Genomic DNA, 57,671 nt, shown 5'->3' with positions numbered 1-57,671 from the left:
CTCTCCGTTTGATTGACGGGCAGAAAGAAAAATACGTGCGACAAGACAGAAAAATGCGATGGAAATATGGACGCCACACGCCCTATAGGAGATGTTCAGGTGATAAAAAACTGCTGCGGGACAGTTTTAATAAAAATTAGCTGATTATAGGGATTGAAATTTTGCGATAAAACAAGATCTTTGTCTATACCAAAGTCGCGAAATTCTTTGTCAGCAAATTTGTGAGCCGGCGAGGGACTTTAGATTACTTTAAGCATAAAGCATGGAAATAGCCAATCTTATCAAACAGGATATTGAGTCAATCTTACAGATTGAATCTCAAGACATCAAACAGTTGGTCGAGGACTATCGTGAAGACTTAATGGATTCGGAAACCTATGACGCCATTGATGCGTATAATATGCTCTATTCGAATATTTATGAAATGTCCGAGGAAGAATACCTCGATGCTTTTCGCACGTTGGGAGAAGCCTATCCAAACTTTGGCAAGGCCGATGAAAATGACATCCAAAAATCAATAGCTGAATTGGAACGATTAAAACATGCATTTAATGAACTTCAACTCCATACAACAGAAGGAAAACAGCTTCTCGCATTACAATTAGCCGTTTTGGAACTAGATATTCAGGTCTATCGAAAACTTACCTTGTCGCCGACTACAATGGAGATACAAGCTGAGATCAATTTATTGGAAACCGAATCGTTTGGGTTAACCAATCAGATCAATCAGTTTTTAGAATTATACCAGGATTAGTCATGTTATCATTTTATCCGATGGATCGCTTAGGGGTAAAATCAGGTCTTTGCCTTCTTTACCTATTAGCCGGTCTTGCAACATCGTTGTTTGCCTACCAAAACAAGATCGTTTTTCAGGCACAGCAGCAGACAGGAAACAGACTACCCTCTTACATCACGGACCAAGGGACGCTTTGTTATAATTTGCCTGTAGACAGAATGGGCATATACGCCATACAGGTCGATCTCAACAGGCTTTTTCCCACCGCAACGGCGGAGCATCTTCGTTCAAAACATTATGAACTTTCAGACAGCACAATAACAATAATCAACTATGCCGAACCGGCTATCTCTATCAGCTATAAGATTATTGACAACACCTTTGTAATAGCCAAATCCTCCAATCTGCTCGGGGACTATCGACCCGAATTTCAATTCATCGCTTTGGACAGCCTCAGACACATGGAGAACTTATTCGACACGAACGATTTGAGCGGCCTCATGCAACTGGAGATAGCCAAGCTCCCTTTTGAAAATATACTTTTATTTTTTAGTCAGCTGCATGGATTTTCCACAGTAGAGGAATTTAGCAGCAATGCCATTCATCGGATTTTAGAAAAGGGACAGTACGCTATCGCCAAACAGTTTTACCATTTATTTCTAGCTAAAAACAGACAATTCAATGATTTCGAAATCCTGAAGATGGCAATAGAAAAAAACGACATGGATTTTATACGTAAAACTTTTTTAAATAGCCTGAACCGACTGGGTATTGATGAAATTAAAGCTGATTATAGCTTTACACAATGCACATTACTTGGAAAAGCTATCTTAATAAAAAACAAAATAATCGTAGATTATCTTTTGCAGAACGGTGCAAACACGGAGAACGTATATCAAGATGAATCCGACGTATTATCTGCTTTTCAACTCGCCGAAAGGATCAAGTCAAAGAAAATCATGAAACTATTTCAGTAAATCATCAATAAAACAATGAAAAAGACACTTATATACCTGCTATCGCTGATTAGCTTGATGTTAGTCACACTGATCTTTGCTGAGCCAATACATGCTCAACCAAAAAAAGTGGCCCCAAAACACGCAAAAGATAATGCGAAATTGCCCCCACTCAAAGATGGTGATATGATCTTTCAGTCTTCCATTTCACCGCAATGTAAAGCGATCCAATTAGCAACGCGTTCTCCGTATTCCCATTGTGGGATTATTTTTTATGAGAACGGTAAACCTTATGTACTGGAAGCCGTACAGCCCGTAACTGTAACTAAGTTAGAACACTGGATTGCGCGAGGGGAAAAGCAGCATTACGCGGTCAAGCGCCTCAAAAACGCAGATCAGGTACTGACCAATTCGACGCTGGCCAAAATGAAATCAATCGGAAAAAATTTTCTCGGAAAAAATTACGATGCTACATTCGAATGGTCGGACGATAAAATATATTGTTCGGAATTGATCTGGAAAATATACCAACGTGGAGCAGGCATCGAAGTTGGGAAGCTGGAAAAGCTGAAAGATTTTGACTTAAACAGCCCTGAAGTAAAAGCTAAATTGAAAGAGCGTTACGGTAACAGCGTCCCGCTGAATGAAACGGTCATATCACCGGCCTCAATTTTTAATAGTCCGTTGTTGATCACGGTTGTGAATACGTATTAAGCATACCTACACAGTTTTTTATTTTTGAAGCAGAACCGTCTTGCCGCCGTTTAATTTACTTTCTTCGGCGGCGTCTATAAATGCGCATATTGCCAAGGTTTCCTTTTCGTCAACCGGACTTACACCCGTTTCGAAAAATGGAAGGATCTTATCCAACAAGGGGCCGTATCCCATAAATTGCCCCAAATGGACAATCTGATCTTTCAAAAAAACTGTTCCACCAAAATCATCCTTCCCTTCACGAATGCCCCGAAGTGAGGCAATTCTTCCATCCGCCCAGTTCCCAACATAAAACGAGGTACCCTGTTCCTGAACAGTCTTTACGGAAAGACACCCCGGTCCCATCAACGCAAATAACATTTCAACGCCATGAATGCCATACCAATACAGATCCTTATGTGAAGGTTCCGTTACTGCCGGACAATAGACATCTGCTCCGATTACCTTAGTCCTATCTAATTCCTGAAGACCGCTAATATAACGCAAGGAGCTTGACGAAAAAATAGGGCAACCATACTTTCTTGCAGCTTCAAAAATTTTGAAAGCGTCCGCATAGGAATTCGCTATTGGTTTGTCAATAAATAAAGGTTTCTTTGCTTTAATCACTTGAAGTGCCTGTTCCAAATGAAGATTTCCATCATTTGTCTCCAAAAGTACATAATCTACTTTCTTCAATAGTTCGGCAATACTTGATACGATCGAAACCCCGAGCTGTTGCACTTCCGCTGTAATTTTCGGAATACGCTCGATACTTAAAGGGATTGTTTTGCTTCCATAGGGGTAAGCCGCAATAACCCTGAATTTTCCATAGGGATGATTGCTGGCAGCCGTATTAACCGCTCTTGTAAAAGCAATAGCGTGCGTAATATCCAGTCCAATGATCCCTATTTTTTTTACGTTCTCTTGCTTCGAGAACAGCTTGTTATTCGCATGAAGGGCATAGGATAGTCCAAATGCAAAAGAGGACATCAAGAATTTCTTTCTATTCATTTGATTCATTCAAAAGAGAAATAGCTGCATTGACCAAAACAGCCATGGATGTTTCGAGAGCCTTTTCATCCAGATTGAACTGTGGATTATGAAGGCCATATTGCGTGGTGGAATCGTCGTTATTTGTCCCAATCAACATGAACAACGCCGGATAACGATAAGAATAATAGGCAAAATCCTCGGCTGCCATCCAGATTTCGAGATCTTGTGGCACACTATTCCCCATCGTTTCCGCAATAATTGTTTTGACTTTTTGCGTTAATGCGGGATCGTTATAAAGTGCGGGGTAACCATGCCGTACTTCAACTTCCACCTTTGCACCCAGCGATACGGGAAGCGTTGCCGCTATTTCAGCAACCATTTCCAGCGCCTCCTTGCGCCATACCTCATCCATGGTACGAAATGTTCCGGCTAATTTAACTTCCTCGGGAATAACATTGGCAGCACCATCCCCAATGAAACGACCAAAAGTCAATACCGACGGTACATCAGGGTTGGCTTTCCGGCTGACAACTTGCTGTAAGGTGGTGAGTAACTGCGCGCCGATCATAATGGGATCAACAGCCCGATGCGGCTCCGCAGCATGGCCACCACGTCCCTTAATGGTGAAATAGAACTCGTCGCTCGAGGCCATAAATCGCCCAGAACGTAAACCGACTTTTCCTACAGAAACACGGGGACTTACATGTAAACCCAGCACGGCTTTAATCGTTCCATCAAAAGATTCCAGAATCCCGGATTCCAAAACCTGAATCGCTCCGCCCGGAATCTTTTCCTCGGCAGGCTGAAATAACAGTATAATTTTACCAGAAAACTCCGTTTTATAATCATTTAATAGGGACGCCGCCCCCAAGAGATTAGCCGTATGAAAATCATGGCCACAAGCATGCATGACACCGCTATTCCTCGATTTATAGTCCACATCATTTTGCTCATGTATCGGCAAAGCATCAATATCAGCCCGTAATACCACAATATCATCGCTCGCCGATTTTTGTCCGGTCAGTACAGCCACAACACCTGTCTGAGCGACAAGCTCGAATGGTATACCCAGTTCGCGAAGTTGTTGCTGAATATAGGCACTTGTCTCGTATTCTTGAAAAGACAATTCAGGATGCTGATGGATATGTCGGCGCATTGCAACGATTTTTGGAAAAACAGTCGCTATCTTGGCATTTAATTCTTTCAATATTAGGTCGATCATGTGGATAAGTTTTAAGAGTATAACAGGTCAGCAAGTTAAGCTAAAAATAACGTACATAAAAATAGAGCACCAACACCGTTATAATAATCCACCATAAGGTCGGATTTCGAAAACCACGGTAAGCGGCTTTATCCTGATCCGGTACCTGAAAAGAATCGCCCGCCAACACCAGATTTTTTAATCTTGCTTCGGAGACCGCTGGTGTCAACAAACTGACCACTGCACAAGCAAGCATACAAGTCCAGAATACAATGCCTGTTCTATTAAAAAACGGCATTTCAGGTAAGGTGTATTCCAAAAGTAAAGAAAGGGGAATTGTCAGTAAACCTGCTGTTAAAGCACCCTGCGATGTGGTTCTTTTCCAAAATACCCCCATTAAAAACATGGTTGCAATGCCTGGCGTGAAAAGACCATACAGATTCATCAAATAAAGGAAAACCGGCTTATCCGAATAACTGATCAGTACAACCGCACTCATGATCCCGAGTACGATAATAGCAACTCCGGCGCGCTTACCAAAACGGACCGCTTCGTAGTCGCTTGCATTTTTATTAATATACTGGCTATAGATATCCACGGTCAGAATTGTTGTACAGGAGTTGATCGCTCCTGAAATGTGGGACATGATCGCCGAAATTAATCCGGCCATCACCAACCCTACCAGACCTTTGGGCAATAAGGTTTCCACGAGTGTTGCAAACAGCAAATCGGGCTGATCGAGATGCGGCAGGAATTTTGGAGCCACCAATGCCGGAATGGTAATAATCAATGGAACCAAAAATTTAAGATAGTCACCAAAGATAACCCCCATACGCCCATGCCATTCATTTTTTGCCGCTAATACGCGCTGCACAATAAACTGGTTTGTCGCACAATAAAACACACTGATACACAACAATCCGCCTAAGTACATGGTCCAGGGAAAATCAGGATCAGAAGCAGGATAAAACATTTTCCAATCTTTGGATGAGTCTATGACCGACTGAAATCCCCCTGCAGCATCAATGGTGGCAAAAGTTAGTACAATTCCCCCCAACACCAAAATGACAAGCTGCACCATCTCTGTCCATATCACCGCTTTTAGCCCACCTAATACGGTATATAAACCGGTCAGAATTGCCATTCCAAAAATGCTGTATAAAATAGGAATGCCGAATAAAGCGTGCAGCGACAGACCGCCCAAATAAAGAACTGCCCCAATCTCCACAAACACATAAGTAAACAAGATCAAAATAGCGTACAACACGCGGGTTGCGTTGCCGTATCTTTTTTCGAGGTATTCAGGTATCGTATAGAAGCCGTTGCGGATATAAAAAGGGAGAAATATCCACAATAATGCATTAAAACCGATTAGAATCGCGCCCCACTCCAGGGTAATGGCTACAAAACCACGACTATAAGCGGCGCCCATAGCGCCAACGAGATGATGACTGCTGATATTTGCTGCGATGATACTACCCCCGATCATCCACCAGGGCAGCTTATCGCCTGCAAGAAAATAGTCCCGCTTCGAAGCGGAGTTTTTTTTCGAAGCATATAAGCCCAATACCACTATACCAATAATATATACGGCAAAAATAATGACATCAATCCAATCGAGTTTCATCGGTCAATAATGTTTGAATTCCTAATTTAGTTTGTTCAATAAGTATTTCAAGACCGCCGCTGGCATAGGGGCTTTGCCACACGGCATAAATATCCTTATCATAAAGCTCTTTCGGTGCAAGGTACCCCACATACCCATTCGCAATATTGATAAAAACGATTGTATGATCTGGAAATTCAGCTCTTACTTCCATTTGATAACAGGAATAAGCTTCGTTGGCCTGCGCCACCAACACAGCATCCCCCATTTTCCATATCCACACCGGAATAATAGCATCCTGTTGATCTCCAATGGATTTACGGGTATTATATTTCCGCCAAAGTCGATCTTTCATAACACGGTCCGTACAGCCTTCGTATTCACTCAAAATTGCTTCGGGACTCGGTAGCTTTTTGTAAGGTACTTTGATCGATAATACCCTTTGCTTAAAATCGGTTGAAGCGCGCTGTTCCCGAAATCCCCAACAGGCCAGTGGCGCCCCCGAGATCAAAGATTCCTTAAAAACCCAATTTTTATGACTACGCTGTTCCTGGGCCAGCGTCGCGAGCACCGCATAGCCCAACTGCCTCCCGTTGGCTTCGACCAGTGCCGGATCTTTTACATACTGTCTCCGTGGAGCCAAATCACCGGATGCACCCTGTAAAAAAAGACAAGGCACGGATAAAGAGCGCTCTACTGTATTCCGCATTTCGCCAACAAAATCGGGCGAGAGCAAATCATTCTCGTGGGCAAAGCTGGTTGGGTGGCAGGCATAATTACAAATAACTGCTTTTAAGCTTTCAGTTTCATCATACAACCGCCCGACCAACAAGGTTGTATCCGCTTCTTTCAATGGATTGTAACCAATCAGATAATGATCATCGACTTTCAGATCGCGGTTGCTGGCCAAATCGCATACACCATAATTCCAGGTTAGGCTGCCGTTAAACAGCCCACTTAGTGCCATTTCGATGCAATATATCGCCTGTTGTTTGAGGAATTCAAGGTAGGGCGAAATCAGTTCACCTCCAGGTTGTGCTGCATCTGTCGAACAGATGCTTGGCCCGGCATGGGTATGCGACAGCGCAAAAATCAGCTGCGATTCAGCCAGATTAAAATGACTGAGCAGTGCTAATCGCAAATTCTGTTCATCAGCAGCATTTTTCCACCAGCCCAAATCGGCGGTTAGCAGAATTGCGGGCAAACCATCGCAGGATTGCATAGCTAAACAATGCATCATCAGAGGTTGGTGAACAGCGGTTGCCTGGTCAAATGCAGCTGCCCCCCAATTACGGGAATAGATGCCGACCGGTGGAGTAATATCACACTCACCAAGTCCAAATCGTGCGCACAAGCTACCGGTCGTTTCTTTCAAGAGGTCTTTCTGTTTCATACACTAGGGTCTAATCAAGGACAGTCCACCATCCATCACAATTGCGGTACCAGTCATATGTTTACAATTGTCCGAACAGATCCAAAGTACCTGTTTTGCAACCTCTTCAGCTTCTATAATCTGACCAAGTGGCACCACAGCCTTTGCTTTCATTTGAAGTTCGGCATTTGATGACCAAACCACTTTGCTCAAGCCCGCATTGACATAGCCAGGTGCAATCTCGTTGACACGAATTCCGTAGGCAGCATATTCAAGAGCCATGGCCTGGCAAAGCATACGCAGGCCAGCCTTAGAGACACTATATGCCGGTAAATTTTGATGTACGGCATGTGCAGCCCAGCTACCCATAAAAACGATCGAACCTGCAAGCTCAGTCTCCACAAATGACTTCGCACAGGCATTCGCCAAGAAGAATGAACCGTCGAGATTAATGGCCATTTCATTCTTCCATTCCGCATTGCTTATCGTGCTGAAATCTTTAATCGTGACACATGCGGCATTCGCGATACAGATGGAAATTGCCCCCAGCTCCTGTCTTATCCGTGTCACCCAGGCGTCCACCTGCCCGGCATCCGCTACATCGACCTGATCATAAAATAGACGCGCTCCAGCGTCATCCAACAAGGGCCATCGCTCGCTAGCCACCTGTGGTTCAAACCGATCCGAGATACATACAATGGCCTGCTGGGTCAAAAATGCTTCAGCCATAGCCCTTCCGATATCGCCAAGTCCCCCACTGATCAAGACGACCTTATTCTTATATTCCTCCATTATCGCTATTTTTAGACTACCAATCCCCTACACTACCGTCTTTATAGAAGGTTCGCTGCAATATTTCCTGTTGAAAAGGGTGTTTCTTTACCTCTTCTTCATTGATTTCAATGCCCAAACCGGCGCGCTTATTCGGAAGGACAATCCGCCCTTTCTCTTGAACCGTAAACCCTTCGGTAACGACGTCCTGACGCCATTCGACGTCCTTATGCACACTTTCACAAATAATATAGGATGGTGTTGCAAATCCCAGCTCAATGGAAGCAGCTGTACTTACGGGGCCCTGTGGATTATGTGGTGCCATAGATACACGATAAGCATCGGCCAAAGCTCCAATTTTACGCGCTTCAGTCAGACCGCCACAATGTGTAATATCAGGCTGTATAACACTTACGGCGCGCTTTTCGAGCATATCCCGAAAGGCATGCACTCCGATCAAACGTTCGCCTGAAGCAATAGGTGTCGTCACCGCCCGTTGAATCAAAGCAATATCTTCCATGGTCTCTGGCCAGCATGGCTCTTCAAAGAAATACAGGCCATAAGGCTCCAATGCTTTCGCAAATTGCATCCCCATACGTGGGCTTGGCCGCGCGTGGCAATCCACCATAATATCAATATCGTCGCCGACAGCATCACGCATGGCCTTCACACAAGCTTCAGCATATTTAATGGGACGAAGACCTTCCAACGACATCGTCTCTGGAACAGCCATCGATTTAAAAGCAGTAAAACCCTCATCAACAGCTTTTAGCGCCAGATCCCCAAATCGCTTGGCATCGTCCGGAGCAGTCTCATAAAAATCCTCCATGCGACCTCCACCTAAATGACAATACAAACGGATATAGTCACGTACACGACCTCCCCACAGCTCATGACAAGGGACATTGTGAATTTTACCTAAGATATCCCATAAGGCGATATCGATACCACTGATGGCCGTACCGCGAACGATACCGTTTCCATGCCAGAAATGTTGTCTATACATCATCTGCCACAGGTATTCAATACGACGCGGATCTTCACCGATCAACAACTGAGAAATATCCTTGATAGCTCCGACCACACTTTGCGTATGCCATTCCAATGTGGCTTCGCCCCATCCCCAAAGCCCGGGCTGGTCGGTCATAATTTTGACAAAAATCCAATTTCGCATGCGCGCATGGCATACAAAGGTTTCAATAGCGGTTATTTTCATAGTTAGGGTTTACAAACTTTTTATTACGCGTTCAGTTGCCTCCAACGTTCTGTCGATATCATCCTCCGTATGCGCAAAGGAGATACTTCCTTGTTTAATTGGTGCCGGGAAATTGAAAATCCCCTCTTTTATGAGCTTTTTTCGATATTGGGTATCCAGCTCAAAATTGTGGTTATCCAAAATATCATGAAAATTGACTGGCGCATGGTCCATAAAATATGTACAGAAGGCAGATCCTTGGCGTGCGACATAAAACGGTACGCCTAATTTAGGAAATATTTCCTTATATCCCTGCTCCAAACGCGCACCAAGCGCCTCTACGTGTTCATAAACGCGATGCTCGGCGCTGCCTAATTTTTTCAGTGTCGCAATCGCCGCCGCCGTCGTTAAAGGAAAAGCATTAAATGTACCGGCAATCATAACGCGCTTCGACTTATCAGGATCCACAAAGTAATCCATATATTTTTTCTTCCCTGCAATAACCCCCAATGGGTAGCCGTTTGCAACCGCCTTTCCGAAGGTTGAAAGATCGGGCTGAATACCACAGATGGACTGATAGCCACCCAGCGCATGTCTGAATCCGGTTTTCACTTCATCAAAGATCAACAGAAATCCATGCGCGTCGGCCATGTTGCGTAAGCCTTCCAAATAACCTTCCTTTGGCTTCACAATCCCGATATTCTGAAGAATCGGTTCCAACAGAATACAGGCAACATCATATTTTTGAACCACATACAGCACACTTTCCAAATCGTTGTAGTTGACAATGTGTACCAAATCGCTGTGATTTTTAGGAACGCCAGCACTCAATGAATCGAATGGATATTCCCCCGGACTTTGATATGAACCCACATCGGCACGTTGACTGATCACATTGCAGGCCACATCGTTATGCCAGCCATTGTAGCCCCCCTGCATAACAATCACATGATCGCGCCCCGTTACAGCACGGGCAATACGGATCGCATGGTAAGTCGCTTCCGATCCTGTCGTTGTGATCTGAACGCTCTCTACCGAAGGAACAGACTGACAAAAAAGCTCCGCAAACTCACCTTCGAGTAAGGTTGGCCCAGCCCCCATCAATACCTGCTGTTCCTGCAAGGTCTGTAACACTGCAGCGTTCACGTCAGGATCATTATGCCCCAGAAAGGATGCTGCAAATCCAGCCTGATAATCTATGTAGCTGTTCCCGTCAATATCTTCGACCAGACTACCATTTCCTTTGACGAAGCAGATATTCGGATCTGACTTCCGATTTAAGGACACCACTCCACCCGGTATCCATCTTGCATTCTCCCGCAGTATCGCGGCTGATTTTTCATTTTCTTGCATGCCTATTAAAAGTTTTGCTATTTGTTATTGTTATAATTGGACGATCACCGCCACACATGTTGCAGTCATCAATAAGTTGTATTTAAATACACCTTATTTTATGTATACCAAATTACAATATTTTTGTATACATTTAAAATAAATTTTAAAATTTTTAAAAATGAATATTCTCATTGAAGGACTCCTTTTTCCAGAAGGCCCCGCTTTCGACCGGGAGGGTGGTATATGGCTTGTGGAGAAAGAAGCAGGAAATTTAGTTTATTACAAAAACAGTCAGCATAGCAGGATAGCCGTGGGCGGACATCCCAACGGCATCGCGATCGACAAGAAAGGAATAATATGGTTTTGCGACTCACAACAAAACAGCATCCGTTGCTATGATCCCTTCCACAAAACCTGTACGACAATAGTCACGGAAATCGCAGGAAAGCCATTAAAAATGCCCAACGACTTATGTTTTGATACCGAAGGAAACCTATTATTCTCCTGCCCGGGAAATGACCTGGACGATGGTACAGGCTACCTCTGCTGCCTAAATAGACAGGGTAATCTTTCCAAGATCCACACAGGCCTTTTTTACCCAAACGGATTAGCCTTTGCAGCAGACAACTGTACACTTTTTGTCGCCGAAACGGGTACAAAATGGATCTGGAAAATGCACTGGAACAGCTTGACACAACAGGTGGAGAACATCGAAAAATTCATCGAAACAGGTGGTCTTATTGGCCCAGATGGAATTGCCTTCGATCAGGATAACCAGCTTTATGCCGCTATCTATGGATCGCAACATATCCTATCCATTGATACCAAAAACAAGACGATCGAGAAAATACCTACGCCGGGAAAGAATCCAACAAATTGTGCTTTAGACCCAAAAGGCATTCAGGGACTTATGATTACAGAAGCTGAAAAAGGGCAATTGTTGCAGTGGGACAGCACAAAAAAGGGTCTATTGTAAACAATAGACCCCCTATAAAAATCCAAAAAATATTAAACCAATTCCAAGGCTTCTTGCTCGCCCCGATCCAAATGATGGACCAAAGTGGTATAAGCTTTATTCCAGTCATCCGCTTTCAACGCATCAACAATAGCGCGATGCTCCTTCTCCGTATCCAGGTAATCTTCCATCTGCCCCATAATAGCCCCGAGTTTCATATGAAATAAGGGAATGTTACTGTTCTTGTAAATAGAAATTAATCTTGAATTGCAGGTCCCCTCAATAATCCGCTCATGAAAACGAACATCCGCCTCGCAAGCACCACCATAATAGCCTTTACTGACCATCTCCGAAAAATCGTTGCAGATCAGCTCCAAATCTTCGATAAGCTCTTTACTTTTCTTTGAAAACAGAATCTTTAATGCCCCTATCTCCAACAACTCCCGTAGCTCACGAATATCCTTCACATCTTCGACTGTCATTTTTTTCACAAAGCAGCCGCCTTTTTCACCAAACTCAACCAGACTCTCGCCTGCTAACCGCATAAAAGCCTCACGAACAGCCACTCGACTCACCGTCAACTTATCCGCCCAAGCACTCTCCACCAATCTTGCCCCTCCAGCAAGCTGACTGGACAAAATTTTCTTACGTACTTCTAAATAAACTTTATAGGCAAGCGAATCCTCTTTCATATTGTATACAATTTTATGCAAAAATAAGAATACAAAATCATTAAAAAAATTTAAACAACGTATTCTTTAATTAATCTTCCCCTCTTGGGCACCATACTGTCTACCCGGCGACAAATAAATAGTTTCGGCTTTAGATTTCCAACTGGTTGTATGATTCCCTTTCAGGACATTTATATTAAAGCTACTATTTTTTAATGAACTTTTCATATTCCAGAAACCATCTTTCAAACCAACCACAACGACCTCATACTGCTGATCTCCCGGTACCGCAAATTCAATGGATTCATTAAGATATTGATTTGGTTTGGCCACCACCAGTAAACGATCAGCCACCCTTATTAAATAATAATTCGCTTTTTCCTCCGAATACACCGGTAATTTTGAAGAACCACTCTCCGTCATCTGAAAAACCGAAGCATAACTGGCCTGATCACTTTCCTGTTTGGGCGAGACCATAATCCGTGTTCCTCTAGCCTCTGGCCAAGGAGACTTGACCTGATAAAGATCACCAAAAACAAAAGCAGTCGAATCGCCCGAATACAATTTCACCGCACAGTCTCTTAATTGCGGCTTCAGCAAATCAACATAGGTAGCACCAGCGACATTTTTAAATTGACTATGCAATACAAAACCTGTTTCACTTTGTAACGGCTTTTCAAGCGTATTGATCTGCCAGTAGGGCTCAAATTTCTGATCATTGGTCTTAAGCTCGTCCAATAGGACAATGACCGCAGGCACATCCTTCCGCTTCAAATTCAAAAACAGGAAACTTTTAGTATAGGATTTCACTTTAGCGGTATATGCAGCCGTTAGATCCACATTGAAATAGCTATAGCTCGGCTGAATGGGATCCTTACCAAATGCCGATGCCCTGATCTCTCCGGTATGGTACCAGGAGTCACTTAATACCTCCTCAACCGTGCGTGGAAAACGCTGGCTAAACCGAGTACCACCATCGTTTGTTTTGGTCCTAAACAACAGCGGCTCAGCAGGATCACGCACCAAAAGCATACTATGCGCAACCGACCGCTTATTAAAGTTAAAATCATAAGGGGAGCCATAGGAAAGATACAGGCCAAGATCACCGACCTGAATACCATGATGATAGATCTGCAGCGCACCTGCATCGGCATGCTGATGATTGCCGAAATGATAACCACCACCCTTAATTTCTGCAACCACATCGGAACTTCCGTTTTCTTCGCTCCAGCCTGTCCGGGCAACCATAGACCCTAAGATGGGTCCAAAATCCTTTGTCAGCGGCATTTTCTCACGGTCAAAATCCGGCTTCAATTTTGGATCATCCAAGAGGAGAAACAAGATTGGATTGTCGGGCAAACCGCCCTGCTTGACAAACTCGGCCTTGATTACCGGATTGCCTGAATAGGCATAACAAAGCAACATGGTCTGCGGATTTTTCCAATAAAAATCGGCACTGCTGTTGTACTTTACATTAAACATATCCCCGTCGCGTAACATTTTTCCGTCGGGCGTGCGCATATACAGCCAGTAATACGGCATATTCTTGATGTTATCGTCAAAAACCGGATAGCCAAGCATGCGATAATACAACCAGGCTCCATGCATTTCCCACCCAAAACGATAGCCACCGTAATCAACACCTTGATTATGGCGCGGAGACTGATACTCAAACTTGCGCATGGGCACCAACTCTTCCAAAATAGCATACGAAGTATACTTGTAAGGTACAGGATCCTCATCATATAAAGCAATACTCATTGCCAGCAGATCGCGCGACACCTGCGCCTCATTCCCATGCCCATTGATAATACTTTCGATACCAAAAAAGGGAGGCCAGCCAATTTCCATATCTTGCGCCAGACGCATCATATTTTTATGCAGGTTGGCCTTAACGCGTACATCCAATAAGGAGTAGCACCAGTCGTACACCAGTGCACCCGTATAAATTGCACGTCCCAGCTCGCGTGTAATATCACCATAGGATACATTCCCGAACTCCAACATCGTCAAGTACTGATCCGCCAGTCTGACCGCCTCTTGACCTATTTTTTCGTCACCGGACATGAGGTAATAAAACGCTTTTGATTCAATAGCACGCTCGAGCTTTTCATCGTAAAACATTTCCTTATTCGGATCAAAAATAAATTGAACAGGTTGCTGCGCAAGTGTTTTCACTTTTCCCCAAGCTTCCAGATGCTCCGCCTCTTCCAGCCGCCCTTTAACAAGCGGCAAAGATTCTTTATTAACCCATAATCTGGGGTGACCTGCAGGTGGAACAATCTTTGGTTTATAATTTTCCGCTGCAGCTGGTGCAACTGGAGGCACAAAGGCATTGATCGAAACAGCTTTAATTTTAAAATTAGCTGGCAATTGCATGCCGACCGTCTGCTTCCCTTTCCCAAAATAAAATTTACCAAGATCTTGCTTCGCACCTTTAAAGCTGTCGAATACGATCCGTTTGGTCGATCGGGCGGCGCGAACATCAATCATCGCATACAGCGTCATCATACCTGTTTTATCCGCAGCCTTAATTTTATCCAAATCGGTAACCTCACCTTCTGAAACCAAGGTATAGACACCAGCGGTCGGAACGTCTACCTGCACCTGCAACCTCTGCCCATTTCCCTTTATCGAAGTAATCTTTGCCTGCTGCCCATAGGACACTCCAAGGATCGCCATAAAAGCGACCCCTAGCATAGTACCTTTAACTTTAAGCCATATCCTTGCACCCATATCCTTATTTTACTTGCAACCTTTTTACACTGATCTTCATTTCTTTCGTGGTATTATTTACGCTATTGACAAATACATAAGCATTGTATTTACCATCTGCCGTTTGCAGCCATAGTCCTGATTCAGCTTTTAAATTAATGGCAAAATCCGGCGCATCGATAAACGATTTGTCTTTCAAATCCACATCGTCCACAAATACACTGTATTGCAATCGTGCCAATTGTTGATCCCGCACGGTCCAAGCCTTCACGATCTTCGTTTTATTTGTCAGCCCGACAGGTAAGGTGAAGCTCGGCAAATAACTGGCATCCGTCGTGGGAGCAACCAATGAATGTGCATAAGTCACCGTTGGCAATGGCCGGTACAAATAGATCAAATCAATTTTATCCGGGTTTGCTGCAGCTTCTGTTGCTGTATACCATTTTAGATCTGCTACAGAAAAAAAGCAGGCAGCCCCATCTTTCCCGATCAAGTCTAAGGCCATATCCATATTACGAATCGCATACGCTTCGGTCTTCAACGCAATTTCCTGCCCATTACTGGACCTCGCCCTGAATGTAAACGTAACCGATTTGCCTTTTGCTGCTGCCGGTATTTTGTAGCTATAACGCAGCGTTGAAGCCGAGGTGTCTTTTGTAAATTTCACCTCTGCGCTATTCCCATTTACTGTCGCGGGGTCGCCAACGACCACACCTACATCTGCCCCGGTACTACTGGTGTAGTACGATTTGTTTTCAAGCACAGTACCCTCATCACCCGCAATGCTGGCTTCCACAGCGATCGATGTGAGCTTCCCCTGATCTGGTAATATCGCCGCCGCATAAGCAAAGTCTATGGTAGCCCCAACCACATTTGGCCCTAAAGAGCGCTTAATAATATCGTTTTGCAAGCCATCTTTTGCTTTTGGAATTTCATAAGCTTCTTCTTTACAAGAACCTAACAGCAAGAGCCCAAATCCGATGGACAGTAGCCCTATTTTTAAATAATTTGTTTTCATCAGCTTACTTATTTTTGTACTGTCAAATAAACTTTATACGTCTTACGAACCTTTCTATTTCCAGACACGACAGTCCATTCACGTGGCGTATCCAAATTGGAAAAATCTTGTTTTCCTAAAATCTTAGGATCTAATACCGCATCGGTGACCAGTGAAAACTGTGGATATAGATTTTTCAAATCTGTACCAAAGAGCACCTCCACTTTTATGGTTTGCTCAACGGTATCTACCAAGGCAGCTTTGGTCCGTACCGTCTGAAAATCGGCGCCCAACAGTTCAAAACTACTGACATAACATTCCGACCTGGTCGTGATCAACAAACCATCCTCATCCATTGGATAATCATCCTTACAACCGGACAAGCTAACGAACAGCATGCCGATTAAAAATAATGTATATTTCATCTTATTACAGTCAAGTATTACCATCTTATTTCCAAGGTATATTTTGTGTTAAATTCGGATTCCGCGAACGTTCTGTTTCCGGGATTTGATAGATATAACACTTTTGATAAGTCAACTCAGACTCATTGAAGAAAAAGCGCTCCCAATTATTCCCAAAACTATCCTGGAACCATTTTCCATCACCATAAGGCTTACCAAATACGGTTTCCAGTTTACGCCATCTCCGCAGGTCAAAGGCACGCTGTCCTTCACCAAACAACTCTACGATCCTTTCCTGTTCTATAGCATCAAAAAAAGCATCACGAGAAGCGGTTTTAGCACCCGCAAGCGCGGGCAAGTTACCACGGCGCCTGACCTTATTAACCAAATCAATCGCATCCGCCTGTGGACCACCAATCTCATTGGTCGCTTCAGCATACATCAGATACACGTCTGCAATGCGCATCAAAGGCCAATTGTAATTTCCATCACTACGTGCCACACCACCATAATTGCGCACAAATTTACGCGATTGTAATCCCGAGAGATTTGTGGTATTATCGGTGAAGGAAGTTTTGTAAGATACACCGTTAACCGTCACCGCAGCACCCCAAGTTTTGTAGACAAAAGGAATATAACCTGTCGTCTCCGTAGGGCTCATACCCATAATCAATTCATAATCCCACAACAAAGTCGCTTTCATGCGATAATCGCGATTACGGTACGACTCAGGGTTCACCGCTGAATTTGCTGTTGTACGTGCTGCCGGATTTTTCACTGGATCTAGCTGAACCATCTTGGGCAAGAAATCACCCGTAATGGTAGATTGATAACGGTCTGCCAATTCATAACGCGGAATAGCTTGGTTCTGCCCTAAAGACACCAATGGCCCAGTCCACACACGTTGATATTCCTCACTCTGTTTCGTACCCACACCGCCATGGGTAAGCACCATGACCATTTCCTCATCTTGACTCAAGTTGCCCGTAGAAGGTATAAACATGTAGTAATAATTTGGGAGCACATCTGCCTTCCCCAATTCACCCCATGAACCTGGGTCACCATTTCTAAACATTTTGATACCAAAATCATTGATCACACGCTTAAAATCCGCAGCTGCCGCCGTATAGGCCGACTTAGCGTCGGCAGCAGATTGCACAAATCCATCCAATTCGGGCCATCCATTTTTCTTCCACGAACCCCAGTACAATTGAAACTTACCACGAAAGGCCAACGCGGCAGGCTTACCGGCACGACCAATTGCAGCCCCCTTATTCGGCAATTTGTCCACAGCGTAATTTAAATCAGCCATAATGGAATCTTTCAGCTGCGCAATAGGCATTCTACGCACCGTATCAGCCTCTGCAGGCGCCGGTGCCGATTTGTAAAAATAAGGTACATCGCCCCATAAGGAAATCAGTCTAAAGTAGGCAATGGCACGCAGCAATTTGGCTTCCGCCACGATCGTTTCCAAGGTCTGTTTTACAGCATCAGTTTTTGCTACGGGCAACAAGCGCGCATTGGTATTTTCGATCACAAAGTTGGAACTGAATATAGATCCATACAATGCTCTATACATTGCCGACGCACCGGAACCATAATTCATCGGACTATTGACCGTTAATGAAATAGGCGCCGCACCGGTATTGTACACCTTCAGGTAATCACCATGACCATCAAAATGATAGTCACGATCAAAACAAGGTCTAAATATCGAATAGTTCGCCATTAAGGCAGCAAGCGCGTCATTTTCGTCCACCCAGAACGTTTCAGAGCTTGGCGTTGTTGTTGGATTTTGATTTAACAAATCTTTGCGGCACGCGGATAAACCAAGAAGCAACAAAGAAGAAATAAACACGATGTTATATATCGATTTCATAAGTTCAAATATTATAAGTCTACATTCAGTCCAACCACAAAACTCTTCGTCATCGGATAGGCATCATTGGTATAGGTACTTTTCTCCGGATCTAAGCCTTTAAAACTCGTCAAAACCGCCAAATTATCTACAGAACCGAATACACGTAACTTCTGGATTCCCAGCTTCATCAGTAATTCTTTCTTAAAAGTATAGCCAAGCTGCAGATTTTTAACCCTTAAATAAGACATGTTTTGCAACCAAAATGTACTCAAGTACGCATTTGGACTCGTTGATCCCAATGTACTTGGAAGCAATTTAGGATAATCGGCATCGCGATTGTCCAGGCTCCACATATTATTCCACTGATCTTCCGTAATCGCCTGATTTGCCGTCCCTAAAAAATTTGAATTCGCTTTGTTCATCCAAAATTCTTTTCGTCCGGTAGCAGCCTGCAACAGGAAAGAGAAATCAAAACCTTTGTAGTCAACGGAACCTCTAAATCCGTAATTTACCTTTGGTCTGCCCAATTGGTAAGCGGGATATGCCACGCGGTCATTCGCATCCAATTTGCCGTCACCATTGACATCTTTCAACAAAATATCTCCCGGAGAAGCCCCCTGAGGAACTGCATTATAGACATCCTGCCAAGACTGCGCAATGCCCAACGATTCGAAAGCATAGATAAAATTATAAGGCATATCAATAAATACCGAACCTCTTTGCAACTGCTCATTCCAGGACAGTAGCTTGTTCTTGTTGTAGCCGACATTAAAGTTCAGCATGTAACCCACATCACCTTTTCTATCATTCCAGGTCACATTTGCTTCCAGCCCTTTATTCATCATATCGCCGATATTGCGTCGCGGAGCAGCAAATAAACCCGTCAGATGCATCGATACATCCGAAGGTCTGTTCATACCGATCGTCTTTCTTTCGTAGTAATCCAACTCGGCCGTCAGTTTATTTTTAAAGAACCCAAGGTCCAAGCCCAAATTAAACACACGTGTCTTTTCCCAGGTAAGGTCATAGTTGATCAGTTTTTTATTGATCAACCCCTTGACAACAGACCCTGCTCCTGTACTATTGTCAATCAGATAGTAGGGACTGGACACCAAAGATTGTTTCTGCTCATACAAGCCTACACCACTATTATTACCCAATGAACCATAAGAAGCTCTAAATTTGGCCGAACTCAGGCTAATCTTCTCCTTAAATGCCGACATAAACGCCTCATCTGAGATCCGCCACCCCACTGCCGCGGAAGGAAAAAAACCATATTGATCGCCTGGCAAGAAACGCGAAGAACCATCTACCCGGAAGTTCCCTTCAAACATATACTTTCCAAAGGCTGTATAATTTAATCGTCCGATATAAGAACGTAAACCTTCCGCCGATGATGATGCCGACACATTTTGTACATCTTCAGACGCACCATCGATTTCATGTAAACTAGGATGCAAACGATCTAAGCGACTACCCGCCAAAACACGATTGTTCCAATATTCTTCGGAATACACGGCCAAAGCAGAGAAATCATGATTAGCGCCGAACTTATGATCATAACTCAACTTGAAGTTCAGCTGCGTTTTGTAATTGTTCCGGTCTGTATTATAGATCCCATCATTTGTTGGCACAAGATCCCGGATAGACAATCCTGTCCGGATGTTATACAATTTTGTCGGCATATCTGCCTTCCATTGAAAACGCGTGTCATAATTTAGGGCATAATCCACTTTAGCCTCAAACCCTTTGAACGGCTTCCAGTTTAAATAACCATTCACCAGAGCCTGCTTTTGATTCATGTGGTTCTGGTTGCGCGTCATGTAGTCCGCATAAATATTATTGGCCTGCGGACTTTCATTGTAAGACATTGCACCACCATAAAAACCGGTCATAGGATCATAAGGCAATATACCTGCTGGCGAGGTAAACAAATCCATTCCACTTGTTGAGTTGGCAGTCATACCATCCTCGTAGTTATACCGGTAATCGGACCAATTTCCGGAGAACCGGACCCCAGCACCGATGGTATTGGTTACTTTTGTTTCGAAGTTAAATGCAGCATTGTAACGTTTAAAATCATTATTGATCTGTATCCCCCTCTCATCCAGCATACCCACAGACAAATAGTAATTGTTATTTTCAGTCCCCCCATTAATGGAAACATTATAATTCCCGCTTTGACCATTGCGAAGAATAACATCCCACCAATCGGTACTTGGATACAATCTCGGGTCGATCATACTTAAAGCCAACCATTCGTCGATCGTTCCATTTTTAAAATTGAATGCAGATGCAGCGGTATTATAAGCCTGAGCCCTTTGCGTAGCCGTCATTGCTTTTGCATAATTATTGACAAAATCAAAAGAGCGGGTAGGTTTCACCAGCGATTTGTTGGCACTAAAGGAAATAGCCGTCCTACTGTTTCTTTTACCAGACTTTGTCGTAATCAATACAACCCCGTTGGCCGCTCTGGAACCGTATACAGCAGCGGAAGAAGCATCTTTTAGCACGGTCACACTTTCAATATCATTCACATTCACACGGTTCATATTGACATCGGGCATCCCGTCGACCACGATCAGCGGTCCAGCACTATTGACCGTCCCCAAGCCCCGGATCAAAAGATCCGCTGCATTATTTCCGGCCATCCCTGAGTTTTGACTTACGGCCAAACCGGGAATAACACCCTGTAAGGCCTGCGAGGCATTGGAAAGCCCCCGGCTTGAAGTAGATTGGTCAAAATTGACACTGGCCACAGCACCAGTCAAGTTGCCTTTTTTCTGCTTACCATACCCCACCACAACCACTTCATCCAGCGCATTTTCGCTCGCATCAAGCACCAAAGCCTGCACGTCTTTCCCCGACACCACTTTTGTATTAAAACCGATTAACCGAAATTGAATCTGATCTGAAACCGAACCCGTTAATTTAAAACGGCCTTCTTGATCCGTAACGGTAACAGTTGCATTTTTAAGGTTACGCACTTCCACACCGGACAGTGGCTGCCCTTTAGCGTCCAGCACCTGCCCGACAAGCTGCTGCTGAAATTTAGCTAAACCCGACGAAGGATTTAGAACATCCGAGATCGGAATCTTTCCATTATTAGGGGAAGAAGGTACATTTGCCAATGCAGCCATCGAAATAAAAGGTAGCCCTACCAACAGGCAACTCCTGTTTATTACATCCCGGATTTTAATCTGCTTTAGTATCATGAATACTCAGGTTAAAGTGGTTAAATAAATGATTTATAAGCTCTTTAGTTTATTGGTATTTTTTAAGAAAAATAATTTTCGACCCCTATGCGATCGCAATTCCTCTTCTTTACTTTATCATAGTGAATACAATAATATATATTTTTTGTATACAATTCAATATTTTTTTCACTTTTTTACAAAAATAGCCATGCTAACAAGTTCGTGACAAATCTATAATACCACATTTTTGCCCACCAGATTATAAACTAAATCGTATTTACCTTAGGCCGATAAAATATTTTTGTATACAATTTAACTTATTTTTTGTATATTTATTTTTATTCAACTACATTTGACTAACCACATAAATCAAAGGAATAACCGTAGATCCTATATGAAAAAACAAACCTATATTTGGCTTGTATCGCTGATCCCGCTGCTTTCTTCCTGTTCTTCCGAGACAGAAAGAGAACGTAAACCCATAAATAACATCCAACTGGAGCACAGCATACTATCGCTAACCAAAGAAGCTACAAAACTCCATGTGCCCTGGGATTTACAATATGACCGGGTCAATAACGCCATTCTGTTTTCTGAAATCGGAGGAAGTATACGAAGACTGGATACAAAAACAAAAGTTGTTACTTTGGTGGACAGCCTGACCGACGTATACCATCAGCGCACCCTGGGACTCTTGGGAATGGCGCTCTATCAGCCGGAACAGCAGCAAGCTTATCTTTACCTTTCTTACACCAGCAAAAAAGATAGCCTTATTTTTTCCAACCTATATCGCTACGATTATAATAAGGCAGGCAAGTTGTCAAACCCAAAATTGCTTTTACAGATCCCTGGAAACACGGGACATAACGGCTCCCGAGTTATTGTTTCGACAGACAAAAAAGTATATTGGGCTACAGGAGATGCCGCAAGTGATACCTTCGCACAAGACAGCACCTCATTAAACGGTAAAATCTTACGCCTCAATCTCGACGGGAGCATTCCCAAAGACAATCCAATTAAAAACAGCTATGTATATGCCTGGGGATTTCGAAACATGCAAGGACTTACCCATGATGCAAAAGGCTTAATTTACACCTCCGAACATGGCGATGCCATCGAAGATGAAATCAACCTGATCAAACCGCTAAAAAATTATGGCTGGCCACAGATCGAAGGCATGATTGACACGGAAAAGGAAAAAGCTATCGCCAAAAAGTCCCCAAGACAGGAACCTATTAAATCGTGGACTCCAGTCGTTGCACCATCTGGTATGGCCTATTACGGTTCCAACGTTATCCCTGAATGGCAACATAGCTTATTGCTTGCGACGTTAAAAAATCAGTCTCTACGTATCCTAAAATTATCTGCCGATGGGCAGCAGATCGTCGATGAGAAGATCCTATTCAAAGATCAACTTGGCCGGCTAAGATCCGTATTGACCTTACCCAATGGGGACATTTATTTCTGTTCAAGCAACCGGGACTGGAATCCACAAAAGGGATTTCCAAAACCCGATGACGACGTGATCTACCGACTCCGCATTGCCGATAAGGCCGTTGCGCCAATGATTAAGCCCGTTGCAGCCAACGCCGTCAGCTCCCCGGCCAAAAGTGGTCAAGCCTTATACGAAGCGTATTGTGCGTCTTGTCATAAAGCAGATGGAAAGGGACTTACAAACACCTTCCCCCCATTAGCCAATTCATCTCTTGTCAAAGGCGACCCAGCACCTTTATTGCGGGTTATCCTCCACGGACTGAAAGACAAAACAATAGCCAAGGTCAAATACGAGAGCGCAATGCCATCTTTTTCATTCCTGAAAAATGAAGAGGTCATTGAAATTACCAATTATATCCGTACACACTTTGGAAATTCTGCACCTAAAATCAACCAACAGCATTTAACCTCATTACGATAAATCTCATGGAAAACAACCTCGAGCCAAAACCCTCTTTGTTTAAAAATTGGCTATCCATCTTAGGTCCCGGCATCATTACCGCCGCCCTGGTTTTCGGGCCCAGCAAAATGACCATCACATCAAAAATGGGTGCAGATTATGGCTTCGCCCTATTATGGGTTGTCGTCGTCGCGATCTTTTTTATGATGGTTTTCACCAATATGGCGGCACGTATCGGCATTGCGAGAGACGAATCTTTACTTACCTTGATTCGCCAGAAATTTGGTAAAACAACCGCCATCATCATTGGCCTCGGAATCTTCCTTGTCGCAACCTGTTTTCAATCCGGAAATGCCACAGGGGTCTCCATTTCTGTTTCGGAAGCAACGGGGACAAACCCCAAAATATGGATCATCGTTTTTAATGTCATTGGCATTTTACTGTTGTTCTTCAAGTCTTTCTATGCGCTACTGGAAAAACTGATGCTAGCACTTATTATCCTTATGCTATTTGCTTTTTTATCCACAGCCATAATGACAAAGACGCCTGTACAGGAATTTTTCTTAGGTTTTATTCCAAGCCTCCCGCCTTTATCAATGGGTTTAATTATCGCTTTCACAGCGTCTTGCTTTTCGATTGTGGGTGCGTTTTATCAAAGTTATCTTGTGCAGTCAAGAAGAAAACTGTCGTCCAACAAGCAGACTTCGGAACGGCAAATAGTCGGGAGCAGAATCGGCATCATTATACTCGGGATCATGAGTGCTGCCGTGATGGTCTGCGCTGCAAATACCCTTCATCCGCAAGGCATCAAATTGAGTTCTGCCGCTGAGATGGGCCGTGCATTGGAACCGCTTTTGGGAAGCTACGCCTCACACCTCTTTTTTATCGGTCTTTTCGGCGCCTCCTTTTCTTCCTTGATCGGCAATGCTGTATTAGGCGGTTCATTACTGGGCGATACCTTTGGCTTCGGCAACAATCTCAATCACCCCAAAGTGAAACTCTTTATTTCTTTGGTCATGATTTTTGGGTCTGCCATCGCACTGATCTTCGGAAATCTCCCCTTGGAGCTTATTGTTTTTGCCCAAAGCATCACCATTTTTCTTGTTCCCTTTATTGGCATTATCCTCTTTCTGATCGCAAACGACAAAGAAATTATGGGTGCGCTCAGAAACAGCCCACTAACAAGGTTATGGGCAATCCTCGGACTTCTCTTACTCGTTTTTCTTGCTTTTAGTAATTTCTATAATTTAATCAAATAATTCAGACATGGACCATAACAATTTAGCGGAATTGGAACAGCAAATACTTGCACCATCATTAGATCTAATTGAAGATATAAAAAAGATACAAGGTGATATTCTTTTCCTAGGTATTGGCGGAAAAATGGGACCAAGCATGGCAAAACTAGCCATGAGGGCTATTCAAGCTGCAGGAATAGACAAAAAGGTCATTGGTGTTTCGCGTTTTTCAACCAAGGAACTCCAACAGGAACTGGAAGATCTAGGCATAGAGACCATCGCCTGCGACCTGCTGAATGAAGAAGAACTCAAAAAGATTCCGCAGGTTCCGAATGTCATTTACCTCGCAGGACATAAGTTCGGCACCACAGGAAATGAAGATTTCACCTGGGCAATGAACACCTATCTTCCCGGAATGGTAGCTTCTCATTTTCGAGACTCCAACATTGTTGCTTTTTCTTCGGGTAACGTACTGCCCTTTGTGCCGATAAGCAATGGCGGCGTTTCCGAGGAAAGAACGCCCGAGCCTGTCGGTGAATACGCGCAATCCTGTTTGGGTAGAGAGCGCATATTCGAGTATTTTTCGAAGAAAAATGGTACACCTACCCTGATCTACCGATTGAATTATGCGGTGGATTTTCGCTACGGTGTCCTCGTCGAAATTGCCAAATCGGTCAAAGAGCAGCTCCCAATAGATTTGACAACCGAAAACGTCAATGTCATCTGGCAGGGAGATGCCAACGAAATTGCCTTAAGATCATTATTGCACTGTCAGTCTCCGGCCAAAATACTGAATGTCACGGGGCCTGAAATTCTTTCTACACGATGGATCGCAGAGCGCTTTGCTGAGCATTTCAACACTAGGCCCATCTTTCTGAATGAGCCCGCCGGAACTGCTTTACTAAACAACGCTTCCGAATGCCATCGTTTATTTGGCTACCCGAAGACAACCATACGGGAAGCGATAGACATTACAGCCAAATGGTTGATCCAAGGTGGCGAACTATGGAACAAAGACACGCACTTTCAAGAACGAAAAGGAAAATTCTAATGAAAACTTTAGACAACAAATTACAACAGTTGCTTTGGGAAGGGACGGTCATTCCGGCGCACCCCCTCGCCCTCAATGAGGACCGCAGCATTGACGAAGCACATCAACGACTCCTGACCCAGTATTACATAGCCAGTGGAGCGGGCGGAATCGCTGTCGCTGTACATTCAACCCAGTTTGAAATCCGGGACCCTGAGATCAATCTTTTTGAAACCGTATTGCGATGGGCTAGCGAAGAAGTCGATAAAGCTGAGCTCCAACGACCATTTATCAAAATTGCGGGCATCTGCGGCGCCACAGAACAAGCGGTACAGGAGGCAAACACGGCACTTCAATACGGTTATGATATCGGACTTTTGAGTATGGGCGGACTCCAAAGCTGGACTGAAAATGCAATATTAGATCGAGTCAGAGCAATAGCAGCTATTATTCCTGTTTTTGGATTCTATCTTCAACCTGCCGTTGGTGGCCGTATTTTCTCTTATTCCTTTTGGCAGCAGTTTGCCGAAATCGACAACGTCGTCGCCATCAAGTGCGCCTCCTTCAACCGCTACCAGACATTAGACGTTATGCGTGCTATAGCCAACTCCAGCCGGCGAGATCAAATTGCCATGTACACGGGCAATGATGACAATATTGTCAACGATCTGATGAGCGTGTATAATTTCCCCGTAGCTGGAGAAAACGTCTCCATAGAATTTAAAGGTGGTTTACTAGGTCATTGGGCCGTTTGGACGGCAAAGGCCGTTGAGCTCCTTCGGGAAATAAAATCATACAAACAGAACCCCAATAACTTCCATGCGAGCCATCTCCTAAGCAAAGCAATTGCTGTCACAGACAGTAATGCCGCATTTTTTGACCCAGCAAATGCATTCCATGGCTGTATACCAGGCTTACATGAGGTGCTCCGTAGACAAGGTTTGATGAAAGGTATCTGGTGTCTGAACCCCGACGAAAATCTTTCCATCGGACAGCAAGAAGAAATTGATCGTGTATATAAAGACTACCCTGACTTAAACGACGATGAATTTGTCAAGGAGTTTCTTAAATCTAGATCCCAATAGTCGCTTCCTTTTATAATAATCGGTTCCCTCTCAAAGGTCTCATCACCCGGGCTAGCCATAGCTAACGAGGTGATGGGACCTTCCTTTTTGCTCCAGTTCATATTTTACCAATCAATGACTGACCGGGAGGAATCTCGCGCAGAACAAAAGGTTTGATTTTTATAACTTTGCGTCATGACAACTTCTGAAAATATAATTGATTTCTATCAACGGGTATTTCGAGAATCCAATTACCCAATAGGCTCCTCGCCCGAACAAATTTCTCATTTTAACGTATTTTCACGTGAGCATTGTCCCTTAAAATCACCGTACAATAGAAAAGATTATTTCAAAATATCCCTTATGATCGGCGAGGGTCAACTGCATTATGGCGATCAATGGATCCCTATTGACCGTCCAGCGCTTGTATTTTCAAGTCCGCTTGTTCCCTACTCTTGGGAAACAGACAATCCCGATCAAAAAGGATGGTTCTGTCTTTTTACGCAAAAATTCATTCAGGAGGACAAACATTACAACCACAACATCCTCGAAAGCCATTTTTTCAATCCGAGTGGTAGCCCCGTCTATTTCTTAACGGACGAACAGGTCGATCTTTTCGATCACATTTTTCAGCGCATCAATGCGGAACTGCTATCTGATTTTTCGTTCAAATATGAAATTATCCGGAATCAGCTGCAGTTACTCCTTTTAGAAACATTAAAACTAGCGCCAAATGAGGGAATATCACCTTACCAAAACGCCAATCAGCGTATTTCCCATCTTTTCTTAGAGCTACTGGAACGCCAATTTCCGATTGACACCGAAAATTTGCTTCGTTTTAAAAATGCAACGGATTATGCACAGCAGCTCAATATCCATGTCAATTCGCTAAACAGGGCTTTGAAACAAAATACAGGAAAAACCACACAAGAACTCATCGCGCTACGCATCACACAGGAAGCAAAAGCCCTCCTCCAACATAGCAGCTGGAATATCAATGAAATCGCTTATGCCCTGGGTTTTGAGGAACCCGCAAACTTCAGTAATTATTTCAAAAAACATGCTGGTATACCACCTTTAGCCTACCGCAATAAGCCTGTTTGATTTTCACAATAATTTGTTTGAATTCTATATCTTTTGAAACAGGCAATGAAGCTACTTTTGTCCACATCATATTTAGCAGGTCAAAGAGAAAAAAGTGGCTGGCTGCATGAACGTCCATAGAGACGCGAAATTTAAAAAATTACAGGATGGAAAAAAACACTAAACCACAGCAATCTTTTATCCCGACGATACTAGCATTTGCACTTGTTCCGATTACGGGACTTGCGACCGATATTTATCTTCCGTCGATGCCACAAATGGCCCAGGAGCTTGGCTTGAATGAAAGCAAAATCCAGCTAACCCTTTCGCTTTTTCTAATCAGCTATGGTGTTGCTCAGTTCTTTACAGGAGCATTGGTTGACGCTTGGGGAAGATATCGCATCAACCTGATATCACTTTTCCTTTTCATTGTCAGTTTCTGGATTACAGCAAGCACGCAAGATATTTGGGTTATTTACCTGATGCGTATTCTACAGGGCATCTTATCGGCATTCGTGGTCATCTCAAAAGAGCCTATTTTGTGGATGTCTACGAAGGTGAACAGCGCAAGCACTACCTCAGCATTATGACCATCGTCTGGTCGATCGGGCCGATTGTCGCTCCTTTTATTGGCGGCTACCTTCAGACACAATTTGGTTGGCGTTCTAACTTTATGGTTCTGGCCGTTTACAGTGCTGTACTTTTCATCCTTGAACTGATCTTTTCTGGCGAAACAATCAAACAGAAGAAACCTCTCCATATCAACTACCTGATTGGCGAATTTAAAATGATGCTTAAAAGCAATGATTTTACCTTCGGTATAGTCATGTGCGGTATATCCTACGGTCTTGTCATGTTCTACAACCTCAGTGGTCCCTTTTTTATTGAACACCAGCTGGGCTATAGCGCAATCACCACCGGTTATACCTCGCTAATTATGGGCTTAGCTTGGATGTGTGGTGGTTTTATTGGTAAAGCCCTTATTAAAAGAGCCTTGGTTCCGAAGTTGAGAATCGCCAACTTCATTCAGATCAGCCTGATTGTATGTATGCTCTTGGTTTCACCTTACCTGTCAAATCTCTATACATTGACATTTTTCGCATTTGCTGTACATTGTACAGCAGGATTTATTTTTAACAATTATTTCAGCTACTGTTTAGGGAGGTTTCCATTGTCGGCAGGTATCGCCGGCGGATTGGTTGGCGGAATTACCTACCTGCTGACCTCTTCACTCAGTTACATCATGGTAAGCTTGGTAAACCCTTCTTCGCAGTTTCAGATTGGATTAGGTTATGGCATATTTGCACTGTTGGGATTGACTACTTTATACGTTATTCATAAGTTGGTCAAAAGCGTATAAGCTATGGGCAGGTTCTTCCAGCGACAGGGCAACATTAACCTGTAGCTGGACAGCTACAAAACTATACTTAAAAGTTGAATTATTTTTAAAATAGTATTAAAAACAACTATATTTGTTGCATCATAATTTAGGTTTATAATTGGTTATTGAAGGTTTTCATTCTCCCCGTTTGAAAACCTTTTTTTTTTTGACCGAAAAAAAATTCAGTCTGCTGTCCTCGCTGCTGCTGACCAAATCACGAAAACCCTTGCTTATTTTTCTAAATTGCTACTTTCCTTTACACCGAATTTTTCAACATAGGTACGTGGACTCTCCTTATAGAATTTCTTAAATGATTTGCTAAAATACTTTGGATCATTGAACCCGACCTGATAAGCCACCTCGCTGATACTCAAACCTGTATCGTTCACCAAAATATAGGCTGCTTTCTTGAGACGGACCATATTAATAAATTCAACCAGATTCAGTCCCGTTTGCTGCTTAATCTTGCGGTACAAAACAGAGCGGCTCACACCGATGGCTTTTGTAAGATCAAGCACGCCAAAATCTTCGCAGCCCAGATTTTCTTCAACAATCTTCAACACCTGATCCAAGAAACGAGTTCTTTCGGGCAGATCTGTTCCCTGCGCTCCAAGAAGATAATGCTGTACAAATTTTTCCTCCAACCTTTTCCGCGTCTGTAAGATGTTAGAAATTTTCTGAATGAGGTGCGGCATACTGAAGGGCTTGGTAATGTAATCATCTGTACCGATTTCAAATGCCTCTGTGATATAAGGATCAGCTGTGCGGGCTGTCAAAAGAATCACCGGAATATGATTTGAACTGCTATCATTTTTAATCTGCTGCAAAAGTGTGATTCCGTCACAGTTGGGCATCGTTACATCCGAAATGATAATATCGGGCTGTTTTGTTTGCACCAATTCCAAGGCCTCAATACCATCGTTGGCTTCCAAAACAATATATTTTTTTCGTAAATTTTCACATAGAAAACAACGTAGCTCCACATTGTCCTCGGCAACAAGTATGATGGGTTTATCTTCCTCCGCCGCAGGACGCTCAATTGCTGTTTTTGTAGTATCCACATAGGGCATACCGGCATCTGCTGGGTCAGCGCATATCATCCCTGGAGTATCCGTTAAGACCGGTAGCTCTTCGATGACGACAGCGCTCTGGGGCAGGCTGATCCGAAATACCGTATTGTAGTCTGTCGTTTCCTGTGCCATATTGCTTTCAACAGTGAGTTTCCCGCCGTGCAACTGGACAATGGAACGGCAAAGTGCCAAACCTATTCCACCGTTGGTAGCCGACAAGCCTTTTGTATTGGCCTGATAAAATTGTTCAAATACAAAAGGAATATCTTTGGGTGAGATTCCACGCCCGGAATCCCAAACGGAAACAAGCAATTTCTCCAACTCACCTTCCCCTTCTAGCTCAACCTGTATCTTTATTTTACCCCCCTTATCCGTAAATTTAAACGCATTATAAATCAAATTGACAAGGACTTTTTCAAATTGTTCCGGATCGAAACCTGCAACGTAATTAGGACTTACCTTATTATCCAGAAAAAACTGAATATTATTTTTTTCGGCAATAAAGTGAAAATTCTGGCGAATGTTTTCCAAATACGTAGCAAGATGAACCTTTTGGCAAAACAATTTCATCTTTCCGCCTTCATGTTTTCTGAAATCAAGCAGCTGATTGACCAGATTCATCAACCGATCGGCATTTCTCGTCGCATAACCAAGGTGCTCCTGTACATACGCTGAAAGCGATCGGTCGCCTTTTAATTGATTTAACGGCCCGATAATCAATGACAATGGCGTACGGAATTCATGGGAGATATTGGTAAAGAAATTCAGTTTCGCTTCATGGAGCTCCTCCTGTTTTTCCGAATCTATTTGCCGAATCAAAAGGTCCTGTTTCAATTTATTCCGGCCGTGGAAAAATCGGATAATCAAAAAACCGGCCGCAGCAAAAAGAAGAAAATAGCCGCTATAGGCCCACCATGTCTTCCAGGGTGCTGGCAGCACTTTAATCTTCAAAACCGTTGCCTTTTCGTTCCATACCCCATCGTTGTTAGCCCCCTTTACCCAAAGCTCGTAGGTACCAGGGTCTAAATTGGTATACGTAGCCACGGGATTGCTCACATAATTCCAGTCTTGATCAAAACCTTTCAGATAATACGCGTATTGATTTTTCTCCGGATGGACATAATTCAACACACTGAATTCGAGACTAAAAACATTTTGATTGTGATCAAGTATCAATTCATCCATCATGGATATATCTTTGGGAATAACAGCATCAATACCTGGGAGAACTGTTTTATTGAATAATTTCAGCTCTGTAAACTGAATGGGGGGAATATAATTATTGACACTTAAACTATCCGGATTAAATAGGGTGAAGCCGGAGAAACTTCCAAAGGCAAGTTTTCCGTCCCGCAACATTGCTGCTGCATTTTGAATATATTCGTTGCCAGGAAGACCATCGGTCTTCGTATAGGTGCGTACATGACCCGATAGGGGGTCGAAACAAGAAATCCCTGTATTTGTACTCAACCACAATTTGTTTTTCAGATCGCTCAACATCGCAAAAACATTGTTGATCGGCAATCCATTTCGTTCATTGAACCTTTTGAATGCTTTCTTCTCCGGAAGATAGCGATTGAGCCCGCCCATATAGGTACCGATCCAAATCTGTCCTTTTCGATCTTCATGGATACTCACAATATCATTTCCGCTAATTGAAAGAGAATCTTTCTTGTCATTTAGAAAGGAGACAAATTTATCGGTACCGGCTAGTTTTAGATTTAATCCATTGGAAGTACCGATCCATAGATTACCTTTTGAATCCTCTAGCAAAGCACGCACCATATTGGAGCTCAATTGCTTTCCTGCAACATCAAATGTCTGGAAAGATCCCACTTTCTGGTTTTTACGAAGGACCTGTAGTCCGCCACCGAACGTGCCAATCCAAATATCGCCATTGCGATCCTCTAAGATTGCATAGACATTATTGTTTGCCAGGCCATTACTTACATTGGGATCGAAACGAAAATGTTCATAGCCTTGTTGCCCCTTTCGTCTTAAATTCAATCCACCGTCATAGGTACCTACCCATAAGTTCCCTTCCTTATCCAGACAGATGGACTTCACATTGTTATGACTTAGGCCATTCAGGTTATTTTTATCGTGACGTTCACTAAAAAACGAATTCGTACGCCGATTAAAATAATTCAATCCTCCACCCTCAGTTCCAATTACAAGTTCTCCCATTCCATTTTCAACAAAAGCGCTCACCACATTGTAACTTAAGCTATTGCGTTTAGCTTGATGGGTAAAATTCTGAAAATTGGGAATATCCTTATCATAGATATTGACCCCTCCAAAATAGGTTCCGATCCAAATAGATCCCCTCTTATCCTGAAATATAGGACGAATGGAATTATTGCTTAAGCTATTGGGATTTCCATCGTCTGCCTGAATAAAAAGCAGTTTTCCATTTTGATAAACATATAGGCCATTGAATGTACCGATCCAAATCTTTCCATCAACTGTTTTTTTTAAGGACCGTACATCTTGACTGGCCAAACCCGTATGATTGCCCGCTTCGGTTAACGAGGATATTTCGCCTGTATTTTCATTGATAATCCGAATCCCATTATATTTCGTGCCTACCCAGAATATACCTGGACTAACCTCCAATACGGCCTGAAACCGTTGATTAACTTTATTATCTACTGATTTCTCTTTGAAGTAAGTTCGTAGAACCTTTAAGCTATTTCCATCTTTCGATGCGGCCTGCATGAGTACAATGGCATCATCAGTACAAAACCACAATCGCTTTCTGCGATCCTCATACACGGTTCGAAAATTACGATAGTATTCTTTTCCCTGGCTTCTTTCAACGGTAATCTCATTGAAGACCAATTCCGCTTCGAGATGCCGGCCCTCTTTAATCTTATACAAGCCTATATTTGTCGCAATCCAAATCTTGCCCTTGGAATCCTGAAAAATCTGATGAACGTTGACATCCATTTTTCCACTGCTACTCTCCACAGTAGGTAAGGGTATACGGATGAAATTGTCTGACGCACGATTGTATAAATTCAGTCCTGTCATTGTCCCTATCCAAAGCCGCCTTTTGTTATCTTCCGTAATCGCTTGAATAAAGTTGTGCTCTAAGGAAAGGCTATCTTGCGGATTGCTGCGGTAAATCGTAAACTTTCTGGCGTCGTACTTATTTAAGCCATCACGGGTACCGATCCACATAAAACCCAAATAATCTTGAGCAATAGCGAAAACGCTGCCCTGAGATAAACCTTCATTGACATCCAAGTGTAAAAAACGATAGTTTTTTTCCTGCGCATACAAAACAGAAATTAACGCTAAAGCACAGCAAAAACAGCGCACAAAAACACGTAGTGGCATCATAAGGTATATAATTGAAATGGATGATAAAAATAATCATTCCATTGAATAAACACGAACAAGAATCACTTTAATCGATCTTTTAATTGTTGCTCATAAAGCGAGCCGATCGACATTATCCGGTTTTGATTTTCCCAATAACCAGCGTTTCTATTTTTCAATCTTCCTGCTACTTTTTCTCCCTTTACGCCTATGGCAAAATTTTGCCCAGAAGCCCAGGGCTGTTGTACTGCAGCACTTTTGACCGTACAATTCCATAAGACTTGTGTCACCCCAGCCCAACCGTGTCCACTCCCCCAATTACCCCGATCCTGCACATTAATTTCGCCATCCGTTACGATTTGATCGTATAAGGTTCCAACAGCCCATCGATGATGTGGACCAATATCCGCATGTGTTCGTTCCGCGCTAGAAAGGCTAAAAACGTTCGGACCGAGGGTCCTGGCCCCTGTTACGTAATCATGACGACCTTCCGTCGTATAAAGTTCTTTAAATAAATTAAGCTGACCGTCATTATTGAACGAATACCTCCGCCCGCCTGTAATTTGAGATTTTCCATCCAGACACCGCGACTTCATTACTGTAATCTGTTTGGCAAAAGCACCAAGACTCACCGCCGCATAGCCAAAATAACGCGCGGTGATATTGCGCACCCAACCATTCGTTATTTTATCCATATCAATTGCAATCCAACCGTGATTTTCGTCCGTATCACTTACAAAATCAGACTCGAACCGTATATTTTCGATCCCAACTTCACTTATACGCCCGTCGAAGGTGTAGGGAATGACGGCCACTTTTGCGTACCTCGGATCAATCGCCATCACCAGGGGATTATCAAAAAATACAGAGTCACCTCGAATGGCTAAAATAGTACGTTCAAAATTTAGCTTGTATTCCCGCGCTGTCCACTGTTTCGTCCCTTCTCTTTTTTCAATCTGGTTCATTCGAAGCGCTTCAATCCAGGCATCGTTCATTTCATACGAGAGGAGGACCTGCTCGCCCACTCTGCATTCCTTCGGACGATCGACCAGAACATAGTTAGCCCCTACAGGTCCATAGCCAGGCTTAACAAACTGTTGTCTAGCCTGGTCCACTGTATAATTACCCGTACCGGAAACTTTCAATAAGCTCCGTTGGTGCTGGCCTGCTGCTTTAAGCAGGGTTTGTCCTTCAGCATCCCCCTCGCCTCTCAACACGACACCGCTGGCATGAATTTCCAAACTCCCAGGTATAGTGTACAGGCCTTTTTTTAACAAAACAGCACCTCTATAACCGTTTTTATCAGGTGGTTTTGCTGCTACGGCATCGATAGCCTGCTGTATAATTTGCTGATCATCGCCATTTACGCTGGGTTTTACCGTAACCACGACAGGAACATTGGGCAGCTTTTGATCACCTTGATGATAGCCCACCCGACTAAAGTCGGGGATGACGTTTCCTTGTGCATCCGGAAAATAGATCAATTGTCCCGTAGGATTTTTCCGGACCAGATCCGATTGCACTTTTCCGGACTGCAGCTCTTCTTGTCGATGCAGTGCTTCCAAGAAATAATAATCGGCATAACTCAAAGGTTTATCCACTTCGGTATTGGAAGGTTTCGATCCCGTACTGTGTAATAATATAAAACCGCGATTTTTATTTGGTGGCGACATGTAATGGTCTATCAGGTTAGCCAATATGGTCTGTGCTTTTGCACGATAATCTTTCCCTTGGTTGCTATACGTGCTTAATTCCAACAGCCCCGATGCAATGACTGTCGCTGCCGACACATCCCGTGGTTCATTTGGTATATGAGGTGCATCGAAATCCCAATAAGGGATCAAGTCTTTCGGCATATTGCGATGTGCAAACAGCCAATGTGCAACTTTTTCGGCTTGCTGCAGATATTTCGGATCGCCGGTTTCTCTGTAACACATCGTATAGCCATAGAGTGCCCAGGCCTCACCCCGCGACCAGGTCGATTCGTCACTTAAGCCCTGATGGGTGTTTTTATGCTGCACAGCTCCTGTTTTCGGGTTGTAGTCTATCACATGATAAGTGCTGTAATCCGGTCTAAAATGATTTTTTAGCGTTGTGTTGGCGTGGCTCACCGCGATCTGATAATAAGTAGAGTCTCCAGTGAGTTTGGTTGCTTCAAACAGCAATTCTAGATTGAGCATGTTATCAATGATAACCGGAAAGTCCCAGCGGTGGCTATTGTGGTCCCACGAACGTATACAACCGACTGTTGGATTGAAGCGGGTTGCCAGCGTTTTGGCTGCCTGTACAAGCACCTCCCGGTACTGTGGATTTGCAGTTAATCGATAACCATTTCCAACACTACAGTAGATCTTAAAGCCCATATCATGGGTCTTACCATTAAATTGCTCCGCTTCGATCGACCTTGTTGTTTCTGAAGCGAGATCCTTCCATTGTTGTTTTCCCGATTTTTCATAGAGAAACCATAGGACGCCAGGAAAAAAACCACTGGTCCAGTCCCCCCTTTTCACAGCAACCAGTTCGTTATCTGTGGAAAGCGTACGTGGCGAAACCAAGGATGAATCCCTTTTTTTCAAGAGCTGCAATTCTTTATAAAGTAGTTGAGCTTGTTGATCTGCAAGGCCCCACGCTTTTTGCAGCTGCCTGGTACTCTGTGCCTCAACGTGTTGAAAAGCGCACAGAATTCCCGTCAAAAATAGTGCTTTGGCAATGGATGGCCTTTTTAAATTTCGAAAGCGCAAAAAGAGGGTATATCTTCGCAAAGAAGTCGCATTAACATTCATGTTATCTGTAGGTTTTTAAGGTGAAATGGTTAAGTTATTTTATAAAGAGCCAGGAAAATCAAAGCCATATAATCGGGTTGCGAATGGGCAAATTTCGAACAACCTCTTCTTGTTCAGGTGCATGATCAAGCTTTTTCCAAAGCTGCAGATAGTCTTTATTCTGGTAAGCTTCTGCCGAAAATACGAGTGCCGGATGCGCAATTGGCCACTGATCCCAATACATGACATCTTTCGGATACGGCCATTTTTCTTTATCTGCAATATAAGGGACCATAAAATCAACACCCGTTTTTATTGTCCGCCCATCTGACAATGTATACTGCCAAAGGGAGGTGTTGGTCTTGGACAAAATCTGGCAGATCATGGTCATCGCATCCAGATTAAACAACGCGTATCCATAAGGTTTTGTCCGCTGCAATTCTCTCGGAAAACTGCCATTAGACTCCATTTGATTCGGCAATAACACGTGCGCATAGCGATCTGCACATCTGTTGAGTAATACCGTGTCTTGCACCAAACTCGAAAATGCAGCGACCTGCATCACCCAACAGGTACCATGGTTATTGGCAGCATTCATTTCATCGATTCCATATTGATGCGTTGTAAGCCAGCGTAGATAGATTGCAAACCAGCGATGTATAGCATCCTTAGCAGCCTGTGGAAAATTGGGGTCGTTTTCAAATATCTTTACGCCCTGTGCAACTTCCATCAGATGAATGGTATCAATAATGCCTATTCCTCGCCCTGTAAAACGCCCTTGTATAGCCTGAGCATAAAGAAGATTCGGATTCATCATCGTTTCTGCATCCACGAACCAAGCCTTTAAATGGCGAAGGGCCTGCTGTACGTATTTTTTATCCGGATTCAAACGATAGGCTGAGGCCAGTGCGCCCACAATTCGGCTGAAGCGGATCATCGCTTTACGATGTTCAACGAAATTGGCCGGATTAGTCATCCCATCCCGTTGAATATAGGGTGCAGCGGGATCTTTGGGATCGGGCCACCAATAATCACCTTCAGAATAAAAATCATGAATACCCCCGGTACTCCGAACTGCCTTATAAGCTGTCACAGTCACTGGTTTCTGCTTCATCGCCCATTTGGACTGCTTTAGGATAACAGGGCGCAGCGTCTGGATGATCTCCTGCTCAAAAATACCTTCCTTCATTTTTGCCCTCAAGAATAAAGGGAAAATTGCGATCCCAAGGAGACAGCCCATGACGCGAACAATTGATGTAAATTTCATTTTTCCTGGATTTTGATTTATAGCGGAACAATACGGTACCGTTTACCTTTTATGGTCTTAAATTGAACTTCAAACGTTTTTGGACCAGCTAAAAGGGGCAATTTGGAAGAATCCGCTACCGTATACGGAAGTTGTTCCGGTTTATATAATAGCGCATTGTCTGTGACAGCTGCCTGATTTGATTCGACACCGACAACTTTAACGGGTAAAGGTGTACGCAAACGACAAACACCACCAATATTGGACACGATCATTGCTTCGGTCAATACGTTATTTTTCCAGGCAATATCTACGGTAAAGTTTCCCCTGGCCTTAATTCCTTTTATCGTCCCAGCAGACCATTCATCAGGTAGGGCCGGTAACAAGTGGACGGCTCCATCATGACTCTGCAGCAACATTTCAGTCATTCCCGCCGTAGCACCAAAATTCCCATCTATTTGAAAAGGTGGATGTGCATCAAATAGATTCGGATAGGCTCCGCCACCGCTCATCTGCGCACGGTCCAATTTGGGATCAATAAAATTTAAGGCATCCTTGAGGATTTTATAGGCATGATTTCCATCCTGAAGCCTCGCCCACCAATTTGTCTTCCAGGCCATCGACCAGCCGGTACTCACATCGCCCCTTAAAAGCAATGAACGCTTGGAGGCCGCAGCCAAAGCCTTGTTTTCTGCAAGGCTGATCTGATTGCCCGGGTATAATCCAAATAGGTGGGAAATATGCCGATGCTGGTCCTTTGGATCATCCCAATCTTTAAACCATTCCTGCAATTGCCCATATTGCCCCACCTGATAGGGATAAAGCTTTTCCTTCGCTTGTTCTAGTGCTGATTTAAATTCAGGATCAACGTTCAGTATAGTACAGGAGTGAATAACAGCTGTGAAAAGCTCCCGAATGATCGCCATGTCCATGGTAGAGGCCATGGTCAATTGATATTCCTTACCTGCTATTTTAATTGTATTTTCAGGTGAAGTGGACGGATTGGTGACGAGATATTTATTTCCGGGATCCGCAATCAGCCATTGCAACATAAATTGGGCTGCCCCTTTCATCAAGGGGTAGGCCTTCTCCTTCAAGAACGTTTTGTCGCCCGTAAAACGGTAGTGTTCCCATAGATGTGTGCTCAACCAGGCACCGGCCATAGGCCATGCCGACCAGCGCGGCATTCCTTTGGGATCCCAATCGTAGCCGCCCGGAGGGGAAGTTTTGGCCCATAGATCGGAATTATGATGAACAACCCAGCCCTTATCGATATTGTAATTTATCGATGCTGTTTTGGCCCCATTGATAGCCAGCTCATCCATAAAATCAAACAAGGGTTGATGACATTCTGCAAGATTGGTATTTTCCGCGAGCCAATAATTCATTTCAGTATTGATATTGGTCGTATAATTACTCCCCCAGGGCGGTTGCACATGATCATTCCAGATCCCCTGTAAATTAGCTGGTCTCCCTCCTTGTCTGGAACTGGCAATCAACAAGTACCGTCCAAAATGATAATACAGTGTCAGCAGCCCCAAATCGGCCGGTCCTTTGGAAAACTGTATGATACGTTGATCTGTAGGCAATTTATCATGCGCAGAGGTACCAGCCAGCTCAAAGGCTACTCGATTGAATAGTGCTTGATAATCTTTTTGATGATCGGAGAGTATGGTCTGAAAATTCTTTTTGGAGACAGTATGCATGCGGTTTTTTGCGAGCAGCGTGGCATCTTTACCTTCCTGACTCGGCGACTTATCAAAACCGTTAAAGCTTGTCGCTTCCGTCAAAAATAAAATCACCTCATCGGCGCCTATGATCTTAAGCTTATCCTGCTCTTTTTTTACCACACCTCCGGTAGCTTTTACGCTTACCTGCATCGCAAAAGTCATCCCTTTTCCGCCAATACTATCGTACACCACCTGTTGGGGTTCATAATCCCTATTGGCAACAAAACTTGGTGCTTTACCCTGCAAGGTCAGCTGATTATTCCCTTGCGCTGAAACACTGTATTTTAGCTTACTGGTTAAGGAAAGGTCGAATGTAATTGATTTTTTCTTGTCGGCCTTCAGTCGAACAACCAGTGCTTTATCCGAAAAGCTGACAAAACTTTCTCTTAGGTATTGAACACCTTGATAGGAATAACTGACCAGATTGATCGCTCGCTCCAGATCCAGCTCCCGTTTGTAATCTTTTATCTTTTTTTCGTCCTGGTGAAAATCCAACCATAAATCGCCCATAGGTAAATACCTGGCAGAATAAGGTCCCTGCATTTTCTTCCAAAGAACTGCTGCCTCTTCATATTTTCCAGCAAAGATGGCTTGGCGTACCTGGGGTAGAATTTGCGGGCCATTGGGATTATTGCCCGCATCGGGTTCACCCGACCATAGGGTATTATCGTTAATTTGAAACCTATCTTTACTTAGCCCACCAAAGACCATCGCTCCTGTAGTGCCATTGCCTAGCGGTAGTGCCTCCTCCCAGAGCGAGGCCGGTTGATTATACCAAAGCTTTAGCTGCGGCGAATTGCCTTGTGCACGGCATGGCGCAAGCGACCCCATGAGGCCGAGCAGTAAAAAGATGTTCAAATGATTCGTTGCTTTTAACATCTTGTGTTATTTTTCTATCGTTAACAAGGTACTTTTTGATCCTTCCATCCTGCCTGATACCACAGCGCTTCCCGAAGGCAGTCGAAGCTTAATCAATGCACGACCATTGTAGGCCTGCACTTTTTTCGACCCCGTAGAAGTGCCTTGGTCGACGATCAACTGACCATCGCCGGTCGAACCAAAATAGATCCAATTCTTTGCATCGAGACAGGGGGTATTGGTATTATCCACAATTTGAGCTTGCACAGTGATCATATCGCCTTCCGTGGCAACCTTTTCCACAAGAAGTTTTGCCGGTTTACCCCACTTTTTTGTCTGATACTGCTGTTCAATTTCATCCACGAGAATTTCCCGGCCGTTTTTCGCGACAGCTTTAATCTGATTGCTTCCTTCGTTCAGTTTCACCATCCAGCGCAAACCTGCCGCTGGAAAATCTTGGCTATTTCTTTTCTTTAGTCCTTGACTTTTGCCATTGACAAAAAGCTCAACCTCCTTGGCATTGGAATACACCTTGATCATTTTCGACTCGTCTTTTTCACCCCAACGGACTGGCCAGCTATGGCCATAAAGATGCAACATTGGCTTTTCGGTCCAATACGACTGGAATACGTAGTACGATTCTTTTTTGGTAAAATCCCGTTCAACAACACCCTTCTGATTGACATAAGGCACAGGATTGTCTGGCCGGACCGGAGTTGAAAAATCTTTAAATGGCCAGTAGGCTGTTCCGGTAAGCCAAGGCATGGTTTCCTGTTCCTTTAAGTGCCAATCGATGAGATTACAGATGTAGCTTTCACTCCAATCGCCATCTTTAGAAACGCGTGCTGCTCCGCCAATGAGCGACGCATCGCCTGCACGTTCATCTGTTGTACCATCACCTTTGATTTTAGCTAGAGCACGGTCAGGGTCCTCTGCATGTCGTCTTGCATGACTATCCCCGCCCCATTCCACATGAAGGAAATGCTTTACCTTTTTCATTTCTTCTTCGGAGGCTGCTTTATAGTCGGTATAAACGCCTCTATACCAACCCGCCCAAATGGACGGCGAGTAAACATCAACAATATCTTTACAGAAATCACAACGTCGTATCGCTGTTTTCCGGCTTGGGTCCAATTGATGAGCTAAGCCATTGAGTTCACTCATATAAGCTCTTATCTTCGCCTGATCAAACTCCGTAAAATCACCGGGCCAATCATTTTCGTTGCCGAGGCCCCAAATAATGACCGATGGATGATTATAATGCTGTTCAATCATATTGGTTAACATCCGTTTTCCCTGAAGCTGATAGACCTCTCCACCTACTCCACCTCTGCACCATGGAATCTCTTCCCAAACCAAAATACCCAGACTATCGCAGGCCTCAAGCACTTTACGACTCTGCTGATAATGTCCCAAGCGTATAAAGTTTACACCCATCTCTTTCATCAGGGTCATCTCCTGTAAGATCTGATCGTCAGTCATTGCTGCAGCAACTCCGGCATGGTCTTCATGACGATGGGTACCGCGAAGTAAAAGTCTTTTCCCGTTCAGCAGAAAAGGACCTTTTTCTTTAAACGCTACATGTCTAAAGCCAAAGACACTCTCTTCCTTAAATACTTGTCCATTGCTTTTGATTGTCGTAACTAAACGGTATAAAGCCGGTTGATCAGGGCTCCAAAGCTGTGGCTTCTTGACCATGAATTGTCCAAATTCAAGATTTAATGCTCCCTTATTAACCTGTGGTTGCTGGGTTTGCACGATTTTTCCAGCGGGGTCGTAGAGCCGCATTTCGACTTCAAAATTAGTCTGAGCCGAAAATGGCATCAGTCGTCCACGGACGTTGGCTACCCCCTGCCTGCCATCAGCCCCTACTGACGCCTCAACAAATACACGTTCCAAGGCTGTCTGCGGAACATATTTCAGGTTTAGATGTCTGTAAATACCGCCATAGACATTAAAATCAGACAGATTGGAGGGGATCATTTCTAAATCACGCGAATTATCCACACGAATTGAAAGCGGTATTTTACCCTTAAACTGTTTTTTAAAAGCAGCTGTTTTTTTAAACTTTTCAACCGCATCCGTGATGTCCACAGTCCATTCGTCGTATCCGCCAACGTGCTCCCCAACTTTAATTGTATGGATATAAACAGCTGTCTTTTGTCCGGCTCCTTCAAAATGAAGGAGGGTGTGACCATTTAAATAGGGATTATCGATCTCCAGCGATTTTCTATACCAACTTGGTCCCTGATAATAATTTATAGCTGGATCAACAGCGTCCAGCGCATTATAACAATGCGGTAGATCTACCTGCTGCCACAATGGAACAGATTCGGGATTACCGGCTCCCACCGGTCTTACAGCTTCCCAGATTCCACCCAGATCGCTCTTTAAGAAATCCCAGCCATGATCAATCCGCTTAGCTTCTTGAGCGTGGAGCTGAGCAACTCCAAAAGTCAACAACAACGCAACTATTTTATTCAATCTACTTTTCTTCATTATGCTATTTTAGTATCTGCTTTCCATCTTATCGGCCTTACTCGTCCAAAGCTCCAGTTTTCATGTTCTTTGCTCCGGGCCCTTTTTCGCGCTTAAATTTGCCAGCCACTTCGATCTTAATCACCGTAGCAACAGAATCAATGGCCTGCTCAGGCACGGCAATCTGAATACCATTGGCATTCGATTTTACCTTTAACACTTGATTATTGGCTAAAAGGCTCGCTTTTAAAACTTTATTTTCAATCGGAAGTTCAACTATTCCATTTTTTGGCCAGTCAAATACAGAGACATACAAATAAGTCCGCTTTCCATCTTCCTTTAGGGTACACCGCCCCCATTCAAATGGCTGTAAAGGACTGCTCTTGGTTGCGTAGATCGCTTCACTATTGGTTTTCATCCATTTGCCAATTACAGCCAAACGTTCTATACTCTCCTGTGGAAAGGATCCATCGGGTTTTGGACCAACGTTCAACAGGTAGTTTCCACCTTTGGAAGCAATATCAACGAGATTGCGGATCAAGGTTTCGGCAGACTTCCATTTATGATCCGATGTGCGGTAGCCCCAAGTACCGTTCATGGTCATACAGGTTTCCCAATGTTTGCCTTCGAGTTCACTCCAATCTGGAATTTTTTGCTCCGGCGTTTTGGTATCGCCGGGGAAATTAGGCCGTTTCAATCGATCATTTGTGATAATATTGGGTTGTAATGCCAATTGCTCCTGAAGCATATTTGCGGCTTCGTCGGTCATATTGGTTGGCGTATCCCACCATAGCACAGCAATATCGCCATAGTTACTCAACAATTCTTTGACTTGAGGTACAGATACATTTTTGATATAGTCACTAAAACTCGCTGTTTCTTGTTTGGGATCCCAATGGCCATGATGTGCTAGCGTGTAGTCATCGATACGGGTTGAATCTGGATTAGGCCAGCCTTCTCGCATTAACTTACGAGCAGCCGATCCACCAGGGTTATTCCAATCCTGCGCCTGTGAGTAATAAAAGCCAAGTTTTAGGCCATATTTTCGGCAGGCTTCGGCCAAAGGTTTCAAGACGTCTTTGCCATAGGGCGTAGCGTCCACCATATTCCATTTGCTCGCTTTTGTTTCAAAGAGTGCAAAACCATCGTGGTGTTTGGCCGTGATAATCAAATATTTCATCCCCGCATCTTTCGCCATGCGTACCCATTCGTCTGGATTATAAGCGATGGGATTAAATTGTTTCGCCATAGCCTGATATTCATCAACTGGAATTTTTGATCGGTTCATAATCCATTCTGCTCCACCACGTGCCTGTTCGTGTCCCTTATAAACACCGCCGAACTGTGCATATACGCCCCAATGGATAAACATACCAAACCGGGCTTCCTCCCACCATTTCATGCGTACACTATCTGGTAAGTGATTTACTTGCGCATACAATAATCCCGTACTCGTTCCCATGATGAGGATAAGTGCCAGCAACATTTTATATATAGCTTTCATACCTAAAATTTTCACAGTTCTTCATTTAGAAACCTGGTGTTTGTTTAAAATTGTCATTACCTAAACTTTTGGCCATATCTACCTCAGATTGAGGGACTGGCCATAAGGTATCTCTTGCCATAAATAACCGTGAAGCGCCATCTGGATCCTTGGTTTTATCCATCACCTCTTTGATTATCCCCCAGCGTTTCAAGTCAAAATAACGTTGACCTTCCAAAGCCAGTTCAATCCGCCGTTCATGACGGATAATATCGCGGAATTCATTTTTTGTCAAGGAACCGCTAAACTGTACGAGCGGCATTTTCACATCAGCCCTAGATCGTACTTTATTCAATGCATCGACAGCAGTCTGATCAGGCCCTGCACTTTCATTCTTCGCTTCTGCATACATCAATAAAATATCGGCATAGCGTAAGAATACCCAATCCTGATCGCTTTGTGTCGCGTAGCTTGTTGGCCATTTCGATTCGTTGATATACTTTCTCGGTAAAAAACCACCCAAAACGCCTTCGGCAACGGGATCAAAAGCAGAAGATGCTGTGGTACCGCGCCATACACCGCGGTACATGATTGTCGACTTCAACCGTGGATCTCTATTTTCGTAAGGGTTTTTAGCATCATAAACTGTCGATTCTTTAATATCTTTTCCATCGATGGCATAATAAGAATCAACTAGATACCCTAAAGGTTGTATGGTCTTCAGATAAGAATACATCATATCTGCTGGGCTATACATATTGGGTGGTAAAAATCGAGCGGAGAACATGATTTCGGGATTATTATTTTGTCCAGGTTTTCTAAACAGATCGCGGTATCCACCCTGATAGATCGAAAACTTGTTTTCATCCATAACAATCTTCGCTGTTGCAGCTGCCTCAGCCCATTTTTTCACCGTCAACAACACCTTTGTTTTGTACCCCAGTGCAGATCCCCGCACAGCATGTCCTTTATACCCTGTATTTGGCAGTTTTTCACTCGCATAATCTAAATCTGCCAAAATCGCTTCGATAATGTTGGTTTTAGGTGTTCTACCGAGCCGGATACTCGCATCATCCATACCCAGAGGTTCTAAAGTCAATGGCACATCACCGTACAGATTAGTCAACAAAAAGTAGTAATGGGCGCGGATAAAACGAGCCTCTGCTTTATAGCGGTCACGGTCCTGCTGGCTCATGCTTGTAATACGGTCAATATTGGCAATCAATTTATTGCATGCTGCAATGGCCTGATACGAAATCTCATACCCCTCAGATTGCATGCCGCCAGTTGTCGAGGAGATTCCGGACCGCGAAATAATATTGAAATTATTGGAGGTACTGGATACAAAGGCATCGTCTGAAAGCCCATCCCAAAACATACTTGCTCCACCCCAACCACCACGTGCATTGGATGAAGACGTCGAATTGTATCCTCGGCACAGAAATTCATAACAGCCCGATAGTGCCAAATCAGCATCAGTCTGCGTTTTCCAGAAGGTTGATTCCGAAATTTTATCCGTTGGATTTTTATTTAAAAAATCTTTTGTACAGCTACCCAGTGAAGCTAGCGCTGCTAAGCTTAGGTATAGATATGTTTTTTTTACGCTATTTTTCATCTTTAATTTTTTTAGTTACCCCTAGATTAGAATGTGATGCTCGCTCCAAATGCGAATACTTTATTCTGAGGATGAGTCACATAACGCCCTGATGTTGCACCACCGCTTGACGAAACGCCACGTTCGGGATCTAAACCAGGGAACTTGGAGAATGTGAGCAGGTTATCCGCCGCAAAATAAATGCGAAGGCCAGAAATACCAGCTTTGGATAAGGTGCTTTGTGGAATAGCATAACCTACCTGAATATTTTTTAGACGCAAGAAGGATCCATCTTTTAAAAAGAAAGTCGATGCAGTCCGTACGTTATTTGCCGCAGGCGTATTTTCAGCACCCACTATTGGAAGCGATGCATTCGGATTCTCTGGAGTCCAAGCGTTCATCCAGTCGCGAGTGAACGTTCCGCCTTGCCTAAAGGGCACGATTCCCCACTCACTCACAAATATTTTTTGTCCCTGGGAACCAAAGAAAAAGGCTGTAAAATCAAAATTCTTCCAAACAGCCGTCGCATTAAAGGAGTAATCGAAATCTGGATACGCACCTGGCACGACAATACGATCATTATTGTCCACAACTTTATCTCCATTAACGTCAGCAAATTTCAGATAACCTGGTTGCGCCGGAATCTGTTGCACTGGAGAAGCTGCTACCTCCTCCTTCGAACGGAATATGCCCGTGTTCTCCAAAAGGTAAAAACTACCATAAGGTAAACCTTCCCGGATAATGGTATTGCCCGAGATACGTTCGGCTCCATATTTCATCACCTTGTTGCGATTGGCCTGAATATTTCCATTGAGGGTCAGCGATACCGCTCCAATTTTATCACGGTACTGAAGGCCGAGCTCTATACCTCTGTTACGCAATTCACCATAGTTTACGGTCGGTGCAGTCAGCCCAATATAAGAAGGGAAAGCCGTGGATGCGGATAAAATATCGGATGTTACTTTGTTATACCAATCAAAAGAAGCGGTCAATTTGTTATTCCATAAACCGATATCTACACCGAAATCCAAGACTTTGGTACTTTCCCATTTGATCCGGTCATTGGCCATTGCGACCTGACGAGCTCCCTGTTGGAGCGTTTCATCAAAAGGATAAGCAAAAGAGGAATTGTAAACAATCTGATACGGATAGTTACCAATATTTTGATTACCCAATGTTCCAATGGAGGCTCTTAACTTTAGTTCATTAACAACTTCTTTCAATTTTGGACCAAAAAAGTTTTCATCCGAGACTTTCCAGCCTCCAGATAATGAAGGGAAAAACGCCCATTTTCTATTTTCAGGAAAACGTGAAGAGGCGTCATAACGCGCATTCCCTTCGAGTAGATACTTGCCTTTGTAGTCATAGTTTAATCGACCATAATAAGACCTCAATGACCACTCATTGGTGACACCGTTATTTGATTGTTGTCCAGCTCCGCCACCATCGAGCTCAAGCAGGTCATTGTTGGGAAATTGCAACCTACTTCCGAACAATTTTTGTGTTTTATTATATTCTGCCTGGGTTCCTGCCAGTACTTTCAAGTTATGATTTCCAAAAGACTTATCGTAAGTCAATTGCGTATACCCGACTGGATATACATTGTTGTCGTCTGTTACTTCTAGCCCCTGACCACCTACATCAAGTTGTCTGGCGGGTAGGTCATCCGGTTTGGCGAACCACATATATTGATTAATCACAGGTTTGTTGGTATAGTTTTTTGTAAAACCATACGTCAACCCACCGCTCGTCTTCCAATCCAGTCCATCCAATATTTTCACATTTAAAAAAATATTGCCTTGCATAAAATAATTGTTCAGTCTTGTAAATGCATTTTCAGCAACTGCAACAGGGTTTTTATTTGGGGATTGAAAAGGATATGCCCGAGACGAATAACGACCACTACCATCTGGTAATACAGGTCCATAAAGTGGTGATTGACTAATGGTAGACAAAAACTGATCTTCACTACCATTTCTAGGATATTTCCGATCCCCATAATTCAAGGTAATACTTGAACCAAAACTTATCCGATCATTTATTTTAGAGCCTAGATTAAGCTGTAGATTATACTTTTTAAAAGAAGTCCCGATCATAATATCAGGCTGATTGACGTAACCCAATATAACGTTGTAATTTGTTCCTCCGGCACCACCGCTTAAGCTTAAATTGTGCGTTTGCACCGGGACAGTTCTAAAGACAGCATCTAACCAGTTAAAATCGGGATATAATCTTTTATCTGTTGCATTTTTGTAGGCATCAATCATCTCCTGGCTAAAGGAAGCATTTGGATTTGTGACACCCGAGTTTTTATTTGCCTGATTATACAAGGTCATATAATCAACGGAATTATATACGAGGTCTGGAAGAGCTGAGGCCTTGGTAATTCCGACATTATAATCGTAGCTCAGTTGTGTTTTTCCAGCTTTACCCTGTTTTGTCGTCACAAGAATGACTCCATTTGCTGCTCTTGCCCCATAGATAGCAGCTGAAGCGGCATCTTTCAATACGGTGATATTCTCGATTGCTTGGGGATTCAAATTTTCCAAACTACCAGGGATACCATCTACGATAACCAGTGGAGCAGAAGAGGCGCCGTAGGAACCCAATCCCCTTACCTGGAGATTCACATTTTCATTCCCCGCTTCTCCCGATCCTTGGGTAACACGAAGTCCGGGCATGCGACCTTGCAGTAACTGCGTTGGATTTGTAGCGATACGTTTGTTAAGCACCTTTCCATCGACAGCAGCAACAGCACCCGTTAGATTACTTTTTTTCTGGGTACCATAGCCTACTACAACCACTTCGTCAATCAGGCTACTGGACTCCTGCAGTACAAGATTAATGTGATCTTTCTTATCGACCTGGACTTCGGTTTTCTCTTTGCCTACCAGCGAAAATACCAGGACATCAATGTCTCGCGCAAGAATCTGATAATTGCCGGCCCCATCGGTTACAGTGCCGTTTTTCACCCCCTTTATTTGTACGGTAACCCCCGCAAGAGGCTCGCCTGTTGAGGAGCTTACTTTTCCGGATATCTTTATTTGCGACTGGGCAAGCACCGCCGGTGCAGACATGCTCATCAACGAAAATAAAAGCAACCCCTTACCTACCGTTTTGGTCATCGGTGTTATCATAGTTGTTTTGGTTTATTTGGTTATTTAACGAAGTAAATGAACTCAAATATCAAAAATCGTTCACAGCAAAAGGAGTATTTTTTGTTCAAATTAGTGGAATAAATGGCTTCATTCCTGATTTTCAACGCAATTAAATGGTTTTAAAAAAAAAAGAAAAATAAACCCCTTGGCAGCTGCTAATTTTTCTTCCAACAATCGATCGGTTGATCTTCAAAATAAGCTAGCGATCTGCCAGAGCATCATACAACGCTAGAGATTATCAATTTTGCAATAAAATCGATATATTGCCCACAAATCAATTTAAAGTGAGGGAGTCGATGACAACAAAAAAATATAGGAACGTCTATATCTTTTGGTTTTGCAGCATGTTATTTTTTTTACTGCCCGAGGGTTACTGTCAAACAATCATACCCACAGGTACGCCTTTTGTCAAACAATACAAAAAAGACCAATACAAGGCTGGAAATCAAAACTGGTCTTTGGCAGTCGACAAAGATGGTCGTATTTATAGTGCCAATACCGAAGGCCTATTGCAGTTCGACGGACAATATTGGCGCATCTTTCCGCTTCCTAATCATTCCACGGTAAGAAGTGTCGCAATCGGTAAAGATGGCAAGATTTACACCGGTGGAAGAGGTGAATTTGGCTATTGGACTTCCAAACCCTTTGGAAACTTGACTTATCAAAGTCTCTCTAAGCTGGTACAGGACAAAACCTACTTTCCAAACGAAGAAATCTGGAAAATCATTGTAGAAGACCAACGGGTATTTTTTCATACATTTTCGAAATCCTATATCTGGGAAAACAATCGTATACGGCAATTAACGGCTAAAGGTGAGCCTTTTTTATTTCCACATCAGCTCAACAATAAATTATTTTTTGAACAGCTGCCAAGTGGCCTGCATGAATTTAAACAGGATAAATTAATTCCTGTAAAAGGAAAAGATGTCTTGAAAGACAAAAATGTACTTGCCATCTTACCTTTCGACGCAACGACATCACTTATTGCCACCTCGCGAAACGGCCTCTACCTGATGAAAGCCGATGGAACAATCCTACCCTGGGCTGCTCCGGCAAATCAGCTCTTAAGCCAGTCACAAATAAACAATGGCTTATACCTCTACGATGGACAATATGCTTTTGGCACTATCCAAAACGGTGTTATTATCACCAATAAAAATGGGCAGGTCATTCAACATATCAATAAAAACAATGGTCTCCAAAACAATACTGTACTCAGTATTGTCAAGGACAATCAGAAGAATATCTGGGTGGGACTGGATAATGGTATTGACCGTATTGAAATCAATTCCCCATTATCATTCTACACTGATTTTGTCGGAAAAATAGGTACCGTTTATACATCGATAATCTATCAGGGAAAAATCTATCTTGGTACTAATAAAGGCTTATTTTCAAGTGAATGGAAGGGATTGACCAATTACAATTCATTAAATTTCTCTCAGATTCCAAATTCGAATGGTCAGGTTTGGACATTAGCACAATTTGGTGATGAATTAATCTGTGGGCATAATGACGGAACCTTCAAATTAGTTAACGGAAAGCTCGAAAAAATCTCGCAGATTACCGGGGGATGGGTTTTCAAGCCTATTTTTGGAACCAAAAACATCCTTCAAGGCAACTATACGGGCTTATCGAAATTTACCTTTGACGGTATACATCTAGCGTTCGTTCAGCAGTTCACAGGCGTTAAAGAACCGGTTCGATTTTTGGCGCAAAAAGATAACCATGCCTTTTGGATTGGCGATTGGGGACAGATACAACTACTCGGACTTGATGCGAATTTCCAGCAGGCAAAGATTTTATTTTCCTCCAAACAGGATAGTATCGCTTCAAAGAGGCAATTTACGGGGATTTATACCTTAGAAAATAATCTAGTATTTGCTACAGACAGCGGATTTCTCCAATTCGACAATATTGTGAAAAAATTCAGCTATGCCGATGAATTAAACACAGCGTTAGGCAGCTATAAAAATTCAAATAAGGTCATACCGATCAATACAAACAGCTACTGGTTTATTCAGAAGACTAAAATTGCTAAAGTAGATTTTGACAGTAAGGGCGAATTGCATATTGACTCCAATCTGCTCAGTCCCTTACAGGATCGAATGATGAATAACTATGAAAACATTCTCCCGATTGAAAACCAATACTATCTCATTGGTTTAGATGATGGATTTGCGATCTATCGTCATGCCGATAAATCACAAAAATATACGTTGCCACTTCCGCAAATAGCACAACTTGTCAACTTGACAACAGGCCAGGCTATTATCCCAGATTCAGCGTTTAAACTATCATCATCGGACAATAATCTTAGAATTAGCTTTTCAAGTCCATATTATTCGACTTCGCCACTTCAATACCAATATTATCTCGAAGGTTACTCAGACAATTGGTCCGAATGGAGTGAAACTGCCTATCAAGATTTCACAAATCTACCTTATGGAGAGTTTCAAATTAAAATCAGGGCGAAGGACAACATGGGGTCAGTTTCGGAAGTCCAGACATTTTCGTTTACCATTCGGTATCCATGGTTTCTTTCTTGGTGGGCGAAGTTATTTTATACACTCGTCCTGATAACGCTCATCTATTTAGCTTACAGGTTTAATCTTCAACGGGAGCGCAAGCGTCAGTTTCAAATACGGCGAAAATGGCTAGAAGAGAAAAAGATTGCCTTGGAACGCGAAACAGAGCAAAAAGAAAAGGACTGGATTAAACTTAAAAACCAGCAATTAGAAGATCAGCTTCAATTAAAAAATAAAGAACTTGCCAATGCAGCACTCAATATCGTTTACAAAAATGAGATGTTGAACAATTTACACGCCGAGCTCAAACAGCTTAAAGATGCTGATGGCAACAAGCTGAGTTCGGATGAATTGAAAAAAATAAACAAGCTTATTGATGATGCCCATAACGACGATCGTGACTGGCATATTTTTGAAAGAAGCTTTAACGAATCACATGAGAATTTTTTCAAGAAATTGAAACAAGAGTTTCCTGATCTCGTCCCCAATGATCTGAAACTATGTGCCTATTTAAGGCTCAATATGTCGAGTAAGGAAATTGCCTCGTTACTCAACATTAGTACACGCGGTGTCGAGATTAGACGCTATCGATTACGCAAAAAGTTGGGCATTCCAACAGACAAAAACCTTTCTGAATTCCTGATGGAACGTTAAATTTTCATCACAGCCACTACATCATTACCACACACGAGCTTTAGTGTATAAAACACACTAAACCTCGTGTTATTTCAGTAAAAATAACAACACAAAATACTGATTATCAAAAATATAAAATACAATAAAAGGTAACCTGAGCAAGCCAAAATTTCATGTAGTAGTGATGTGAATATGTTAAATTTTGGCAAAGTTGTACTACATCAACATATTTGCTTCAGGGAAATAACCAACGTATTTTAAACAAACACCAAAAATTAACGATATGAGGAATCTATCCGCATTATTTTTGACATCCATGGTCGTATCGGTTGCCTATGGACAAACTTCGGTACAAGGAGTGGTCAAAGATGGCACAAGCATGATATCCATGCCTGGCGTCACCATTAGTATCAAAGGGAAAGCAGTATCTACAAAAACCGACGCAACGGGGAAATTTCAAATCAATGCCTCTCCTACCGACTCACTGGTCTTTAACTTTCTGGGTTATCGCACACAAACGGTATACATTGGTAATCAAACGCAACTCAATGTATTCTTAGAAAATCAAAATCAAGCATTGGAAGAGGTTGTGGTTATCGGTTATGGTACACAAAAGAAAGCAGATCTGACAGGATCGATCAGCTCCTTGAAATCATCCGATATCACGAAGCAACCTGCCATGTCGGCGATGCAATCCATCCAAGGTAAAGCTGCAGGTATCAATATTATTGCAAATGAAGCACCGGGTTCCTCTCCCAATGTCATTATCAGGGGCTTAGGAACTGCATTATCCGGACGGAATCCACTCTATATTGTCGACGGAATTGCACAAACAGATATTAATAATATCAACCCATCCGATATTGAATCTATGGATGTTTTAAAAGATGCATCCTCCGCATCTATTTACGGTCTTCGGGCGGCTAATGGCGTCATTATCGTGACGACGAAGAAAGGTAAAACCGGAACAACAAACATCAATTATGAAAGCTTTGCGGGTATAAAAAACGTACTGAACCGCGTGAAAATGGCCAACGCTGATCAGTTTAGAATATTTGCAAATGAATACCTCACCTCGACCAATGGATCTTACCGCTTAGCAGAGAATCAAAAATATAATACAGATTGGTATGACGAATTATTACGTACAGGTTCTGTATTTAATAATGCTGTTAATATTTCTGGTGGAACTGAGAAAGTTGATTACTTCGTATCAGCAAACAATTATACCGAAAATGGTATTCTTGATGGCTCCAAATTTGTAAGAAATACCATACGCAATAACAACGTATATAAATTTTTAAACAATCGCCTAAGGTTCAGCCAAAATTTAAATCTTACATTAACAAATGCAACACCTAAGCCTTATAGTGCTTTCACCACGGCTTACCGTCAGTCGCCACTTGCGCCCGTTATGTTTGATAATGGCCGTTACGGTTTAGGTCGTGTAAATACAACAACAGGTGTCGCTGGCATTGAGGCAGCACCAGGCCAAGCCATCGGAAATCTAAATTCTATTGGAAATCCAGTGTATGAGGTTTTACGCCAAAATGAAAGAACAAATACGCTACGCTTACAAGGAAGTTTTGAGGGAGAATTTAAGATTACAGATTATCTGAAAATCAATTCGCGTATTGGCGGGAATAAATTTTATTCGAAACAACGGATTTTTAATAATGTAAAAGATCAATGGTTAAATGCTAATACTTTATTGAATGAATCTGATTTCATCAAATTAAAGGAAAACAATCCAAAAGCGCTTGATTATGTAGACAACAGCTTGAAATATGAAAATCTGGAACAATTCCGCTGGTCTATCGAGAATTTCTTAACATTTAACAAGAATTTCGACAAGCATCATATTGAGGCGGTTGTGGGGATGTCGCGTGAGAAATACGACATAAACAGCATGAGTAGCCAAACGGGTTATAATGTACCTGAACAAGAGCAATACTGGAATATTAATCTTGCAAAAGGAACAACCAATTATGGTATTGTTGCGCTACAAACCTCTTATACTCCGAGGGCCTTAGCTTCGTATTTTGGACGTTTGCAGTACAATTACGATAGCAAATATTATTTAACGGCAACATTGCGTAGAGATGGATCAAGTGTTTTCCGTAATACAGGAAAATACTGGGGCACATTCCCATCGGTGGGATTAGGTTGGACGGTAACCAACGAAAGCTTTATGAAAGATGCCAGCTGGATTAATTTATTGAAAGTGCGCGGAAACTGGGGTAAATTAGGTAACCAAGATATCCCATTAAATGTTTCCACAATTTTAACAAGTCCAGAAAGTTCAAATTATAACTATGTTTTTGGTCCTGAACAGAATATGGTTTACGGAAGTGCATATGGTACTCCAGCCGTAAATCTAACCTGGGAAGTAACCAGAGAAACAGGCGCTGGCGTAGACTTTGCGTTTCTAAACAATCAGCTTTCAGGATCCATTGACTACTATCATAAGCTGAATACCAATACTATTCTTGATGTCACACCGACTTACACCTCTCCATCCGAGAAAAACTTCTATGCTCATGGTGCTAAAGTATTAAACCAAGGTGTGGAAGTGGCCTTAAATTGGAACAAAAGCATAAGTCCGGAGTTCAGTTATACATTCGGTGTTAATTATTCATACAATAAAAATAAAGTAACGGAAGTGGTTCCGGCTTATGACCGTGCTACAGGAGGAAGTTTAAATAATGGGGAGATTACCAAACAGCTTCGCGTTGGACAACCGATCTATGGCTGGTGGATGTTTGAGGCAAATGGTGTCTTTCAAGATGCGGCAGATGTAAAAAATTACCCATCGTTTGGCGCTGCAAAACCTGGCTATCTGAAGTACAAGGATCAAAATGAAGATGGTGTCATCGATTCCCGCGACAAGGTTTTCTTTGGATCATTTTTACCGACTTCAACATATGGTATCAATGTTGGTGTTAATTATAAAGCTATTGATTTTAATGTTTCCGGATATGGTGTCGCAGGCAATAAGGTTTACAATGGTTTAAATAGCGTTCGTTCAAATGCAGGTGAGAACATCGCGTTATCAACTTTTGAAAATCGCTGGACTGGCGCAGGTTCAACCAATGAGCATCCTGGCGCAGAAAGAGCATATTGGGCTTCGAGTTATTTCCTTGAATCGGGCGCTTATTTCCGTATCAATAATATCACCGTAGGATATACTTTCAACAACTTATATAGCTCGAGATCTAAACTAAGATTATATGTTACTGCTCAGAATCCATTTATGTTTACGAATTATAGTGGTTTCTCTCCTGAACTTGCAGGCGACGGTAGTCCAAATTTAACTTCTGGTATTGAGCTTTCAGCTTATCCAACGACACGTAATTTCTTATTTGGACTTAACATGCAATTTTAATCACCTTAGTTTTGAAGACAATGAAAATTAACAAACTTTATATAGCAATTCTTCTAAGTGGGGGCATTGCATTGCAAGGCTGTAAAGACAACAACTTCTTAGATGTACCTTCTAAAGAATATGTTGAAGCCGAAGATAGTGAAGAAATCTACACACCCGAGCAATTTGTCAATGGTGTATATGGAATGTTTACTGACTGGGATTATTCTTTCTCTTACATTGGTATCACGGACATGCTTTCCGATAATGCGGATAAAGGTAGTTCAGCTACAGATGCCGGCGGTGACAAACTAAGTTTAGACGAGTTGACTTACACTTCAACAACGGGTTCCTTTCTTTCCATGTGGACACGTTGGTATAAATCCATAGGACGGGCTACACAAGCTATTGCATACACAGAAAAATTTGGACTGACAGACGAAGCTTATAAAAACAGATTGATTGCCGAAGCTCGTTTTCTGCGTGCATTGAACTATTTCTATCTTGTCCGCGGATGGGGCGACGTTCCTATCCAAGAACGTGATTTAATAAAAAGAGAGCCCGCAGCTGAAGTTTACGCCTATATTGAAGCGGATTTACAATTTGCGATCAACAATCTTCCACTCAAATCTGCCTATGCTGCAAAAGATTTAGGTAGAGCGACCAAAGGTGCCGCACAAGGGTTATTGTCAAAAGTCTATTTGTATCAAAGCAAATGGCAACAAGCTGCCGACATGGCGAAAACTGTCATCACATCCGGAGGATACAGTCTCGAACCGGATTACGCAACAATTTGGCGATTAGCTGGGGAAAATGGTCCCGAATCATTATTTGAATTTCAAGCAAGGGGTACCTCTATCGCACACGGTATCCAACAATATAGTCAAGTACAGGCACCCCGTGGTGGAGCGGTCAACTTAGGTTGGGGTTTTAATATCCCAAGCCAAAACTTATTGGATGCCTTCAATGCCGAAAAAGACAATATCCGTCGCGATGCAACAATTATTTTCAGGGGCGAAACCCTGTACGATGGCCGTCTGATTGACAATGGTGTAGAAAACCCAATGTATAATGAAAAAGCATATTCCTCAGCAAATGGAGGTGCCGCTGACGGTGATAAAAACGTACGTTACCTCCGTCTGGGTGAAATTTATCTTATCCTAGCCGAAGCAGCAAATGAAGTTGGCAATAGCAGCGAAGCACTAAATGCATTGAATGCGGTACGGACACGCGTAAAATTAGCCAACGTAACAACAACCGACCAAGCGCAGCTCCGTCAATTGATATGGAAAGAAAGACGTCTTGAATTGGCATTTGAACACGACCGTTGGTTTGATTTGGTGCGTACAAAACAGGCAAAAACAGCTATGGCAGCCAATGGAAAAAATTTCCAGGATAAAATGATGCTCTTCCCGATTCCAGAGAATCAACGTATCCAGACACCGGAAATGCCTCAAAATACCGGTTGGTAATCCTTTTTACAAAATAACTCCGTTCAAGCGGCCTTGCGCCGTTTGAACATTTTTTCAAGAATTAAACAACATATCCATGAGAAAACGAATAGCATATTCAGCACTTAGCGGTATAGCTTTGGCGCTTATTCTCAGCAGTTCGTGCCAAAACACTGTTAATAGCAGTCCAGACAGTCCCTCAAAAATTGATTCGACCAGAGGAAGCAAGATCAATGAAGATTCGTTACTGACCACTATTCAACAACATACCTTTCAATATTTTTGGGAAGGTGCCGAACCTACCTCTGGTCTCGCCAAGGAACGCATCCATATGGATGGTGTCTACCCGCAAAATGACCGTAATGTTGTGACCATAGGTGGCAGCGGCTTCGGACTCATGGGTATGATTGTCGCCATGGAGCGTGGATTTATCAGCAAAGAACAGGGTATCCAAAAATTGAACCACATTATGGATTATCTAGGCAAAATCGAGCGGTTTAAGGGAGCCTGGGCACACTGGTATGATGGCGATCTGGGCACAGCGAAACCCTTCAGTGAAAAAGATAATGGTGGCGACATTGTCGAAACGGCTTTCTTAGCTCAGGGATTAATCGCTATCCGGGAGTATTTAAAAGATAAAG

At 43.0% G+C, this 57,671-nt stretch carries 36 protein-coding genes (1 of these 36 cut by a window edge); 15 read left to right on the top strand and 21 right to left on the bottom strand.

From position 1 onward, the window contains the following. Positions 1 to 262 precede the first annotated feature (262 nt). The 3 genes from AAW12_RS21745 to AAW12_RS21735 are packed head-to-tail and all read left to right on the top strand — an operon-like array spanning position 263 to position 2,406. Positions 263 to 754, top strand: a complete 492-nt coding sequence (locus AAW12_RS21745; protein ID WP_046675775.1) for a hypothetical protein — start codon at positions 263 to 265, stop codon at positions 752 to 754. Between the two features lie 2 nt (positions 755 to 756). Next, complete coding sequence (locus AAW12_RS21740) at positions 757 to 1,713, top strand: hypothetical protein (RefSeq protein WP_046675774.1); 957 nt, start codon at positions 757 to 759, stop codon at positions 1,711 to 1,713. A 15-nt stretch (positions 1,714 to 1,728) separates the two neighbouring features. Next, positions 1,729 to 2,406: a YiiX family permuted papain-like enzyme gene (locus AAW12_RS21735; RefSeq protein ID WP_046675773.1), complete on the top strand. Its 678-nt coding sequence runs from the start codon at positions 1,729 to 1,731 to the stop codon at positions 2,404 to 2,406. Positions 2,407 to 2,424: 18 nt separating this feature from the next. On the opposite strand, the gene AAW12_RS21730 is transcribed toward AAW12_RS21735, so the two are convergent. The 7 genes from AAW12_RS21730 to AAW12_RS21700 are packed head-to-tail and all read right to left on the bottom strand — an operon-like array spanning position 2,425 to position 10,876. Beyond that, positions 2,425 to 3,396 (bottom strand): Gfo/Idh/MocA family protein, encoded by a 972-nt coding sequence (locus tag AAW12_RS21730; RefSeq protein ID WP_231585331.1) that lies wholly within the window; start codon positions 3,394 to 3,396, stop codon positions 2,425 to 2,427. Further along, on the bottom strand, positions 3,389 to 4,600 hold the full coding sequence (locus AAW12_RS21725; RefSeq protein ID WP_046675771.1) for a M20 family metallopeptidase: 1,212 nt from the start codon (positions 4,598 to 4,600) through the stop codon (positions 3,389 to 3,391). The genes AAW12_RS21730 and AAW12_RS21725 overlap by 8 nt, the downstream gene beginning before the upstream one ends. Positions 4,601 to 4,640: 40 nt before the next feature. Next, the gene (locus tag AAW12_RS21720; protein ID WP_046675770.1) at positions 4,641 to 6,206 is read right to left on the bottom strand and encodes an SLC5 family protein; all 1,566 of its coding nucleotides are present in this window, start codon (positions 6,204 to 6,206) and stop codon (positions 4,641 to 4,643) included. Further along, positions 6,187 to 7,578: a hypothetical protein gene (locus AAW12_RS21715; protein WP_046675769.1), complete on the bottom strand. Its 1,392-nt coding sequence runs from the start codon at positions 7,576 to 7,578 to the stop codon at positions 6,187 to 6,189. Before AAW12_RS21715 ends, AAW12_RS21720 begins: the two co-directional genes overlap by 20 nt. Before the next feature lie 3 nt (positions 7,579 to 7,581). After that, entirely contained in the window at positions 7,582 to 8,349 is a 768-nt protein-coding gene (locus AAW12_RS21710) for an SDR family NAD(P)-dependent oxidoreductase (protein WP_231585330.1), read from the bottom strand. A 16-nt stretch (positions 8,350 to 8,365) separates the two neighbouring features. After that, positions 8,366 to 9,544, bottom strand: coding sequence for a galactonate dehydratase (dgoD, locus tag AAW12_RS21705; RefSeq protein WP_046675767.1), 1,179 nt, complete (start codon positions 9,542 to 9,544; stop codon positions 8,366 to 8,368). A 9-nt stretch (positions 9,545 to 9,553) separates the two neighbouring features. Next, entirely contained in the window at positions 9,554 to 10,876 is a 1,323-nt protein-coding gene (locus AAW12_RS21700; RefSeq protein WP_046675766.1) for an aspartate aminotransferase family protein, read from the bottom strand. Positions 10,877 to 11,036: 160 nt separating this feature from the next. Between AAW12_RS21700 and AAW12_RS21695 the strand changes: the two genes are divergently transcribed. Further along, complete coding sequence (locus tag AAW12_RS21695) at positions 11,037 to 11,834, top strand: SMP-30/gluconolactonase/LRE family protein (protein ID WP_046675765.1); 798 nt, start codon at positions 11,037 to 11,039, stop codon at positions 11,832 to 11,834. A 32-nt stretch (positions 11,835 to 11,866) separates the two neighbouring features. On the opposite strand, the gene AAW12_RS21690 is transcribed toward AAW12_RS21695, so the two are convergent. The 6 genes from AAW12_RS21690 to AAW12_RS21665 form a co-directional block, all read right to left on the bottom strand. Further along, positions 11,867 to 12,505 carry a GntR family transcriptional regulator gene (locus tag AAW12_RS21690; protein ID WP_046675764.1) on the bottom strand — a complete coding sequence of 213 codons (639 nt, stop codon included), beginning with the start codon at positions 12,503 to 12,505 and terminating at the stop codon, positions 11,867 to 11,869. A gap of 66 nt (positions 12,506 to 12,571) precedes the next feature. Continuing rightward, positions 12,572 to 15,220: a hypothetical protein gene (locus AAW12_RS21685; RefSeq protein WP_156167726.1), complete on the bottom strand. Its 2,649-nt coding sequence runs from the start codon at positions 15,218 to 15,220 to the stop codon at positions 12,572 to 12,574. Between the two features lie 4 nt (positions 15,221 to 15,224). Then, positions 15,225 to 16,217, bottom strand: coding sequence for a DUF4466 family protein (locus AAW12_RS21680; RefSeq protein ID WP_046675763.1), 993 nt, complete (start codon positions 16,215 to 16,217; stop codon positions 15,225 to 15,227). A gap of 8 nt (positions 16,218 to 16,225) precedes the next feature. Then, positions 16,226 to 16,621, bottom strand: coding sequence for a hypothetical protein (locus AAW12_RS21675; protein ID WP_046676362.1), 396 nt, complete (start codon positions 16,619 to 16,621; stop codon positions 16,226 to 16,228). Between the two features lie 25 nt (positions 16,622 to 16,646). Then, a complete protein-coding gene (locus AAW12_RS21670) occupies positions 16,647 to 18,479 on the bottom strand; it encodes a RagB/SusD family nutrient uptake outer membrane protein (protein WP_046675762.1) in 1,833 nt (610 codons plus the stop codon). An 11-nt stretch (positions 18,480 to 18,490) separates the two neighbouring features. Beyond that, a complete protein-coding gene (locus AAW12_RS21665) occupies positions 18,491 to 21,676 on the bottom strand; it encodes a SusC/RagA family TonB-linked outer membrane protein (RefSeq protein WP_084823285.1) in 3,186 nt (1,061 codons plus the stop codon). Between the two features lie 376 nt (positions 21,677 to 22,052). Here AAW12_RS21665 and AAW12_RS21660 point away from each other — a divergent pair, with 376 nt between their 5' ends. The 7 genes from AAW12_RS21660 (at position 22,053) to AAW12_RS21635 (ending at position 29,327) form a co-directional block, all read left to right on the top strand. Then, on the top strand, positions 22,053 to 23,573 hold the full coding sequence (locus AAW12_RS21660; protein ID WP_046675761.1) for a PQQ-dependent sugar dehydrogenase: 1,521 nt from the start codon (positions 22,053 to 22,055) through the stop codon (positions 23,571 to 23,573). A 5-nt stretch (positions 23,574 to 23,578) separates the two neighbouring features. Then, on the top strand, positions 23,579 to 24,811 hold the full coding sequence (locus AAW12_RS21655) for an Nramp family divalent metal transporter (protein WP_046675760.1): 1,233 nt from the start codon (positions 23,579 to 23,581) through the stop codon (positions 24,809 to 24,811). A 7-nt stretch (positions 24,812 to 24,818) separates the two neighbouring features. After that, complete coding sequence (locus AAW12_RS21650; protein WP_046675759.1) at positions 24,819 to 25,841, top strand: NAD-dependent epimerase/dehydratase family protein; 1,023 nt, start codon at positions 24,819 to 24,821, stop codon at positions 25,839 to 25,841. Continuing rightward, a complete protein-coding gene (locus AAW12_RS21645) occupies positions 25,841 to 26,905 on the top strand; it encodes a dihydrodipicolinate synthase family protein (protein WP_046675758.1) in 1,065 nt (354 codons plus the stop codon). Before AAW12_RS21650 ends, AAW12_RS21645 begins: the two co-directional genes overlap by 1 nt. 174 nt (positions 26,906 to 27,079) lie before the next feature. Next, on the top strand, positions 27,080 to 27,988 hold the full coding sequence (locus AAW12_RS21640; RefSeq protein ID WP_046675757.1) for a helix-turn-helix domain-containing protein: 909 nt from the start codon (positions 27,080 to 27,082) through the stop codon (positions 27,986 to 27,988). A 146-nt stretch (positions 27,989 to 28,134) separates the two neighbouring features. Continuing rightward, positions 28,135 to 28,557 (top strand): MFS transporter, encoded by a 423-nt coding sequence (locus AAW12_RS26755; RefSeq protein WP_197084135.1) that lies wholly within the window; start codon positions 28,135 to 28,137, stop codon positions 28,555 to 28,557. Beyond that, on the top strand, positions 28,509 to 29,327 hold the full coding sequence (locus tag AAW12_RS21635; RefSeq protein WP_197084134.1) for an MFS transporter: 819 nt from the start codon (positions 28,509 to 28,511) through the stop codon (positions 29,325 to 29,327). The genes AAW12_RS26755 and AAW12_RS21635 overlap by 49 nt, the downstream gene beginning before the upstream one ends. Before the next feature lie 251 nt (positions 29,328 to 29,578). On the opposite strand, the gene AAW12_RS21630 is transcribed toward AAW12_RS21635, so the two are convergent. From AAW12_RS21630 to AAW12_RS21590, 8 genes are all read right to left on the bottom strand, one after another. Then, positions 29,579 to 33,763, bottom strand: coding sequence for a two-component regulator propeller domain-containing protein (locus tag AAW12_RS21630; RefSeq protein WP_084823283.1), 4,185 nt, complete (start codon positions 33,761 to 33,763; stop codon positions 29,579 to 29,581). 62 nt (positions 33,764 to 33,825) lie between these two features. Then, entirely contained in the window at positions 33,826 to 36,525 is a 2,700-nt protein-coding gene (locus tag AAW12_RS26780; protein WP_084823282.1) for a glycoside hydrolase family 88 protein, read from the bottom strand. A 58-nt stretch (positions 36,526 to 36,583) separates the two neighbouring features. Continuing rightward, positions 36,584 to 37,771 (bottom strand): alginate lyase family protein, encoded by a 1,188-nt coding sequence (locus AAW12_RS21615; RefSeq protein ID WP_053003923.1) that lies wholly within the window; start codon positions 37,769 to 37,771, stop codon positions 36,584 to 36,586. 17 nt (positions 37,772 to 37,788) lie between these two features. Continuing rightward, complete coding sequence (locus tag AAW12_RS21610) at positions 37,789 to 40,359, bottom strand: glycosyl hydrolase family 95 catalytic domain-containing protein (RefSeq protein ID WP_053003922.1); 2,571 nt, start codon at positions 40,357 to 40,359, stop codon at positions 37,789 to 37,791. A 6-nt stretch (positions 40,360 to 40,365) separates the two neighbouring features. Continuing rightward, the gene (locus AAW12_RS21605) at positions 40,366 to 42,837 is read right to left on the bottom strand and encodes a glycoside hydrolase family 2 TIM barrel-domain containing protein (RefSeq protein WP_046675754.1); all 2,472 of its coding nucleotides are present in this window, start codon (positions 42,835 to 42,837) and stop codon (positions 40,366 to 40,368) included. Between the two features lie 37 nt (positions 42,838 to 42,874). After that, complete coding sequence (locus AAW12_RS21600) at positions 42,875 to 44,320, bottom strand: alpha-L-fucosidase (RefSeq protein WP_084823280.1); 1,446 nt, start codon at positions 44,318 to 44,320, stop codon at positions 42,875 to 42,877. A 25-nt stretch (positions 44,321 to 44,345) separates the two neighbouring features. Continuing rightward, the gene (locus tag AAW12_RS21595; protein WP_046675753.1) at positions 44,346 to 45,914 is read right to left on the bottom strand and encodes a RagB/SusD family nutrient uptake outer membrane protein; all 1,569 of its coding nucleotides are present in this window, start codon (positions 45,912 to 45,914) and stop codon (positions 44,346 to 44,348) included. 26 nt (positions 45,915 to 45,940) lie between these two features. Continuing rightward, positions 45,941 to 49,030 carry a SusC/RagA family TonB-linked outer membrane protein gene (locus tag AAW12_RS21590; RefSeq protein WP_053003921.1) on the bottom strand — a complete coding sequence of 1,030 codons (3,090 nt, stop codon included), beginning with the start codon at positions 49,028 to 49,030 and terminating at the stop codon, positions 45,941 to 45,943. A gap of 365 nt (positions 49,031 to 49,395) precedes the next feature. Here AAW12_RS21590 and AAW12_RS21585 point away from each other — a divergent pair, with 365 nt between their 5' ends. The 4 genes from AAW12_RS21585 to AAW12_RS21570 form a co-directional block, all read left to right on the top strand. After that, positions 49,396 to 52,233 (top strand): triple tyrosine motif-containing protein, encoded by a 2,838-nt coding sequence (locus AAW12_RS21585; protein WP_046675752.1) that lies wholly within the window; start codon positions 49,396 to 49,398, stop codon positions 52,231 to 52,233. Positions 52,234 to 52,498: 265 nt separating this feature from the next. Beyond that, on the top strand, positions 52,499 to 55,600 hold the full coding sequence (locus tag AAW12_RS21580) for a SusC/RagA family TonB-linked outer membrane protein (RefSeq protein WP_046675751.1): 3,102 nt from the start codon (positions 52,499 to 52,501) through the stop codon (positions 55,598 to 55,600). A gap of 20 nt (positions 55,601 to 55,620) precedes the next feature. Next, a complete protein-coding gene (locus AAW12_RS21575) occupies positions 55,621 to 57,051 on the top strand; it encodes a RagB/SusD family nutrient uptake outer membrane protein (protein WP_046675750.1) in 1,431 nt (476 codons plus the stop codon). Positions 57,052 to 57,127: 76 nt separating this feature from the next. Then, positions 57,128 to 57,671, top strand: partial view of a glucoamylase family protein gene (locus AAW12_RS21570; protein WP_046675749.1) — the 5' end (the start) only. It continues 842 nt past the right edge of the window; 544 of the gene's 1,386 nt are visible here — the first part of the coding sequence; the start codon lies at positions 57,128 to 57,130; its stop codon lies off the right edge, out of view.

The organism is Sphingobacterium sp. Ag1 (genome assembly GCF_000988325.1).
Classification (GTDB): domain Bacteria; phylum Bacteroidota; class Bacteroidia; order Sphingobacteriales; family Sphingobacteriaceae; genus Sphingobacterium.
The sequence above is the reverse complement of the archived record's forward strand: the minus strand, read 5'-3'. Positions and strand labels throughout refer to the sequence as shown.

Bases quoted from the DNA above. Each gene is read 5' to 3' on its own strand.
- AAW12_RS21640 (WP_046675757.1), top strand. From the start codon at position 27,080: ATGACAACTTCTGAAAATATAATTGATTTCTATCAACGGGTATTTCGA.
- AAW12_RS21725 (WP_046675771.1), bottom strand. From the start codon at position 4,600: ATGATCGACCTAATATTGAAAGAATTAAATGCCAAGATAGCGACTGTT.
- AAW12_RS21700 (WP_046675766.1), bottom strand. From the start codon at position 10,876: ATGCAAGAAAATGAAAAATCAGCCGCGATACTGCGGGAGAATGCAAGA.
- AAW12_RS21655 (WP_046675760.1), top strand. From the start codon at position 23,579: ATGGAAAACAACCTCGAGCCAAAACCCTCTTTGTTTAAAAATTGGCTA.
- AAW12_RS26755 (WP_197084135.1), top strand. From the start codon at position 28,135: ATGGAAAAAAACACTAAACCACAGCAATCTTTTATCCCGACGATACTA.
- AAW12_RS21740 (WP_046675774.1), top strand. From the start codon at position 757: ATGTTATCATTTTATCCGATGGATCGCTTAGGGGTAAAATCAGGTCTT.
- AAW12_RS21685 (WP_156167726.1), bottom strand. From the start codon at position 15,220: ATGGGTGCAAGGATATGGCTTAAAGTTAAAGGTACTATGCTAGGGGTC.
- AAW12_RS21720 (WP_046675770.1), bottom strand. From the start codon at position 6,206: ATGAAACTCGATTGGATTGATGTCATTATTTTTGCCGTATATATTATT.
- AAW12_RS21615 (WP_053003923.1), bottom strand. From the start codon at position 37,771: ATGAAATTTACATCAATTGTTCGCGTCATGGGCTGTCTCCTTGGGATC.
- dgoD (WP_046675767.1), bottom strand. From the start codon at position 9,544: ATGAAAATAACCGCTATTGAAACCTTTGTATGCCATGCGCGCATGCGA.
- AAW12_RS21745 (WP_046675775.1), top strand. From the start codon at position 263: ATGGAAATAGCCAATCTTATCAAACAGGATATTGAGTCAATCTTACAG.
- AAW12_RS21575 (WP_046675750.1), top strand. From the start codon at position 55,621: ATGAAAATTAACAAACTTTATATAGCAATTCTTCTAAGTGGGGGCATT.
- AAW12_RS21630 (WP_084823283.1), bottom strand. From the start codon at position 33,763: ATGATGCCACTACGTGTTTTTGTGCGCTGTTTTTGCTGTGCTTTAGCG.
- AAW12_RS21680 (WP_046675763.1), bottom strand. From the start codon at position 16,217: ATGAAAACAAATTATTTAAAAATAGGGCTACTGTCCATCGGATTTGGG.
- AAW12_RS21715 (WP_046675769.1), bottom strand. From the start codon at position 7,578: ATGAAACAGAAAGACCTCTTGAAAGAAACGACCGGTAGCTTGTGCGCA.
- AAW12_RS21735 (WP_046675773.1), top strand. From the start codon at position 1,729: ATGAAAAAGACACTTATATACCTGCTATCGCTGATTAGCTTGATGTTA.
- AAW12_RS21650 (WP_046675759.1), top strand. From the start codon at position 24,819: ATGGACCATAACAATTTAGCGGAATTGGAACAGCAAATACTTGCACCA.
- AAW12_RS21710 (WP_231585330.1), bottom strand. From the start codon at position 8,349: ATGGAGGAATATAAGAATAAGGTCGTCTTGATCAGTGGGGGACTTGGC.
- AAW12_RS21610 (WP_053003922.1), bottom strand. From the start codon at position 40,359: ATGTTAAAAGCAACGAATCATTTGAACATCTTTTTACTGCTCGGCCTC.
- AAW12_RS21695 (WP_046675765.1), top strand. From the start codon at position 11,037: ATGAATATTCTCATTGAAGGACTCCTTTTTCCAGAAGGCCCCGCTTTC.
- AAW12_RS21730 (WP_231585331.1), bottom strand. From the start codon at position 3,396: ATGAATAGAAAGAAATTCTTGATGTCCTCTTTTGCATTTGGACTATCC.
- AAW12_RS21660 (WP_046675761.1), top strand. From the start codon at position 22,053: ATGAAAAAACAAACCTATATTTGGCTTGTATCGCTGATCCCGCTGCTT.
- AAW12_RS26780 (WP_084823282.1), bottom strand. From the start codon at position 36,525: ATGAATGTTAATGCGACTTCTTTGCGAAGATATACCCTCTTTTTGCGC.
- AAW12_RS21580 (WP_046675751.1), top strand. From the start codon at position 52,499: ATGAGGAATCTATCCGCATTATTTTTGACATCCATGGTCGTATCGGTT.
- AAW12_RS21585 (WP_046675752.1), top strand. From the start codon at position 49,396: ATGTTATTTTTTTTACTGCCCGAGGGTTACTGTCAAACAATCATACCC.
- AAW12_RS21670 (WP_046675762.1), bottom strand. From the start codon at position 18,479: ATGAAATCGATATATAACATCGTGTTTATTTCTTCTTTGTTGCTTCTT.
- AAW12_RS21595 (WP_046675753.1), bottom strand. From the start codon at position 45,914: ATGAAAAATAGCGTAAAAAAAACATATCTATACCTAAGCTTAGCAGCG.
- AAW12_RS21590 (WP_053003921.1), bottom strand. From the start codon at position 49,030: ATGATAACACCGATGACCAAAACGGTAGGTAAGGGGTTGCTTTTATTT.
- AAW12_RS21665 (WP_084823285.1), bottom strand. From the start codon at position 21,676: ATGATACTAAAGCAGATTAAAATCCGGGATGTAATAAACAGGAGTTGC.
- AAW12_RS21675 (WP_046676362.1), bottom strand. From the start codon at position 16,621: ATGAAATATACATTATTTTTAATCGGCATGCTGTTCGTTAGCTTGTCC.
- AAW12_RS21605 (WP_046675754.1), bottom strand. From the start codon at position 42,837: ATGAAGAAAAGTAGATTGAATAAAATAGTTGCGTTGTTGTTGACTTTT.
- AAW12_RS21690 (WP_046675764.1), bottom strand. From the start codon at position 12,505: ATGAAAGAGGATTCGCTTGCCTATAAAGTTTATTTAGAAGTACGTAAG.
- AAW12_RS21600 (WP_084823280.1), bottom strand. From the start codon at position 44,320: ATGAAAGCTATATATAAAATGTTGCTGGCACTTATCCTCATCATGGGA.
- AAW12_RS21645 (WP_046675758.1), top strand. From the start codon at position 25,841: ATGAAAACTTTAGACAACAAATTACAACAGTTGCTTTGGGAAGGGACG.